General features: G+C 64.0%; 48 protein-coding genes, 1 tRNA gene and 1 pseudogene (1 of these 50 running past the window's edge). 25 read left to right on the top strand and 25 right to left on the bottom strand.

The genetic code is table 11. From position 1 onward, the window contains the following. Positions 1–735, top strand: partial view of an N-carbamoylputrescine amidase gene (gene aguB / locus ACK4R0_RS11295; RefSeq protein WP_409674033.1) — the 3' portion only. 114 nt of this gene lie to the left of the window's left edge; only the last 735 of its 849 coding nucleotides appear in the window; the start codon falls outside the window, past its left edge; its stop codon occupies positions 733–735. Positions 736–775: 40 nt separating this feature from the next. On the opposite strand, the gene ACK4R0_RS11290 is transcribed toward aguB, so the two are convergent. Beyond that, on the bottom strand, positions 776–1441 hold the full coding sequence (locus ACK4R0_RS11290) for a uracil-DNA glycosylase (protein WP_409674032.1): 666 nt from the start codon (positions 1439–1441) through the stop codon (positions 776–778). Between the two features lie 22 nt (positions 1442–1463). Here ACK4R0_RS11290 and folK point away from each other — a divergent pair, with 22 nt between their 5' ends. Together folK and ACK4R0_RS11280 are read left to right on the top strand one after the other, a co-directional pair. Further along, complete coding sequence (gene folK / locus ACK4R0_RS11285; protein ID WP_409674031.1) at positions 1464–1958, top strand: 2-amino-4-hydroxy-6-hydroxymethyldihydropteridine diphosphokinase; 495 nt, start codon at positions 1464–1466, stop codon at positions 1956–1958. Positions 1959–2048: 90 nt separating this feature from the next. Then, positions 2049–2124: transfer RNA gene (locus tag ACK4R0_RS11280), tRNA-Lys, on the top strand. A 179-nt stretch (positions 2125–2303) separates the two neighbouring features. Here ACK4R0_RS11280 and ACK4R0_RS11275 read toward each other — a convergent pair. Together ACK4R0_RS11275 and ACK4R0_RS11270 are read right to left on the bottom strand one after the other, a co-directional pair. Beyond that, positions 2304–3650, bottom strand: a complete 1347-nt coding sequence (locus tag ACK4R0_RS11275; protein ID WP_409674094.1) for a sensor histidine kinase — start codon at positions 3648–3650, stop codon at positions 2304–2306. 20 nt (positions 3651–3670) lie between these two features. After that, positions 3671–4372, bottom strand: coding sequence for a response regulator (locus tag ACK4R0_RS11270; RefSeq protein WP_409674030.1), 702 nt, complete (start codon positions 4370–4372; stop codon positions 3671–3673). A gap of 142 nt (positions 4373–4514) precedes the next feature. Between ACK4R0_RS11270 and ACK4R0_RS11265 the strand changes: the two genes are divergently transcribed. From ACK4R0_RS11265 to ACK4R0_RS11240, 6 genes are all read left to right on the top strand, one after another. Then, complete coding sequence (locus ACK4R0_RS11265; RefSeq protein WP_409674029.1) at positions 4515–7157, top strand: TonB-dependent receptor; 2643 nt, start codon at positions 4515–4517, stop codon at positions 7155–7157. A gap of 174 nt (positions 7158–7331) precedes the next feature. Then, positions 7332–9164, top strand: coding sequence for a DUF885 domain-containing protein (locus ACK4R0_RS11260; RefSeq protein WP_409674028.1), 1833 nt, complete (start codon positions 7332–7334; stop codon positions 9162–9164). A 217-nt stretch (positions 9165–9381) separates the two neighbouring features. Beyond that, a complete protein-coding gene (locus ACK4R0_RS11255; protein WP_409674027.1) occupies positions 9382–10713 on the top strand; it encodes an MATE family efflux transporter in 1332 nt (443 codons plus the stop codon). Between the two features lie 110 nt (positions 10714–10823). After that, a complete protein-coding gene (locus tag ACK4R0_RS11250; RefSeq protein ID WP_409674026.1) occupies positions 10824–11783 on the top strand; it encodes a glycosyltransferase in 960 nt (319 codons plus the stop codon). A gap of 177 nt (positions 11784–11960) precedes the next feature. Continuing rightward, positions 11961–13058 carry a cell wall hydrolase gene (locus ACK4R0_RS11245; RefSeq protein ID WP_409674025.1) on the top strand — a complete coding sequence of 366 codons (1098 nt, stop codon included), beginning with the start codon at positions 11961–11963 and terminating at the stop codon, positions 13056–13058. Positions 13059–13514: 456 nt separating this feature from the next. After that, on the top strand, positions 13515–15788 hold the full coding sequence (locus ACK4R0_RS11240) for an EAL domain-containing protein (RefSeq protein ID WP_409674024.1): 2274 nt from the start codon (positions 13515–13517) through the stop codon (positions 15786–15788). 496 nt (positions 15789–16284) lie between these two features. Here ACK4R0_RS11240 and ACK4R0_RS11235 read toward each other — a convergent pair whose 3' ends face one another. Then, on the bottom strand, positions 16285–17568 hold the full coding sequence (locus ACK4R0_RS11235; RefSeq protein ID WP_409674023.1) for an enoyl-CoA hydratase-related protein: 1284 nt from the start codon (positions 17566–17568) through the stop codon (positions 16285–16287). 138 nt (positions 17569–17706) lie between these two features. Here ACK4R0_RS11235 and ACK4R0_RS11230 point away from each other — a divergent pair, with 138 nt between their 5' ends. Continuing rightward, a complete protein-coding gene (locus ACK4R0_RS11230) occupies positions 17707–18855 on the top strand; it encodes a DUF3667 domain-containing protein (protein ID WP_409674022.1) in 1149 nt (382 codons plus the stop codon). A 6-nt stretch (positions 18856–18861) separates the two neighbouring features. Here ACK4R0_RS11230 and ACK4R0_RS11225 read toward each other — a convergent pair whose 3' ends face one another. Both ACK4R0_RS11225 and ACK4R0_RS11220 read right to left on the bottom strand, forming a co-directional pair. Further along, positions 18862–19266: an acyl-CoA thioesterase gene (locus ACK4R0_RS11225; protein WP_409674021.1), complete on the bottom strand. Its 405-nt coding sequence runs from the start codon at positions 19264–19266 to the stop codon at positions 18862–18864. Between the two features lie 97 nt (positions 19267–19363). Beyond that, positions 19364–22150, bottom strand: coding sequence for a TonB-dependent receptor (locus ACK4R0_RS11220; RefSeq protein WP_409674020.1), 2787 nt, complete (start codon positions 22148–22150; stop codon positions 19364–19366). 192 nt (positions 22151–22342) lie between these two features. Here ACK4R0_RS11220 and ACK4R0_RS11215 point away from each other — a divergent pair, with 192 nt between their 5' ends. Next, positions 22343–23422 carry a phytase gene (locus ACK4R0_RS11215; protein ID WP_409674019.1) on the top strand — a complete coding sequence of 360 codons (1080 nt, stop codon included), beginning with the start codon at positions 22343–22345 and terminating at the stop codon, positions 23420–23422. 1 nt (position 23423) lies between these two features. On the opposite strand, the gene queF is transcribed toward ACK4R0_RS11215, so the two are convergent. Further along, positions 23424–23882, bottom strand: a complete 459-nt coding sequence (queF, locus tag ACK4R0_RS11210) for a preQ(1) synthase (protein WP_409674018.1) — start codon at positions 23880–23882, stop codon at positions 23424–23426. A 165-nt stretch (positions 23883–24047) separates the two neighbouring features. On the opposite strand from queF, the gene ACK4R0_RS11205 reads away from it, so the two are divergent. The 3 genes from ACK4R0_RS11205 to ACK4R0_RS11195 all read left to right on the top strand — a co-directional run bounded on the left by ACK4R0_RS11205 (position 24048) and on the right by ACK4R0_RS11195 (position 28300). After that, the gene (locus ACK4R0_RS11205) at positions 24048–25529 is read left to right on the top strand and encodes a hypothetical protein (RefSeq protein ID WP_409674017.1); all 1482 of its coding nucleotides are present in this window, start codon (positions 24048–24050) and stop codon (positions 25527–25529) included. Between the two features lie 96 nt (positions 25530–25625). Continuing rightward, a complete protein-coding gene (locus ACK4R0_RS11200) occupies positions 25626–27143 on the top strand; it encodes a S10 family peptidase (RefSeq protein ID WP_409674093.1) in 1518 nt (505 codons plus the stop codon). 65 nt (positions 27144–27208) lie between these two features. Next, a complete protein-coding gene (locus ACK4R0_RS11195; protein WP_409674016.1) occupies positions 27209–28300 on the top strand; it encodes an energy transducer TonB in 1092 nt (363 codons plus the stop codon). A 190-nt stretch (positions 28301–28490) separates the two neighbouring features. Here ACK4R0_RS11195 and ACK4R0_RS11190 read toward each other — a convergent pair whose 3' ends face one another. Further along, a complete protein-coding gene (locus ACK4R0_RS11190; protein ID WP_409674015.1) occupies positions 28491–29078 on the bottom strand; it encodes a hypothetical protein in 588 nt (195 codons plus the stop codon). Between the two features lie 66 nt (positions 29079–29144). Between ACK4R0_RS11190 and ACK4R0_RS11185 the strand changes: the two genes are divergently transcribed. The 3 genes from ACK4R0_RS11185 to ACK4R0_RS11175 all read left to right on the top strand — a co-directional run bounded on the left by ACK4R0_RS11185 (position 29145) and on the right by ACK4R0_RS11175 (position 30967). Further along, the gene (locus tag ACK4R0_RS11185) at positions 29145–29495 is read left to right on the top strand and encodes an arsenate reductase (protein ID WP_409674014.1); all 351 of its coding nucleotides are present in this window, start codon (positions 29145–29147) and stop codon (positions 29493–29495) included. 177 nt (positions 29496–29672) lie between these two features. Beyond that, on the top strand, positions 29673–29957 hold the full coding sequence (locus ACK4R0_RS11180) for a DUF427 domain-containing protein (RefSeq protein WP_409674013.1): 285 nt from the start codon (positions 29673–29675) through the stop codon (positions 29955–29957). Then, positions 29954–30967: a glycerophosphodiester phosphodiesterase gene (locus ACK4R0_RS11175; RefSeq protein WP_409674012.1), complete on the top strand. Its 1014-nt coding sequence runs from the start codon at positions 29954–29956 to the stop codon at positions 30965–30967. The genes ACK4R0_RS11180 and ACK4R0_RS11175 overlap by 4 nt, the downstream gene beginning before the upstream one ends. 12 nt (positions 30968–30979) lie before the next feature. On the opposite strand, the gene ACK4R0_RS11170 is transcribed toward ACK4R0_RS11175, so the two are convergent. Beyond that, positions 30980–32074, bottom strand: coding sequence for an endonuclease/exonuclease/phosphatase family protein (locus tag ACK4R0_RS11170; protein ID WP_409674011.1), 1095 nt, complete (start codon positions 32072–32074; stop codon positions 30980–30982). 148 nt (positions 32075–32222) lie between these two features. On the opposite strand from ACK4R0_RS11170, the gene panB reads away from it, so the two are divergent. Further along, the gene (panB, locus tag ACK4R0_RS11165) at positions 32223–33095 is read left to right on the top strand and encodes a 3-methyl-2-oxobutanoate hydroxymethyltransferase (RefSeq protein ID WP_409674010.1); all 873 of its coding nucleotides are present in this window, start codon (positions 32223–32225) and stop codon (positions 33093–33095) included. A 125-nt stretch (positions 33096–33220) separates the two neighbouring features. Here the strand turns inward: panB and ACK4R0_RS11160 are convergent, their stop codons facing one another. Beyond that, positions 33221–34417 (bottom strand): acetyl-CoA C-acyltransferase, encoded by a 1197-nt coding sequence (locus tag ACK4R0_RS11160; RefSeq protein WP_409674009.1) that lies wholly within the window; start codon positions 34415–34417, stop codon positions 33221–33223. A 165-nt stretch (positions 34418–34582) separates the two neighbouring features. On the opposite strand from ACK4R0_RS11160, the gene ACK4R0_RS11155 reads away from it, so the two are divergent. Beyond that, the gene (locus ACK4R0_RS11155) at positions 34583–35347 is read left to right on the top strand and encodes a prepilin peptidase (protein WP_409674008.1); all 765 of its coding nucleotides are present in this window, start codon (positions 34583–34585) and stop codon (positions 35345–35347) included. Positions 35348–35372: 25 nt separating this feature from the next. Here ACK4R0_RS11155 and ACK4R0_RS11150 read toward each other — a convergent pair whose 3' ends face one another. After that, entirely contained in the window at positions 35373–35597 is a 225-nt protein-coding gene (locus ACK4R0_RS11150) for a hypothetical protein (RefSeq protein ID WP_409674007.1), read from the bottom strand. Between the two features lie 104 nt (positions 35598–35701). Next, positions 35702–37657: an acetate--CoA ligase gene (gene acs / locus ACK4R0_RS11145; protein ID WP_409674006.1), complete on the bottom strand. Its 1956-nt coding sequence runs from the start codon at positions 37655–37657 to the stop codon at positions 35702–35704. Positions 37658–37929: 272 nt separating this feature from the next. On the opposite strand from acs, the gene ACK4R0_RS11140 reads away from it, so the two are divergent. After that, positions 37930–40068, top strand: coding sequence for a TonB-dependent receptor (locus ACK4R0_RS11140; protein ID WP_409674005.1), 2139 nt, complete (start codon positions 37930–37932; stop codon positions 40066–40068). 208 nt (positions 40069–40276) lie between these two features. Here the strand turns inward: ACK4R0_RS11140 and ACK4R0_RS11135 are convergent, their stop codons facing one another. Both ACK4R0_RS11135 and ACK4R0_RS11130 read right to left on the bottom strand, forming a co-directional pair. After that, positions 40277–41761: a DEAD/DEAH box helicase gene (locus ACK4R0_RS11135; RefSeq protein ID WP_409674004.1), complete on the bottom strand. Its 1485-nt coding sequence runs from the start codon at positions 41759–41761 to the stop codon at positions 40277–40279. Between the two features lie 133 nt (positions 41762–41894). Further along, positions 41895–42431: a hypothetical protein gene (locus tag ACK4R0_RS11130; RefSeq protein ID WP_409674003.1), complete on the bottom strand. Its 537-nt coding sequence runs from the start codon at positions 42429–42431 to the stop codon at positions 41895–41897. Positions 42432–42640: 209 nt separating this feature from the next. On the opposite strand from ACK4R0_RS11130, the gene ACK4R0_RS11125 reads away from it, so the two are divergent. Together ACK4R0_RS11125 and ACK4R0_RS11120 are read left to right on the top strand one after the other, a co-directional pair. After that, positions 42641–44077 (top strand): FAD-binding oxidoreductase, encoded by a 1437-nt coding sequence (locus ACK4R0_RS11125; protein ID WP_409674002.1) that lies wholly within the window; start codon positions 42641–42643, stop codon positions 44075–44077. 90 nt (positions 44078–44167) lie between these two features. After that, a complete protein-coding gene (locus ACK4R0_RS11120; RefSeq protein ID WP_409674001.1) occupies positions 44168–44953 on the top strand; it encodes a SapC family protein in 786 nt (261 codons plus the stop codon). An 84-nt stretch (positions 44954–45037) separates the two neighbouring features. Here the strand turns inward: ACK4R0_RS11120 and ACK4R0_RS11115 are convergent, their stop codons facing one another. The 10 genes from ACK4R0_RS11115 to ACK4R0_RS11070 all read right to left on the bottom strand — a co-directional run bounded on the left by ACK4R0_RS11115 (position 45038) and on the right by ACK4R0_RS11070 (position 53713). Further along, positions 45038–45499 (bottom strand): molybdenum cofactor biosynthesis protein MoaE, encoded by a 462-nt coding sequence (locus tag ACK4R0_RS11115; RefSeq protein ID WP_409674092.1) that lies wholly within the window; start codon positions 45497–45499, stop codon positions 45038–45040. 1 nt (position 45500) lies between these two features. After that, positions 45501–45749 carry a MoaD/ThiS family protein gene (locus ACK4R0_RS11110; RefSeq protein WP_409674000.1) on the bottom strand — a complete coding sequence of 83 codons (249 nt, stop codon included), beginning with the start codon at positions 45747–45749 and terminating at the stop codon, positions 45501–45503. Positions 45750–45758: 9 nt separating this feature from the next. Next, positions 45759–46769: a GTP 3',8-cyclase MoaA gene (gene moaA, locus ACK4R0_RS11105; protein ID WP_409673999.1), complete on the bottom strand. Its 1011-nt coding sequence runs from the start codon at positions 46767–46769 to the stop codon at positions 45759–45761. A 39-nt stretch (positions 46770–46808) separates the two neighbouring features. Then, positions 46809–47330, bottom strand: coding sequence for a prolyl-tRNA synthetase associated domain-containing protein (locus ACK4R0_RS11100; RefSeq protein ID WP_409673998.1), 522 nt, complete (start codon positions 47328–47330; stop codon positions 46809–46811). Between the two features lie 7 nt (positions 47331–47337). Then, positions 47338–48525 (bottom strand): serine hydrolase domain-containing protein, encoded by a 1188-nt coding sequence (locus ACK4R0_RS11095; RefSeq protein ID WP_409673997.1) that lies wholly within the window; start codon positions 48523–48525, stop codon positions 47338–47340. A 16-nt stretch (positions 48526–48541) separates the two neighbouring features. Further along, positions 48542–49936, bottom strand: a complete 1395-nt coding sequence (locus ACK4R0_RS11090; RefSeq protein WP_409673996.1) for a cryptochrome/photolyase family protein — start codon at positions 49934–49936, stop codon at positions 48542–48544. Continuing rightward, positions 49933–50895: a metal-dependent hydrolase gene (locus ACK4R0_RS11085; RefSeq protein WP_409673995.1), complete on the bottom strand. Its 963-nt coding sequence runs from the start codon at positions 50893–50895 to the stop codon at positions 49933–49935. Before ACK4R0_RS11085 ends, ACK4R0_RS11090 begins: the two co-directional genes overlap by 4 nt. A 6-nt stretch (positions 50896–50901) precedes the next feature. After that, positions 50902–51564, bottom strand: a complete 663-nt coding sequence (locus ACK4R0_RS11080; RefSeq protein ID WP_409673994.1) for an HAD-IA family hydrolase — start codon at positions 51562–51564, stop codon at positions 50902–50904. After that, positions 51561–52664, bottom strand: a complete 1104-nt coding sequence (locus ACK4R0_RS11075) for a DUF2855 family protein (RefSeq protein ID WP_409673993.1) — start codon at positions 52662–52664, stop codon at positions 51561–51563. Before ACK4R0_RS11075 ends, ACK4R0_RS11080 begins: the two co-directional genes overlap by 4 nt. 131 nt (positions 52665–52795) lie before the next feature. Next, positions 52796–53713, bottom strand: a complete 918-nt coding sequence (locus tag ACK4R0_RS11070; RefSeq protein WP_409673992.1) for an SMP-30/gluconolactonase/LRE family protein — start codon at positions 53711–53713, stop codon at positions 52796–52798. A 140-nt stretch (positions 53714–53853) separates the two neighbouring features. On the opposite strand from ACK4R0_RS11070, the gene ACK4R0_RS11065 reads away from it, so the two are divergent. Together ACK4R0_RS11065 and ACK4R0_RS11060 are read left to right on the top strand one after the other, a co-directional pair. Next, complete coding sequence (locus ACK4R0_RS11065; protein ID WP_409673991.1) at positions 53854–54858, top strand: aspartate carbamoyltransferase catalytic subunit; 1005 nt, start codon at positions 53854–53856, stop codon at positions 54856–54858. Next, positions 54855–56108 carry a dihydroorotase gene (locus ACK4R0_RS11060; RefSeq protein WP_409673990.1) on the top strand — a complete coding sequence of 418 codons (1254 nt, stop codon included), beginning with the start codon at positions 54855–54857 and terminating at the stop codon, positions 56106–56108. Before ACK4R0_RS11065 ends, ACK4R0_RS11060 begins: the two co-directional genes overlap by 4 nt. Positions 56109–56152: 44 nt before the next feature. Here ACK4R0_RS11060 and ACK4R0_RS11055 read toward each other — a convergent pair whose 3' ends face one another. Continuing rightward, positions 56153–56617: a hypothetical protein gene (locus tag ACK4R0_RS11055; RefSeq protein ID WP_409673989.1), complete on the bottom strand. Its 465-nt coding sequence runs from the start codon at positions 56615–56617 to the stop codon at positions 56153–56155. Positions 56618–56806: 189 nt separating this feature from the next. On the opposite strand from ACK4R0_RS11055, the pseudogene ACK4R0_RS11050 reads away from it, so the two are divergent. After that, a pseudogene (locus tag ACK4R0_RS11050) lies at positions 56807–57671 on the top strand (excinuclease ABC subunit A); the annotation flags it as partial.

Raw genomic sequence — 57671 nt, 5'->3', positions numbered from 1 at the left:
ATCCTGCCCCCCGAGCTGTTCGAAGGGCCGTATTTCTGCCGGGTGGAGGACGAGGCGCTTTTCGCCAGCGCGCGGCCGACGGCCGAGCACCCCAGCGTGCGCGCAATGGCCAAGCTCGCCCGCCAGCTCAAGATCGCAATCCCCACCAGCTTCTTCGAGCGCGATGGGCCGCATCACTATAACTCGCTGGCAATGATCGACCCCGGTGGGGAGGTCATGGGGGTGTACCGCAAGAGCCATATCCCCGACGGTCCGGGCTATGAGGAAAAATACTATTTCCGCCCCGGCAACACCGGGTTCAAGGTGTGGGATGTCTGCGGCACGCGGATCGGCGTCGGCATCTGCTGGGACCAGTGGTACCCCGAATGCGCGCGCGCGATGGCACTGATGGGGGCCGAACTGCTGTTCTATCCCACCGCGATCGGATCCGAACCCTATGACAGCAGCCTCGACACCAGCCGGATGTGGCAGCGTGCAATGCAGGGCCATGCGGTCTCCAACTGCATGCCGGTGATCGCCAGCAACCGCATCGGCCAGGAAGGCGACCAGAGCTTCTACGGCCACAGCTTCATCACCAACCAGTGGGGCGACAAGGTGCTCGAATACGGCGCGCAGGAAACCGGCGTGCTGGTCGCGACGCTCGACCTTGACCTCGCGCGAATGCACCGCGCCGGAATGGGCTTCTTCCGCGACCGCCGACCCGAGCTTTACGGACGGTTGGCGCAGGACGTGTGAGATAACGTCATCCGGGACCTGATCGGGGACCCAGGGCGGATCACGCTAGGCGGTCGTCCCGCAGCGTGCAGGCGCGCGCGAACACCGCCTCGAACATCTCGGCGGTCAGCCGCCCGGTGTTGGTGTTGTACCGGCTGCAGTGATAGCTGTCGATCAGCACCCTGCCCTCGCCCAGATCGTACACCGCACCATGGCCGAAGGGATGGTCCGCAAGCCGCAGTTCCGCATGCCGCAGGAAACTGTCATGCGCGATCCGGCCCAAAGCTATGAACACCCGCAGTCCAGGCAGCGCATCGATCTGCGCGCTCAGGAACCGGCGGCAGGTGGCGGTTTCCTGCGGTGTCGGCTTGTTCTGTGGCGGCAGGCATTTGACCGAGTTGATGATGATCACGCCGGAGAGCGCAAGGCCATCATCCACACGGCTGTCATAGCGGCCGTTGCTGAGCCCGAACTTTGCCAGCGTCGCGAACAAAAGGTCCCCCGCATAATCGCCGGTAAACGGCCGGCCGGTGCGGTTGGCCCCATGCTTGCCGGGTGCCAGTCCGACGATGCCCAGCCACGCATCAGCATCGCCGAAAACCGGCACGGGCGCGTTCCACCAGTCGGGGTGTTCGGCCTGGCAGGCGTGGCGCAGCGCGACCAGCCTGGGGCACAGCGGACAATCGCCTGGCGGCTCGGTCTGCGGAATGGGGCTTACGCTGATCATGCCCAGGCGCTAGGCGCTGGCCATGATCGAGGCAAGACCAGCCACCTATCTGATTGCGCTGGGATCGAACCGGCGACACCACCGGGTCGGCGCACCCGCGCGCGTGCTGGACACGGCCGTGGCGGTGCTGGCCGCAGAGCATATCGATATCCTCGCGGTTGCGCCGCCGGTCCGGTCCCGCCCGATCGGTCCTTCGCAGCGCACCTATGCCAACAGCGCCGCGCTGATCAAGACCGCGCTTGCCCCCGATGCCCTGCTCGCCCTGCTCAAGCAGATCGAGGCACGCTTCGGGGCGCGGCGTGGCCAGCGCTGGTCGGCGCGCACGCTCGACCTCGACATCATCTGGTGGTCGGGCGGCACCTGGCATTCGCGGCACCCAGAGCTGATCATCCCGCACCAGGCGTTCCGCGAGCGCCGGTTCGTGCTGCAACCGGCCGCGTGGATTGCGCCGCGTCTGCGCGATCCGGTCACCGGGCGAAGCCTGGCGCAGTTGCTGCACCGGCTTACGCGGGCTTGACCCGTACCGGCTGTCCGACTAGGGGAGACGCCGCACAGGGGTCTGCCCCGGTCGATATCCGAAGGCGCCCCGCCGCGCGCCACCCGTGAGGGGCCCTTAGCTCAGTCGGTAGAGCAACTGACTTTTAATCAGTAGGTCGCTGGTTCGAACCCAGCAGGGCTCACCATATCTTCATTTTAGAGACAGCATGCATGGGCGCAATCGAGCGCCGATATGCGTTGTAGTGATCGATATCGCGCACCGATCCTGGAAACACCGCAGCTGCCGTCGCAAGGCCGCGAAAACCTCGATCGACCAACCGCTCCACCAGCTGTTCATTCCCAAATTTAGGCGACCCTTGCCCGGTCAGGCGCAGGGCAGCCGCAAGGTTGCGATCACGCCGCCGCCGGGGGAATCGGACAACGTGAGATCGCCGCGATTGTGCGTTGCAAAGTCGCGCACGATGCTGAGGCCCAGGCCTGCACCGCCGGTCCCCCGGTTGCGTGACGCGTCACCACGCTCGAACGGACGCAACAGGCGCTCGCGATCGGCTGCGGGGATACCGGGGCCATTGTCGCTGACCGATATGTGCACAAGGCGTGCGTCCTGCTCCAGAGCGATCGTGCCGCCGCCGGCATAATCGATGGCGTTGCGGACCAGGTTCTCGACTGCGCGCCGAAAGGCCGGTTCAGGGACCCGAACCGTGGCGTCATCGCCAGGCAAAAGCCGGAGCGGCGCCTCGTGCTGCGACATTTCGGTCACGACGTTCGCGAGGAGCGCGCGGACATCCACGGCCTCGGCAGGCGAAGCGGCGTCGCGGGCGAAAGTGAGCACTTCGCCGATCATCGCCTGCATGCGCTCGACATCCGCCACCATGCGCGCGCGCTGCGGCTCGGGCGCGGCCTCAATGCGGAGACGCAAACCGGTGAGCGGCGTGCGCAGGTCATGCGCAATGGCGGTCAGCATTCTGGCGCGCTCCGCAGCTTCTGTGGCAAGCCGGCTCTGCATCGCGGCAATCGCCTCGGCTGCTTCACGCAGTTCGCGCGGCCCCTCTTTCGGGATGTTCGTCGCGTCCGTCTCGAGCGCACCGGCCAAGGCGCGAAACGGACGGGTGAGCCGCCGTGCGAAGATCCACGCAAGCGGCGCCAGCAGCAGCAGGCTGACCGCCAGCGCGATCAGGATGCTGCGCTGCCATCCGCCCAGAAAAGGCTGAACGGGTTCAGCCACCAGCCAACGCCCTTCGCCCTGTCTTAGGCTGGTGGCATAGGCGGGCAGCGGCAGGTCGAGCAGCACATTGCCAAGCGCATCGCCCATGGCTCCGGGTTCAAGCACCTCAAGCCTGCCCGATCGTTTCGGGACTACGACGAAGGAGGAGGGGAGACTCCCTTTTTGGATGCGTAGATCTGATATGGCGGGCATCGTCCGAATGCTGACTGACACGGGCGCCGAACTGTCCAGACGGGTCACGCGCACGTCACGTTCAGGCTTGCCGAGCCTTGCTGCGATCAATCCCTCCAGCACGGCTATGCGGGCGCCTTGGGGTGGATTTCGATCGACCCGCCGCTCAAATCCGGGAAAGGGCCCCCGTATCGCCATGATGGCTTCGGACGCGGTCGTGCGAGCCGCAGGCGGCGGCGGGGCAGCGAGCACGATCGCGGCCGTGGTCGCGACGCTCAACGCCGCTACCGCGACCCCGAAACCGCCGATCGCCACCAACGCGCTGGGAGGCCGCTTCATGCCCGGCGCACCGCTGGAACAAACCGGTATCCCGCGCCGCGCACGGTTTCTATCAGCGCCGTCGGGTCGGCCTCTGCCAGCTTTCGCCGCAGACGGCTGACCGCGATATCGATCGCCCGGTCATAGGGTGCTGCATCGATTCCGCGGGTCAGGTCGAGCAACGTGTCGCGGCTGAGAACGCGTCCGGGGCGATGCACGAAGGCCGCGAGCAGCGCGTGTTCTCCTTCGGTCAGCAGCAACGCCCGGCCTGCCGGATCGCGCAGCCGCCGCTGCTCGGCGTCAAGCCACCAACCGGCAAAGGTCAACCCGCTGCCGCTGGATGAATGCTCCACCCGGTCGAGCGGTGGCCGCCGCAAAAGCGCGCGCACCCGCGCCAGCAGTTCGCGCGGTTCGAAGGGTTTGGTCATGTAATCCCACGCCCCGACTTCCAGCCCGACGATCCGGTCCGTCACCGCATCCAGCGCGCTCAGCATCAGGATCGGGGTGCCTCCACCACCGATGCGGCGGCACAGCGACAGCCCGTCCTCGCCCGGCATCATCACATCGAGGACAATGAGGTCCGCAGGCGCTTCTGCCAGCGCCTGTTCGCACGCAGCAGCATCGACGGCGGCCCGAACCGCATAGCCATGCGCGCACAGGAAGTCGGCAATCGCGTCGCGAATGCTCGCGTCGTCATCGACGATCAGAATGTTGCTCATGGAATCGGTCTTTGGCTCCATGCCGATGCTCCTAGCAGGGCTTTGTAGCATTCACGTATCAGCGCCGGTTACCATCTGGCCATCATCACGCTACCTGAAAGTGCTCTTTCCGGTCCCAGCACTGCCAAGCTGGAGAGACACCGTGAAAGCGCGAAGAAACTGGATTTTAGGCCTGTATGCCTGCACCCTGCCGGGCGCGATCGAGGCGCAGCCTGCCGTCGCGACCATATCGGAAACGTCGCAACCGAAAGCGCCAGAGGACAGCGCGCCCACCACCGCTGGCGTGCCAGCCAGGCGCGTGATCCTGGGTGATGATGAACAAGCCCTGCCTCCCGGACTGCTGCAAAAGATCGAAGAGCAGCTGAAGGCAGAAGAGGCGGCGAAGCCGGAAGGTGCCGCGCCCGCAGCACCCCGGATCAGGATCCTCGGCGCCGATGGCAAACCTGTGCCTCCCGAAGTCGCTCGCCGATTGCAGGAGCAGTTCAAGGATCTGATCCCGCCGGATGCCGACGTGGACGGCGCACAGAACCAGGGTTCGCCCGAAGAGCCGACCGAGCAGCCGCCGATCGTCGTCTCCTCGCAACGCTCACGCGGGGCTATCGATAGCGATATCCCGCCGGAACGGACCTTTGGGCAACTCGATATCAGATCGCTCGGTGCCGAGAACATTGCCGCCGTGCTCGACAATATCGCATCGCAAACCGCCAGCAACCGTGGTCGCGGCGACAGCGGCCCTGTGACGTTGCTCAACGGCCGCCGGGTCGCAGACTTCGCCGAGATCGCGCGGATACCTTCAGAAGCCATCGAGCGCATGGACATCTTCTCGGAGGAAGTGGCGCTGCAGTTTGGCTATCGCGCCGACCAGAAGGTCGTCAACATCGTGACCTACGCCAACTATCAGTCGCGTATCGGCCAGGCCAGTGCCCTGGTTCCGGGTGAAGGCGGGCGGGAAAGCTGGATCGCCAATGCCGACTATCTGCAGCTCGCTGGAGATACACGGATCGGGCTGGGCGCCAGCTACAGCCGCGCCGGCCAGCTGCTCGAAAGCAAGCGCGACATCCGCCAATTTTTGGGTGCGCCCGAACTGGCTACCGCGCGCACGCTGCTGCCTGCTACGGAAAACCTTGGCATCAATGGCGTTCTGAGCGGGCACCTGATGTCAGATATCGTGGCGACCATGAACGGACGGGTCGATGTCAACCGCAACGACAGTCTGCTTGGAGCGGGCGGCGGACAGGCTCTGCGACGCGGCAGCGACCGTACTCTCGTGCATCTTGGCACCACGATCAGCGGCAAACGCGGCCGCTGGCAGTGGAGTGCGCTCGCCAATTTGGACCGTACCGAGGCCGAGATATTGACCGATGTGGGTGGCGTGGGCATCCGGCGCGATGCCGCGCGATCAACCGACACGCTGGCCAATGCCGATTTTCTGGCATCAGGTCCGCTCGCCACCCTGCCTGCAGGACCGCTCACCGCGAGCGTGCGCGTTGGCGCGGAGTTCAGGGACTTCTCCAGCAGGGCAAGCGTTGCCGGAATCGAACTGGAGACTGATCTGGGGCGTGATCGCGGTGCGGCGCAGGTCAATCTTGGCGTGCCGCTGTTGGGCGAGGCCGATGGCAAGGCGTCACCGCTCGGCAACCTCGCCGTGAACGCCAACGCGGCGTTCGAGCGTCTTTCGGATGCCGGGTCTTTATGGACCTATGGCTTCGGCTTCAACTGGTCACCGGCCAAGGGTATCGATCTGGTCGCTTCGGTCACCCGCGAAGAGGGCGCGCCTGCGCTCGAACAGCTCGGTGGCCCGTTGATCGTCACCCCCAATGTGCGCACCTTCGATTTCGCCCGCCGCGAGGTTGTCGATCTCGCGCGCATCTCCGGCGGAAATGCGGCCTTGGTCAACGACGACCGGCAGCTTGTGCGGCTGGGCCTCAATCTGCATCCGCTTGCCAAAACCGATCTTTCCTTCAGCATCGACTATGTCCGCACCCGGATTGACAATCCGATCGCCCCCTTCCCCATCGTGACTCCGCAGGTCGAGGCCGCCTTTCCCGACCGGTTTACGCGGAATGGGAGCGGGCAACTGCTCACGATCGATGCACGCCCGATCAACTTTGCTGCGGCGCGCCAGCAGCAGTTGCGCTGGGGGGTGAACTTCACCCGCCCACTCGGGCAAGTGCCCGAGTTCATGCGCGATGCACGGGTTCGCGTCCTGACCAGCGAAGCCGAGGCCCGGCGCCTGTATCCCAACGCCCAAATGGCGCGCGCCCAGCCGGGAAGCGCAACCTTCCAGGCCGCGTCCAACCTCACCAGCCGCTTCTATGTCAGCCTCTATCACAACTGGTACCTTGAGGACGAGATCGCGCTGCGCGCCGGCCTGCCAACGCTGGATCTGCTGGAGGATGGCGCGGTCGATTTCCTGGGTGGCCGCCGACGTCACGAAATCGATTTCCAGGCGGGCGTCTTCAAACGCGGGCTTGGCGCACGTCTTTCTGCAAGCTGGAAGAGTGGCGCCCGGATTGGCGATGCGGGCGCGGCTGCAGGAGATCTGCGGTTCGGTGATCTGACAATCGTCAATCTCAACCTGTTCGCCAACCTCTCCGAGCGCTTCGGCGGCGCAGATGCACCTCGCTGGCTCAAGGGGGTGCGCGCATCCATTGGGGTGACCAACCTGTTCAACACCCGGCCGCAAGTGCGCGACGATGCAGGCGCGACACCGCTGAGCTATCAGTCCGCGTATCTCGATCCGCTGGGCCGGGTCTTCAGCTTCGGCCTGCGCAAGATCCTTTAGCCCAAGATCCTTTAGCCATGGGTGATGGTCGTTCCGATTGACCTGGCGGGCGAGAGGCGGGCGTGGCAGCCCCGTCTCCGGCTCGCCGCCCCACCCGCGCCGACGCTGCCATTTCTGCACTTGCCCCTTTAGCAATCAGGCTCTTATGGTCGCGGTCTAACCACGGGGACCATCATGCACCATAAACTTCGCTTCGCCGTTTCTGCGCTTGCCATAGCGCTTGCCGTACCCAGCACGATCGCATCGGCACCGGCAATTGCCGCACAGGCTGCCGAGGCCACGCAGGATGCGGCGCTGACCGCATTCCTGGATGCGGAGTTCGAAGAGTGGGTGAAGATCCAGCCACAGCTTGCCACCCGGCTGGGCCGCAAGGATGGCGGCGACAAGTGGAACGACATCGGCGACGAGGCTGCCGAAGCGCAGCTCGCCTGGCGCAAGGCCAGCGTTGCGCGGATGAAGGCGAAGTTCGACCGGTCGAAGCTGTCGGCCGAGGCGCAGGTCAATTACGATATCTGGGAGCTCGAGGCAGAGCGCGCGGAGTTGCAGCAGGCCAACCGCGTCTACCGCCCGCCTTTCTATTCGCGGCTGTACTCGGCGCACAGCCAGCTGCCCGATTTCCTGATCAACACCCATACCGTGGCCGACGCCACCGATTTGAGGAACTACATCGCGCGCGTACGCGGCATCCCTGCCCTGCTCGACGTTGCGATCGAGCGGACCAAGGCGAGCGAAGCAGCAGGCATCCGCGCGCCGAAATTCCAGATCGAATCGATCATCGCCGGGAGCAATAAGCTGACCAGCGGCGCGCCGTTCGGCGACGGCCCGGATGCGGCCTTGTGGGCTGACGTGAAGGCCAAGACCGAGGCGCTGGTCACCGCAGGCAAGCTGCCGCGCGCCGAGGCCGATGCAATCCTGGCCGAGGCACGCACCGCGATCGTCGATCTCAAGCCCGCTTATGACCGGGTCGTCGCCTGGGCGCAGACCAGCTTGCCCAATGCGCCGAGCGGCAAGGTCGGCGCACTCACCCTGCCCGATGGCCTGGCCTATTACGCCAACGAGCTCAAGCTCAACACCACCAGCGACTACACCGCCGAACAGATCCACAGCATCGGCCGCTCGGAAGTCGCGCGGATCGAGGCGGAGCAGGATGCGCTGGCAAAGTCTGCCGGCCTCAAGGACCGTAGCGCTTATTATGCCGAGCGCGCACGGCTCTACCCGCCCCGGCCCTTCGACGATGCTGCCCGGACCGAATATCTGACCACCGCCAACGCCTTTGTCGCGCGCACCCGCACGCTGCTCGAGCCTTATTTCAATTCGCTTCCCAAATACGGCATCGAGGTGGTCCGCGAACCGGCCTTTTCCGAAGTCGCCGGCGGCGCAGCCCATGCATCGGCGCCCAGCCCCGATGGGTCGCGTCCGGCGCGCACCTATGTCCATCTGGTCGGCACCGTGCCCGATCCTGCCGCGATGTACACCTTGATGTGCCATGAGGCCGTGCCCGGTCACAACATGCAGGGCGATATCCAGGTGCGGCAGACCAGCGGACCCAAGTTCCGCGCGGTCACCGGATATGTGGCGTTCGGCGAAGGCTGGGCGCTCTATGCGGAATCGTTGTGCAAGGAGATGAATGCGTTCCCCGATGTCGCGGCCGATTTCCTGCGGCTGGATGCCGAACTGTTCCGCGCCGCGCGCCTGGTGGTCGATACCGGCCTGCACGCCATGGGTTGGACCGAGGACGAAGCGGTCGCCTATATGAACACGACCGGACGTCAGCCGATCGAACGGTCGCGCTCCGAGATTCGCCGCTATATTACGCTGCCGGGCCAGGCCACCGGCTACAAGATGGGGATGCTCAAGATCGTCGAACTGCGCCAGCGGGCCGAGGACAAGCTTGGCGACAAGTTCGATATCAAGGGTTTTCACGACCTGCTGATCGCATCGGGATCGCAGCCGCTTTCGATCCTGGAGCGCCGGGTGGATGACTGGATCGCGCGCTCGGCGAGCTGATCGCGGCATCTTGCCGCACACGAAGTCCGGTTGCGAACCGAAACGGGCTTTTGCATCGGCAGCAATGCCCTATATGCAATAAGCCTCGGCGCCATCCCGCGCCGCATTCGCAACCGGACGACCCGCCATTTCTGATTCCACTGCATCGTCCGCCGATCTGCCCCCTGCCCCTTCGGGCGGCGGAACACCGTCGCCCGTGCCGGCTGCGACAAGGCCCGTGGGCCCCGGCAAGTTCCTGACCGGCAGCCTGATGCGGCACGTCGCTGTGATGACGCTGACATCCAGCATTGGCCTGCTCGCGCTGTTCCTCGTCGATTTCGCCGACCTGTTCTTCATCTCGCAACTGGGCGACCCGTCGCTGACCGCTGGCATCGGCTTTGCCAGCACGCTGCTGTTCCTCAATTCCTCGCTCAACATCGGCCTGATGATCACGATCAGCGCGCTGGCCGCCCGCCGCATCGGCATGGGTCGCAGCGAAACCACCCGCGCGTTGCTGGGCGAGGTGCTGATGCTGGGCGTCGCCATGGCGGCGCTGATCGCATTGGTGTTCTGGATCTTCGCGCCGCAATGGGTCGAGATGATGGGTGCGAGCGGCAACGCCAAGGATGCTGCGGTCAGCTACATCCGCATCGTCGCGCCATTTGGGCCGATCACCGTGGTGGGCATGGTCTGTTCGGGGCTGTTGCGCGCTTATGGCGATGCGCGGCGCGCGATGAACACCACGCTGGCGATGGCGGCAGGCAACGCGATCTTCGATCCGCTGCTGATGTTCGGCCTGGGCTGGGGATTTGTCGGCGCCGCCTGGGCCACGGTGATCTCGATCCTGCTGATGGCGGTGACCGGCATCGTGCCGATCCTGCGGCATTACGGCGGCTTTTCCATCCCCACCCGCGCAAGCTTTGCCGCCAATCTTGTCGATATCCGCAAGATCATGGTGCCGGCGGTCCTGACCAACCTGGCCACGCCTGTGGGCGGGATCATCGCATTCCGGCTGATCGCGGAATATGGCGAGGCATCGGTGGCGAGCTATGCGGTGATCGGACGGATCATTCCGCTTGCTTTCTGCCTGCTGTTCTCGCTCTCGGGCTCGATCGGGCCGATCATCGGGCAGAATTACGGTGCGGGCCAGCTCGATCGGGTGCGCGGGACGATCGATCGCGCGGTCCTGTTTGCAGTGGGTTTCACGCTGCTGGTCTGGCCGGTGCTGATCCTGGCGAGCGATGCGATCGGCACGATCTTCAACCTCCCTGCAGGAGGCATGGACCTTATCCACGCATTCGCCTGGATCGTGGTGCCATTGTTCTTTTTCAACGGATTGCTGTTCATTTCGAACGCCAGCTTCAACAATCTGGATCGCGCGTCGTGGTCCAGTTGGACCAACTGGGGTCGCAACACCGTGGGGGTCCTGCCGTTTGCGATGGTCGGCAGTGCGATCGGCGGCGCCCCCGGCGTGCTGATCGGTCAGGCGATCGGCGGAGTGATCTTCGGACTGGGCGCCTTTTGGCTGACGCGTCTGCGGCTCAGGCAGATCACGGCAATTGTGAGTTAACGCAATTTACCTCTTCGCCGACGCGCACTATGTGTTGGCGAAACCTTCCTGCGACGCTGCGGTTATTCGGAAACACGATGCCTCCACCATCCCCCCTCATTTCGGTCGTTATGAGCGTCTATAATGACGCAAGTTTCGTCGCGGCTGCGGTGCAGAGTATTCTGGACCAGACCGAGCGTCGTTTCGAGTTTCTCATCATGGACGATGGTTCGACCGATCGAACGGGTGAAATTCTCGACGAGTTCGCTGCTGCAGACGATCGCATCAAGGTGTTCCATCAGGCCAACCGGGGCACGATCGCGTCGGTCAACACGCTGTACGACCGCGTCGCCACGCCGCTGATCGCGCGGATGGATGGCGATGACATCGCATTGCCCAATCGCTTTGCGGTCCAGCTCGCCTTCATGATCGCTAACCCCGGCATTGCCGCGGTTGGCAGCAACACCCACGACATGGACGAGCGGGGCGTCGTCACGCCGTGCGAGCTGAGCTATCCGCTCGAACCCGACGAGATCGCTGCCGCGCTCAAGACCCGCAACGTCATATGCCAACCATCGATCATGATCCGCACCGAGGCGGTGCATGCCGTCGGCGGCTACCATGCGATGTATCGGCACTGCGAGGATTATGATCTGTGGCTGCGCATCTCGGAACGTTACGCCATGGCCAACATCGCGGAAAAGCTGCTGATCTACAGGCGGTCGGCCGGCCAGGTGAGCGAGAAGAACCGCTTTACCCAGGCCTATGGCTCGGTGCTTGCGCAGATAGCGCATTCCGAGCGCCTGGCTGGCCGACCCGATCCCTTCGCCGGGCGGGTCGAATATCCCACCGCCTCAGAACTTGAAGACATCTTTCCGGGTTCGCCGCTGATCGCGCAGATCCGTGAACGCGTTATCGACAGCGTCAAGTATTCGCGGGTGGGACTGAACGACGGCGGCATTGCGATGATGAAAGCCCATCTGCGCGAGACCGGCGACAAGGCAGATTTCTGGCGGACGACCGGACGCATGGTCAAGATGGGGATGATCCCGCAAGCGCTGTCGCTGTCGCTCGACCTGTTGCGGACCTGACAGCCCGATCGCTGGCTGGGCGGCGCGCATGTTAAGCTTCAAGGCGTGCGGTGTCCCGGTGCGAGACAGCGCGGATTAGCCACTGATTTCGTAACCGATTTGCGGTAGGGAATCGGCGACGGTGAGCCCGCCGGCCCGCCGACCGCCAGGATAAACCCCCTCCCAATGTCACGCGCCATGCCCGCCACGACCAGACGCCACGCCGCCATGGGGTTGCGGGAATGGGCTGCATGGCTGATGCTGGCGCTGGTGATGTCTCTGGGCGCCTCGCAGATCGTCAGCGCGCAGCGGAATGACGATATGGCTGCGGCGCCGCGCTATGAACCCAGCGGCGGCCTACCCTTCGAGCATTCGGGAGAGAATTTTCCTGGCTCGGCTTTCTATTATCTCGACGATGCCGGATCCCTGGCCCTTCCTGCCCCCGCAGTCATCTCGACGCTCGATGGCCGTGCCCCGGCCGCGAGCGAGTTCGTCCGCGGCGTCGTGCTGCGTGGGTCTCCGGTCGATCACGCGCGCGCACTGCAATGCCTGACCGCTGCGATCTATTACGAAGCAGCGATGGAGCCCGATGTCGGCCAGCAGGCCGTCGCCCAGGTCGTGCTCAACCGGATGATGCACCCCAGCTATCCCGATACAGTTTGCGGCGTGGTGTATCAGGGCTCGGAACGCGTCACCGGATGCCAGTTCAGCTTCAGCTGCGACGGTGCGATGGCGCGCGCGCCCAGCGCGGTGTACTGGGCCCGTGCGCGCCGTGTCGCCGAACGCGCGCTTGCCGGATATGTCTATCGGCCAGTCGGCACCGCAACCCATTACCATACCACCGAAGTCTCGCCGTATTGGGCACCCAGTCTCGATTTCATCGGGACGATCGGCGCGCATCGTTTCTACCGCTGGAAAGGCCTGCCCGGACGCAGCGCCGCCTTTGCCCGCCAGTATCTCGGCGCGGAGCCATTCCCGGGTCCCAAGCCCCGTTCGGTGTTCGTGCAAGCCGGCGCTGCCGATCCGCTGGATCCGCTGGTGCTGGCAAAGGCGTATGAGGCCGCACGGCTCAAGGCCGAGGCCGACAATGCCGTCTCGCTCGAGGCCGCGCGCCTTGGCCGGACGGTATCTGCGTCCGCAAGTCCGGTCGCTGCTTCGCAAGCGCCCTTGTACGCGCCCGACGTCGCAAGTCGCGGCGGCGATGCGGTGTTTCGCGGGCAAAACCTGCCCGATACCAGCCAGGTTCGGCCTGAGTATCGCAACAGCGGCCAGTGGATTCGCCAGCCCGGCACTTGAGGCCCTCGCAGGTGCGGAGGCCATCCTCGCCCTGCGATCGTTTACCCGTTAAGCATATCTGCGAACCGGCTTTGCCAAAGCCGGGTTAGGCTTTCTGCGCCTAAACCCTCTAATCGATCGATTAATTGCGCGCGGCAGATGTTCCAAACTGGGACAGATGCGGCGTCGTGTTGGTTAGGACCAGAGGACCGCACTTAGCGATCCCGCCCAGCAAGGAGAGAAAAGACACGCCTTCTCAATTCGATACCGCGTCGGCGCGCTACAATTCTTCCGTCAGCGCTCTGATTTTGGCCACCCCCGCAGGACGGTCAACCGGGCCCGAGGTTTGCTGCATCAATAGCCCCGATACGAGGGAAATTTGCAGTTTGGTAACCTTGTTGGCGGTATCACAGTGTACGAGGAAGTAACCACATGCAGTCTGTCGCCACTCGTATCAGCAGGAAAACGGCCAACCCGATGCGCATCATGCTCATCTGGGCGCTGGTATCCGGCCTGCTATTCGGGCTGGCTGATATCGGCAGGCCCGTCGATGACATGTTCCGAGCAATGCGGAACAAGGCCAGGGACCACAATGCCAGCGGCCAGGTGGCGGTGATCGGCATCGACAGCCTGTCGCAGCAAGAAATCGGCAACTGGCCCTGGACGGCGCAGCAATATGCGACGATGATTCAAAATATCGGCGCAGCCGGCGCCAAGCGCATATTCTTCGACTTTCCGATCAACGGCCTGTCTCGCGACCCTGGCACCGCGGCCTTGGCGGCCGCTCTGAAGGACAACCGCGGCAAGGTCTATCTGGCAGCCAATTTTTCGGAAGACGTGGCGACCGGGCAACGGATCCTGCTGGTTCCGCCGCCAGAAATGCGCCGCTACTCGCGCCTCATCAATACCAATGTGTGGATCAACGGCTTCAACGCCGTATGGAACGGCCGATATGCCAATAATGTCGGTGACCTCGCGGTTCCCTCGATAGCGGCTGAACTGTCCGGCGTCCACGGCGCGCTCGGCGAAGAATTTCCGATCGATTATTCGATCCGCATCGGGTCCCTACCCTATCTGAGCGCTAGTGAAGTTCTGCGCAACGAAGCCATCATGGAGCGGGTTCGTGGCAGCGACGTCATCATCGGCACAAACGCGCAAGGCATCGGCAACCGTTATGCGATCCCCGGGCATCGCCCTTCTGCGAGCGTCTTCGTCGCCGCACTCGCGGCTGAGACGCTGCTCGCCGGCAGGCCGACCACCATCGGCTGGTGGGTTCCGTTCCTGATCGCATTGGTGGTCACAGGGCTCATGCTGCGCGCTTCGCGCACTCCGCTGGTTCTGGGCATGATCGTATTGTTGCCGATCTGCGCACTCGGCCTGCCGCTGTTGCTCGAAATATACGGCATTTACACGCAAATCATGCCGGCCCTGGTGCTGATGCTCGGCGCGATGGGCCACCACGCATTGAAACTGCACCGGCAGAACTTCAATGAACGCGGCATGGTCAACGAAGTGTCGGGGCAGCCGAACCTCAATGCCTTGCGCTCTGCAGGCGTCGCTAGCCAGGATGGACTGATCGCAGCCCGCATCCACAATTATGCCGAAGCGGCGACGGCCCTGCCAGCAGCGGCCGAAAAGGAACTGGTCGAACAGATCATCATGCGCCTGTCGTTGGGCAATGGCGGGGCGCGGGTGTATCAGGGCGATGAAGGTATCTTCATGTGGCTGGTCCCCAGCGCCAACATCAACAATGTCGGCGACCAGCTTGCAGGACTGAGCGCGATCTTCCGCAGCCCGGCAAACGTGTCGGGCCGCCTCGTTGACCTGAGCATCGCATTCGGGGTCGATGCCGATCCCGGTCGCACGATACAGAGCCGGATGTCGAGTGCGCTGCTGGCATGCCAGGAAGCGCAGAATGCGGGCGAGCACTGGCGCGTCTACGACCCGACCAAGCTGGAAGCGACCGAATGGCGCGTATCCATGCTCGGCGAGCTCGACGCGGCGATCGACAATGGCGAGGTCTGGGTCGCCTTCCAGCCCAAGCTGGACCTTCTGTCGGGGGAAATCTGCGGCGCCGAGGCCCTCGTACGCTGGACCCACCCCGAAAAGGGACCGATCAATCCGGAGGAATTCATCACCGCGGCAGAGCGGCACGACCGGATCGAGAAGCTGACCGACCATGTGCTCAACCGCGCGGTCCAGGTTGCCGCCAGGCTCAACACCGGCGGCCGCAAGTTCGACATGGCGGTGAACCTGTCGCCGCGACTGATCGGCCACGCCAATCTCAAACCTATGGTCGTGCAGACGCTTCGGCGGCATGGCCTGCCGGCGGAACGCCTGATCCTGGAAATCACCGAAACCGCAGCGATGTCGAGTGCCGAGGCTGCGATGCAGGAGCTCAAGGAGCTGCGCAGCCTGGGCCTGCAATTGTCCATCGACGATTACGGCACCGGCTTTTCGACCCTCGATTATCTCAAGCGTTGCCCTGCCACCGAACTGAAGATCGATCGCAGCTTCGTCCGCATGCTCGTCTCGAGCCGCTCGGACCGGATCATGGTCAACTCGACGATCGAGCTGGCCCACTCGCTCGGTGAGGAAGTGGTGGCCGAGGGTGTCGAAGACAACGAAACGCTGCAGCTGCTTGGGCAGATGGGCTGCGACAAGGCCCAGGGTTATCTGATCGGTCGGCCGATGCCGTTCGAGGCTTTGCTCGACTATCTTGCCGCCTACGGCCCGGCCAAGGCCGCCTGACCCTCTCCATCACCGCCAACGGCTGACCGTGGCTTCGATTCCCGAATTTGGCGCGCCACAGGCGGCATGCCAGCAAGGCATGCCAACGGCTTACTGTGCCAACTTAAGTTAACGTCTTGTTGACCATTTTACATTCTGTTAGCATTTGTAATTGGGCGTGCCTCGTATTTCACGCTCGAATAAGGAGTGCTAAAAATGGCAAAGCGTACGAAACAGCCGGTTCGCGGTTTCTGGGATTGGCTCATGGGCGGCGGCTGGAGCTGATCCGAATAATCTCGGACTTTCAAGCATTTGACCCCGGCCAAAAGCCGGGGTCATTTTATATGCGGCTTGAAGGTGCTTTTTCCGGCCAGCCGCGATCGAGCGAACGTGCGCCATGCAGCGTATCGCCGACGGCGCAAAGCGCCGGTTCGATGATTCGAACTGGTTAACAAATCGGCGCTTTTCAGGGCAGAATCTGCGCCGTCTTTGATCGCACCAGCGAAAAACCGATACGCTATTTGCCCTGAAATCTCGGCGAACGTTTTTCGAGAATGGCATCGACCGCTTCACGATGGTCATCCATCTGCTGGAGCACGCCCTGCCAGATCGCCGCCTGATCGAGATGCTCGGCAAGCGAGACATCGCGCGCGTCCTTGATCAGCCGTTTGGTCTTGCGGATCGCCGAAGGCGGGAACTGCGCCACCATCTTCGCCAGTTCCAGCGCCCGGTCCATCAGCGCATCCCCCGGGACGACTTCGGACACCAGCCCATACCGCTCCGCCTTGTGCGCATCGATGAACTCGCCGGTCAGCATCATCTGGCTTGCCTTGGCCATGCCGATGATCCGGGGCAACAGCCATGCCCCGCCATCGCCGGGGATGATGCCGACCCGAAGGAAGCTCTCCGCGAACACCGCGTCATCGGCGGCAATGCGAATATCGGCCATGCAGGCCAGATCGCACCCCGCACCGATCGCGTGCCCGCGCACCGCGGCGATGACAGGCACCGACAGCCGGTCCATGGTCAGCGGGATGCGCTGGATCTGCGTCTTGTACCAGTTTTCGAGCTGCATCGGGCTCATGTGCTGTTCGGCGGTGAGCGCCTTGATCTGCTTGATATTGCCGCCCGAGCAGAAGCCTGCACCCTCGCCGGTCAGAATGACGCAATCGACATCCGGATCCGCATCGGCCGCCTCGAGCGCCGACACCAGCGCACCGATGACCTCCTCGGCGAGCGCATTGCGCGTTTCGGGTCGGTTCAGGGTGATCGTGGCGATCCGGTCTTCGACCGCATAGAGTACCGGCGGCGAGGCCACGCGTGCTTCGCGCGCAATGCGGTCAGCATATTCGCCGCTGTGAAACAGCAAGGGCGGCTTGCCTTCGCTCTCGTAATCCATGACCTCGCCGACCATGATCACGTGGTCGCCGCCTTCGTAAAGGTGGCGCGTGGCGCACACGAGCCGGGCAGAACACCCATCGATCCTTGGCGGGCCGTCGCTGCCGACATCGAGCCCCGCGAACTTGTCGTCGACCCGCGAGGCGAATCGGTTGGCAAGACAGTCCTGGTCGCTCGCCAGCACATGGACGGCAAAATCGCCGGCCTGCTCGAAGGCCGGCATGGATCGCGCCGAACGCGCCAGCGACCACAGCACCAAGGGAGGATCGAGCGAGACCGAATTGAAGCTGTTGGCCGTGACCCCGACCGCGTTGCCTGCTGCATCACGCGTGGTGACGATGGTGACGCCGGTGGCAAACTGCCCCAGGGCGTTGCGATAGGTCTTGGGATCGAAATGGGCCATGGCCACCGATTAGCGGCAGGCGAAGAGCAAAGGCAATGGCTAATGCTGACGGACCCAGCGCATCGACAAACTGCTTGGCCGGTCAGGCGGTCGAAGGTAAACCTTGCGTATGAAAATGGGTGTGGGGCGGCGACTGGGATGAGCGGCGAGTTCGAAGCGGTTGGGACGATGGCCGAAGCAGGCATGCTGGCGCGCGTGGCAGAGCCTGCCGCCGGCGAGCATTCTGCTGCGGGGCATGGCAAATGCCTCAACTGCGGCACGGTTCTGACTGGTCCTCACTGCCACCAATGCGGCCAGGCGGCGCATGTCCATCGATCGATCTCGGCTTTCTGGCACGACATACTGCATGGGGTGCTGCATTTCGACGGCAAGTTCTGGAACACCCTGCCGCTGCTCGCCTGGAAGCCGGGACACCTTACCCGCCGCTATGTCCACGGCGAGCGCGCCAAGTTCATCAGTCCGATGGCGCTGTTCCTGTTTTCGATCTTCATGATGTTCGCGATCTTTTCCTATGTCGGATCGCCCAATTTCACCGGTGGCAAGGGGGCAGAGGCATCCGCTGACGGCATCAACGTCGCCGCCGGTGGCGACTGGCGCGCCGAGATGCGGGAAGAAATCGTCAGGTTGGAAAGCAAAATCGCCGAACGCGAGACCAGCATGAACGCTCTGGCGGCAGACGATCCACAACGCGAAAAGCTCGCCGCACAGATTGCCGACTTCAAGAGGGACATCAATCGCCTGAGCTACGCGACCGATGGCGAGCCTCGCTACCGGGAAGTCGGGACATCCGATGAGAGCGTTCTTTCGGAAACCTTCGGGTTTGACAGCGACGTCTCTACCGGCGTCCCCGGTTTCGACGCCTGGATCAACAGGGTTGCGTCCAAGGCCAAGAAGAACCCCGAGCTGCTGCTCTACAAGATCCAGTCCAACGGCTATAAGTTCGCCTGGCTGCTGATCCCGCTTTCGATCCCGTTCGTTTGGCTCGTCACCTTGGGCAAACGCGGCCACCGTTTCTATGACCACGCGGTTTTCACCACCTATTCGATCGCGTTCATGTCGCTGCTGTTCATCGTCGTGACGCTGTCGGTAAAATTCAACATCGTCCCGGGTCTGATCGTGACGGCAGCATTGTTCTACGCGCCGTTCCATATGTACCGGCAATTGCGCCATGCCTATGGCACGTCGCGGATCGGCGGCATATTCCGGCTGACGCTGTTGCTGAGTTGCACCGGGATCGTGGTTCTGCTGTTCCTGACGATCCTCATCAACCTTGGGTTGATCGGCTGAGCCGGATCAGCTCCCGAAGAAACGGCGCTTGATGTCTTCTGCCAGCCGCGCGGGGCGCAGGGTCTGTGCATCGAGGCAACACCAGCTCGACTTGACCTCCGCCAGCACGTCTTCACCACGGCGGATGATCGTTTCGTAAAAGGCGCGCGCGCCGTGAACCTTTTCAAGCACGACGGTGGCAATCACCTGATCGTCCAGAAACGCGGGCTTGCGGTAGGTGATCTCGTGCTTCAGCGCGACCCACAGATGCTCGGCGACGGCCTGGGGCGGCGCGATGTTCTGCCAGTGCGCGACCACCGCGTCCTGCACCCATTTGAGGTAATGGGCGTTGTTGACGTGACCCATGAAATCGATCTCGGATGGGTCGACGCTAATCGGGTGATCGTGGCTTATTGCGGTGGGGTTGGTCATCGGTGTCAATATAGCTGGTGTGTGCGGTTTACGGAAGCGTAAATGCCGGAAGCCGCAAAAGGCTCCCGGCATCACGTAAGTCGGACAGTTTGGTTTGTCAGAAGGTCAGGCGAATGCCTGCCGTATAGCGCCGACCGAAGGTTTCATGCTCCAATGTGCGCTGACTGACCCCGGCAAAACGACGGCCCGGTCCGTTCAGCAGGTTGGCGGCATCGAAATACACCTCGAAATTGGGCGTGACAGAATAACGCGCCGATGCGTCAAGTTCGTCGTCCGTCGCCCAATAGATGTCGCCGCCAGTGTCGTCACCGCCGATCTCAGACAGCCACGCTGTCCGGCGCTGATAGCTCAAACGTGCGGAAAAGCCGTATTTTTCGTAATATGGCCCGACATTGTAGACCCATTTCGAGGTTCCGGGAAAGCGCACTTTGTCGCCGTCGGGGGTGGTCGCCTGGCTCTTGTTGTATGTGATATTGGCCTGGATGCCGAAACCGCCAATCCAGCTATCGCTCTCAATGAAGTTGCCAAGCTGCAGCGCAATGGCGGCTTCCGCGCCGTAAATATAGCCATCGCCGCCGTTGACGACCGTGTTGAGCAGATACTGCGAACGGTTGACGCCAGCAGTATTCAGGGCGTCGCTGCCAAAGACGCGGCTGTCATCGAACAGCACGTCGCGCACATCCTTGTAGAACACGCCAAGCGAGACGAAACCGCCCTGACGGATATACCACTCCCAGTACAGGTCGGCGCCCATCGCCTTTTCCGGTTCGGCAAAGGGATTGCCCCCGGAAATGGTTTCGTTGGCATCGTTGACCGTGAAGTTCGGCCGCAGGACATCGTAATCGGCGCGTGCGGCACCGGTGTTGAACGACAGGCGGACCTTCATGTCATCGCGCGCATTCCAGTTGATGTGCGCGCTGGGGAAGACGAGGGTCTGGCTCGTACCGATCGTCACGAGATTGGTGCCCTGCCCCGGCAGCGTAACGAACGCGCTGCCATCATTCTGGATGTGTTCGATGCGGGCGCCGTAAACGACGTTGCCCCAGTCGAAGCGGGTGGTGCCCATGGCATAACCCGCCCAGATTTCCTCGGAAACGTTATAGAAGTTGCTTTGCGCGGGTGCGAAGGTTCCAAGACGCAGTGCCCGCGCCAGAACTTCGCTGGCCTTGTCGTCCGAGAAATGGGTGATGGTGTAACCCGGACGGATCTTTCCCTTGAACGGATCATCGCCGAGGATCCCGCCAACGCCCGACCCGATGCCGGCTGAGACCAGCACGGGGTTGAGGACGTTACCGGAAACCGTCAGGTTGAGCTCGTTGCTTTCCTTTGTGCGGTTGTCATACTGCCCGCCGAACCGGAAGGTGGTGTCGCCAAAAAGCGAAGTGTTCACCCCAAATTCGAGCTTGCCGGTATAGGCGTCGGTCACGTCCAGCGCGATGAGCGAGGTTGCCGAGGAAAGGCTGTTGGGGAAATCCTGATACGCTTGCACCGCCGCGCCGCGCGAGAACACGCCAGTGGAGCTGCGCAGGGTACGGAACAGGCGAACCTGCGAATTGTTGGGATTGCGGAAATCATAGTCCGCCGTCACCCGGTTGACGCCGCCAACGCCATCTGTGCCATAGCCAGGGCTCTGGTAGGTCAGCAGATAGGGCTGCGAACGGTCATCTTCGGAACGAGTAAAGTTTCCGCGCCATTTGACCGTCCAGTTGCCGAACTCATGGTCGCCGCCCAGGGTGTTGGTAAACACCGACTGGCTGTAATCGGTCTTGCGGAAACGGGCGTCGAAATCGACACCATATACGGTGCCGACCAAAGGCGTATTGCCGGTGCAAACATCGGCATAGCCGGTGGTGAACGGCGCAGGCGATTGAATGCCTGTCGTCGGGCAAGGCGCGGCGCTGTTGGGCACCCGGCCTTCCTGGTCATCGGCATCGATGCGGTAATTGTCACGCAGCTCCTTGTCGGCAAACACGGTGTAGACCGAACTCAGGAACAGCTTGTTCTGGCTGTCGGGTTGCCATTCGACCCGTGCCGATCCTGAATAATTCTTGCGGGTGAGACGATAGAATTTGTTCTCGATCTCGCGTGCCCAGACCCTCGGGCCGGACTCGCCGGCGGCGAGCGGGCGATTGTCGCGCGTCACCACTTCCCAGTCGATCTCGAAATTGTCGGTGACCATGTCGCGCTGGTAGTAGCTGCCCGACACGAGCACGCCGATATCGCCGATGCTCGTCTCCCACCGGTTGGAGAGCACCAGCGAGGCTTCATATTCGCCGCGCCCGCCCAGTTCGACCCGGCCCATCCCGGCCTTGCCGGCGACATGGAAGCCGCGATAGTCGAACGGCGATCGAGTGACGATGTTGACGTTGCCTGCAATCGTCTCGCCGTTGAGGTCAGGCGTCACCGCCTTTTGCACGACGACCTGCGACGCGAGCGCCGAAGGGATCGAATCGAACCGCGCGTCGCGGCCTTCCGGGCTCACCACGAAAATGCCGTCGAACGACAGGGTCGTCCAGTTTAGTGGCGATCCGCGCAGGTTGATATAGCGCGCCTGGCCCTGGTCGCGCTGGACGCCGATGCCGGGAAGACGGCTGACCGCCTGGGCAATGTTCTGGTCGGGCAGACGGCCGATCGAATCCGATGCAAGGACGCTGACCAGCGAGTCAGACTCGCGCTGGGCGCGAAGCGCTGCGATCTCGGATTCCGCGATCGGGCGGCTGCCGCGCACGATGATGTCGCCTCCCTCATCGACAACCGGCTCAGCCGGCGCAGCATCCTGTGCGACAGCCAGTGTCGGCGTCAACGCAGCAAGCGCGATCCCCGCAAGCATGGCGCAGCGCATACGTGCAACTGCGGCAGGACCGCAGCCCTTGTCATGTGTCATGTGATAAATCCCCCGAATCAATCAGCGGCAAACCCGCTGTCGCAGCGCCGCTATCAGCGCTCCGCGACGGATGGATGACGCAAAGATTGCGGTTTTGCGTCGGTTCGTGCGCAAAACTGTCATGAACGCGCCACATCGCCGTGGCAGCGGCGCACGGTCACTTCGTCCGCTTGTCCAAAGGATCGTCCGTCCATGATTTCTTCCCGTCGCGTTGCCCTGCTCGGCTGCAGCCTGTTTTCCTTGATCGTGGCGGCCTGCGCGCCCCAGGAGATTCCGTCGGCAACGCGCATCGCCAATGCCCTGCCCGCGATCGATGTTGCCGCCACCCGCGAGACCGAGCCGGTCGGCACCGCCAATGCCGATGCAGCGGACGATCCGGCGATCTGGCGCAACGCCGACAATCCCGCCGCCAGCCTGATTGTCGGCACCGACAAGAAAGCCGGGCTGTATGTGTATGGCATGGACGGCAAGGTGCGCGGGTCGTCGCTCACCGGGCGCTACAACAACGTTGCGCTGTTCGACGGCGAACACGGCATCGTCGTCATCGCCAGCGACCGCACCGATCCGGTCAACTCCAAGCTGGCGCTGTTCCTGCTCGATCCCATGACCGGCGTGCTGTCACCGCTGGCCAGCGTGCCGAGCGGCGCAGGCGAAGCTTATGGGGTGTGCGTCACCGGCGCGCCGCGCATCGCGATGGTCGGCGCCGCCGATGCAATCACGGTCTATGCCGCGATCAAGGACGGAACCGTCCGCCAGATCAACATCAGTCACAAGGACGGCAGAATCGAACACACGATCGGGGAAAGCTGGAAACTGGCCACGCAGATCGAAGGCTGTGTCATCGATCCAGCCACCGGAATGCTGTTCGTCGGTGAAGAGGATGTCGGCATCTGGAAGATCGATGTGGCGCGCCCCGGTTCTTCTCCGGTGATGTTCGCTCCCGCCGATGGCAAGGCGCTGGTCGCCGATGTCGAAGGCCTCGCGATCGCCACACGCGAAGGTGAAAGCAGCTGGCTCGTCGCCTCCAGCCAGGGCGACAATGCCTATGCGGTGTTCGATACCGCCACCGGCACGCTGCTGGGACGCTTCCGTATCAACGGCGGCGCGATCGACGGCACATCGGAAACCGACGGAATCGAACTGGCCACGGGCGATTTCGGTCCCGGCTTCGAGCAGGGCGTGTTCATCGCGCAGGATGGCGACAACGGGGGCGGCACGCAGAACTTCAAGCTGGTCAGCTGGGCGGCGATCCTGGCCGCGCTGGGGCTGTAACTCAACCCCGCCCGCGATACCCCGGAACCTCCTGCGGTGGCAGCCATAGCCCCGCAGGTGGTTCGCCCGATTGCCAGAACACGTCGATCGGAATGCCACCGCGCGGATACCAGTATCCGCCGATGCGCAGCCAGTGCGGCTGCATCTCGTCGAAAAGCCGCTCGCCGATGCCGACGGTGCAATCTTCGTGAAACGCCTGATGATTGCGGAAGCTGCCAAGGAACAGCTTGAGCGACTTGGATTCGACCATCACCTTATCGGGTGCATAATCGATCACCAGATGCGCGAAATCGGGCTGGCCGGTGACCGGGCACAATGATGTAAACTCCGGCACGGCAAAGCGCACCAGATAGGGTTTTCCGGGCCGCGGATTGGGCACATAATCCAGCGCCGCCTCTTCGGGCGAGGTCGGCATCGGGCTGTCTTTGCCCAGAAAGCGTGTTTGGGGTTGATCGGACATGCGCCTCATCTAATGCGACACACGGCTGATGTCATCTCCTGCCATGCATTCAGCGCGGATTAACCGCGCGCAAGGCGTTGCGGAAGCAGACCGCAGACCACGCGCTTCGGGGAACGATAAGGCCAAGGAACGATGGGCCAGAAAACGATGGGAAAAGTCGACAGCATGCACGCACCGTTCAAACAGGCGCTCGTGGCGTTGCCCGTGACCCTGGCGCTCGGGTTGGCGGCCCTGGCTCCGTCGATCGCGCTTGGGCAGGATGGATCGCCCGGAAGTTTCTCGCTGCCTCCGGGCCAACCCCCCGCGCAGCAACAGCCGCCCAGCAACGTTCAGGGGCCGGTGGACAGCGAATCGACGCCGCCCCGCCGAACTGATCAGCCTGCCGAGCCTGTCCCTGCCCCGCCGTCGCCCAGCATCACCCCGGCACCGGTGCCGATCCCGCAGCAGCGCCAGGAGGCACCCCAAGCCGAGCGTGCTCCGCCGCCGCGCACCCAGCGGGAGCAGCGCGCTCCGGCAGAAGAGCAGCCAGCGCCGCCTGTCGCCGAGACGCCCGCACTTGTGGCCGAGCCTGGAACGGTGGACGAAGTTCCAGCCACGACGCCTCTGCCGGTGCCCGATATTCCCGAAATACCCGCGCAGACGCCTGAATCCGGAACCGGCGAAACCGGGGGCGACGGCGACGACGCGGACGGATCGGTGTGGTGGTGGCTCGCGGCGGGATTGGTCGCGCTCGCCAGCCTGATCGCAATGGCGCTGCGCCAGCGCTCGGCAGCGCGTGCCCGGGCTGAGTCCGCGACCGCCGCCGCCGCGCCGATCATCCCCACCGATACGGTCCCGACGCCGCCGCTGCGCAGCCCGCCACCGGCGCCCCGCCAGACTGCGCCGGAGCCGATTGCCCCGCGGGCGCCAGCAAGCTCGGTGCCGTTCGGGATGGTGCAGGGCAAGGGTCCATCCTTCGGTGCAGCGCCATCGCCGTCCCCGGCGCCTGCGCCGACGCCAGCGACCACTCCTGCCTCTGCCCCTGCACCAGTCCCTGCCCCTGCCCCTGCCCCTGCCCCTGCCCCTGCCCCTGCCCCTGCCCCTTCCCCTGTTGCCGCGCCAGCACCGGTCGCTGACCGAGCGCCTGATATCGGCGCTTCCCCTGCCCAGCAGCCCCCTCGGTTGCTGCTCGACTTCACCACGCTTGGTGTCGATGTGACGCTGGTCAACGCCGTGGCGCGTTACCACCTTGGCGTCACCAATATGTCCCAGATCACGGTCAGCGACGTGGTTCTGCACGGCGCGGTCGTGCAGGCGCGGCGCGGGATGCCGCCGACGATCGACCCGATGCAGGGCGACAGCCTGCTGCCGCTGCTCCAGAAGATCGCCGACATCGCGCCCGATGCCACGCAGCGCTGCGAAGGACAGATCCGCCTGCCGCTGCAGCAGATCGAACCGATCGAGATGCAGGGACGGCTGCTGTTCGTGCCGGTCGTCCACATCTGGATCGGCTATTCGGGGCCCGATGGCACGCGCTATGCCGTCACCCAGTCGTTCGTGCTGGGCGAGGAGAGCTCGCCGCCCGGACCGCGCGTCGGCCCGCTGCGGCTCGACCTCGGCCCGCGCCGCTTCACCGAAGTCGGCCAGCGACCGCTGCAACCTGCCTGATCGGTCGCGGCCCGGCGCACGCCGCTTGCCAACCCGTCTTGTGTCGTGCCAAGCTGCAAATGGTATACGGATTTACATTTCGAGAGGGACACCATGATGCGCAGCTTGATCGGTTCTGCGGCGATAGCGCTCTGCCTGGCGTCGGCACCTGTGCTGGCCCAGGAGAGCGCAAAGCCCAGCAGCAAGGACAGCGAGAAGGCCGCGCCCGTACGTGCCGAGCCAATGGTCTCTGTCACCCGGCACACCGGCACGTTCGGCGGCCAGCGCGTCGCCTACACCGCCACGGCAAGCGACACCTTCCTCAAGGACGACAAGGGCAACGCGAGGGCCCGCATCTTCTCTGTCAGCTACGTCAAGGATGCGCCCGAGGCCAATCGCCCGGTCACCTTCCTGTTCAACGGTGGCCCCGGATCGGGATCTTTGTGGCTGCACATGGGCGCCTTCGGCCCCAAGCGCGTTGCGATGCCCAATGATGGCCGCGACGATGGTGCCCCGCCGTACCGCATCATCGACAATCCCGACAGCCTGCTCGATACCACCGATATCGTGTTCATCGATCCGGTCGGCACCGCGTTCTCGACCGCTTTGGGCGATACCGATCCCAAGGAATTCTGGGGCGTCACCAAGGATGCCAAGTCGATCGCCGAGTTCATTCGGCTATGGCTGTCGCAGAACAACCGCTGGAACGCGCCCAAATATCTGGGCGGCGAAAGCTATGGCACCACCCGCACCGCCGCGGTCGTCAACGAGCTCGAAGGCACCTACAACGACGTCGCGTTCAACGGCCTGTTGCTGATCTCTACCATCCTCGATTTCGGCGCGCAGGCAGAAGTCCCGGGCAACGAAATGCCCTATGTGCTGATGGTGCCGAGCATGGCGGTGACCGCGCTGTATCACGGCAAGACCACGCCCGCGGCGGCAGGCGGGGGCGCGGCCGAACTGGCGGCCGAAGCCAAGGCGTTTGCCACCAACGAATATCTGCCCGCCTTGATGAAAGGCACGGCACTGGTCGGCGACGAACGCGCCGCGATCCGTACCAAGCTTGCCCGCTACACCGGCCTGACCGAACAGTATCTTGAGAGCGCCGACCTTCGTGTCGTTCCGGGAAGATACTACAAGGAACTGCTGCGCGATCGCGGTCTGGTCATCGGCCGGCTCGATGCGCGTTACACCGGCAAGGACTTCGACAACGCCGGGGAGACGCCCGACAACGACCCCAGCTTCTATGGCATCGACGCGAGCTACACTGCGGCGTTCAACGCCTATGTCCGGCAGGAGCTCAGGTTCAATCCCGAACGGCAATATGTCACCATCGGCGGCGTGCGCGACTGGGACTGGGATCTGCCCGGCGGCGAAAACCGCTATTACAAGAACGTCGCGCCGTATATTGGCCGTGCGTTGCGTGAGAACAGCGGCCTTCGGGTGCTGGTGGCGCAGGGCTGGTACGATTTCGCGACGCCGTTCTTCGGCGCCGAATACTCGCTCACCCGCACCGGCATTCCCACCGACCGCATCGAATACACCAGCTACGACGCCGGACACATGATGTACGTCAACGAGACTGATCTGACCAAGCTGTCGCGCGATATCCGGGGATTCATTCAGCGGCGTTGACATGGTTGTTCCGGCAGGTATTTTTCGCCTCGAAACCGTAATGATTTCAAGGCATAAGATTAGCCATGGTCAACACTGTCTCCGCCGCGTTGCTGCTCCCGATCGCCTTCGTCCTCGCAACGCCGCCTCCGATTGCGGTGAGCACGCCTGCCGGACGTCCGGACAGGGCGCTGATCGCCTGGCTGCCTGGCGAGGTCCGTTGCAGCGGCGCGGTCGTGTCGCCAGACTTCCTCGAACGTCCCTTGGCGAGCCTGACCTGGGCAAGCCAGCCCCAGGGCAATGCCATGGCCTATACGTTCGATATCGACGCCGATGGCCGGACGATGGCGATTCGCAAGGTTGGCGCGGCGATGCGCGGCGTCGGATCGGAGGACATCGCGCCCTCGCTCGCCGCCACCCGCTTCGCCCCCGGCAGCGGACATGCAAATTGCACGATCAATTACGTGCCTCGCCAGACCAGCCTCGATGCGACGCCGGTTGCCGACCTCACCGCATATTCGGTGAATGCGATATCCGGGCCATTGCCCAGGGACGCGTGGGAACGGATGTTCGCCGATAGCGATTGCCGCGACGACCGTGCGCTTGGACTCAAGGCGCGCGTATTCCCCGACTTCAAGGCGATTGCGGCAACGCCCGGGGTGCGGGAATGGTCGCTGGTCGGCTACGACATTCGCGAAGACGGGACGACCACGAACGTCGAGACGATCGCGGGAACCAAAAACGCCGCCCTCGATACCGCGAGCAGAAAAGCCGTTCAAGAGACGCGCTACTACAAAGGTGGCCGCAAGGGATGCCGCTTCCCCTATTGGCGCAATCCCGGCGCGCTTCCGGCGCCGCCCGCACCCGACGACAAACAGTTCCGTCCCGTCGGCGCGACCTGCCCTGAGCGGCACGAATGGGCTGTAAAGCCCACCCTGCACTTCCCCGAACCCTATCGCCGCCGCGCGATCGAAGGCTGGGCGGTCGTCACTTATGATGTCGCCCCATGGGGAGAGGTTTCGAACATCCAGGTGGTCGCGAGCCAGCCGACCGAAGACTTCGGCGCGCAGGCTACCTCCGTGGTGCGCGGGGGGAAAGCCGTGACCACCCAAGGTTTTGTTGGGTGCGTCGAGCGGGTGAAGTTCGTGATGGGCGCATCCGAGGACAAAGACCAATAAGCAAGCCATCGATCTACGGCATCCCCAACTGCGAGCATTTGGGAGAGGTTGTAGCTCGGATCGTCAGGACTTGCCGCGTGTCCTCAGCGACCGCTTTCAGGCTTCGCGACTGGATCGTGCAATGACTGAGATTGGGTGGGAAGGCGAATGTCTGCTGCTAGATCAGCCCCGTTTGGAGACAGTCATTTCCTTAGTCGCAATTCGTCAGCGGGAACGCTCCTTTGCCGGAAGCGACCTCTTTGACTTTCCATCGGCCCGATAGTTTTTCGACAGTGGCATCGGCGAATGCATGAGCCGCCTTCAAGTCGTCGCCATTGAAGCCAATTACGATTTGGTCGGTCGGCATACCGAGGTTGCCCGCTCCGAAGCTAAAGTCATCTCCATGCCGAGCACCGATATTCACAGTTTGATCATTGAGCGGCACTTTTTCGTTGTCTGCGGCAAGGGACGTTAGCTCCTGATAGGTGTCTTTGCTTCGATCGTAAAACCGCATCTGATGTTCGTCTGAAATCTCTCGCATGAATGTTGTGAAGGCAGTGATCTCGCCGGCGTGTTCAAGGCAGAATTGGACCATGCGGAAGGGCTGCTTTCCCTCGGCGCATCCACCAACTCCGAGTATGGCAATTGCCAGAGCCACGGTGCGGATAGGGAAACTTATCATGTCGTGGGGATGGCCTCGCGTCTGGTTTAGGAGATGATACCACAGAGGCACGAACGGCAGAAATGGGGTCGTTTGATGAACGGCAGGTTTTTTGACGATGGCGTGAAAAGCTGTCATCCAATTTATCCACGGCATACGCAATGATGACCTTCTGCAACGCCGAAAAAATATCAAAGGAAATCCATGACTAAGATTGTGATGCACGGCATCCCCAACTGCGACACGATGAAGAAGGCGCGTGTGTGGCTGGACACGCATGGCCTCGCGTATGACTTCCACGACTACAAGAAGCTGGGTGTCACGGCGGACAAGCTCAATGGCTGGGCCGATGTCGTCGGTTGGGAGGTGCTGCTCAACAAGGCGGGCACCACATTCCGCAAGCTGTCCGATGCCGACAAGCTTGGCATCGACCGCGACAAGGCGATTGCGCTGATGGTCGAGCAGCCATCGCTGATCAAGCGCCCGGTGCTGGAATATCCTGGCGGCGTGCTGGTCGGGTTCAAGCCTGAACTTTATGCCGAGGCGCTGGGCTGATTCCAGTTGTCATAAGCCTGTCAGCTTGGCCGCTTAAAGCCTATTCCAACGCAGTATGATTTCGTCATTCCCGCGAACGCGGGAATCCCGCTACTGTCGAAACGTCAGCACAGAAGCGGGCCCCCCGCATACGCGGGGGTGACGACGATTTTATCGCAACGAGACAAGGAAAAACCCATGCCCAAGGCCATCTGGAACGGCACCGTGATCGCCGAGAGCGACGACACCGTCGTCGTCGAGCGCAACCATTATTTCCCGCGTGACAGCGTCCGCGCCGACCTGCTCAAGCCCAGCGCCACCACCAGCGTGTGCGGGTGGAAGGGCACCGCGTCCTATTATTCGCTCGAGGTCGACGGCAAGACCAACGCCGATGCGGTCTGGTACTACCCCGAGCCCAAGGATGCGGCGAAAGAGATCACCGATCGCATGGCGTTCTGGAAGGGCGTCGAGGTCACCGCGTGATTCTCGCTGCGGTCGCGCTGCTCGCCAGCACCACCAGCCCGCTCGTCATCGCGCATCGCGGGGCGAGCGGGGAGCGGCCCGAGCACACGCTCGAGGCCTATGGCCACGCGATCGATCAGGGTGCGGACTATATCGAACCCGATCTGGTCAGCACCCGCGACGGCGTGCTGGTGGCGCGGCACGAGAACGAGATATCGGAAACCACCGATGTCGCCGATCATCCCGAGTTCGCCGACCGCAGGACCAGCAAGCTGATCGACGGGCAGACCCTGACCGGCTGGTTCACCGAGGACTTCACACTGGCAGAGCTCAAGACCCTGCGCGCCAAGGAACGCCTGCCGCAGTTGCGCAAGGCCAACACCGCCTATGACGGCCAGTTCGAGGTGCCGACGCTCAGCGAGATCATCGCCCTTGTGCAGAAGCGCCAGGCGAAGACCGGGCGCTCGATCGGCCTCTATCCCGAAACCAAGCACCCGAGCTATTTCCGCTCGATCGGCCTGCCGCTCGAAGAGCCTTTGGTCGCGGCGCTGGACGCATCCGGCTATCGCGACGCCGACGACCGGGTGTTCATCCAGAGCTTCGAGGTCGAAAACCTCAAGCGCCTGCGCGGCATGACGAAGCTGCCGCTGGTGCAACTGATGGCGGCATCCGCCGGCCCGCCCGACCTGCCCGGCGTCACCTATGCCGCGATGAGCACGCCCGATGGCCTAGCCGATGTCGCGCGCTATGCCGACGCGATCGGCGCAGAAAAGTCGATGGTCATACCGCGCGATACTGCAGGCAATCTGGTCGAGCCGACGACGCTCGTGAGCGATGCGCATGCTGCGGGTCTCAAGGTCCATGTGTGGACCTTCCGGCGCGAAAACTACTTCCTGCCGCAGGATCTTCGTGTCGGCGCCGACCCGACCGGCAGCGGAAACATAACCGCAGAGATCCGCGCATATCGCGCCACCGGCATCGACGGCTATTTCACCGACAACGTCGCCGAAGGCGTCGCCGCCGCTCGCTGATTCAATGGGGGATCACGGCTTCGGGGGCGATCCGCCCGAAGCCGTGCCCTCTTCACGCGCGGCTTCCTTGCCATCGCGGATGGCGTCGCGCATGTCCTTCTTGTCGTCCGCATCGGCCTTTTCAGGCTCGTCGTTCAACGCCTTTGCGGCTTTCGGCGCCAGGCACAGCCGGGCAAAGACCGGCAAATGGTCGGACCCGACATTCTCGAGCACCTTCATGTCCACCAGCGTGAAATCGGGCGAGATGAACAGGTGATCGAGCGGCCAGCGCAGCCCGGGCAGGTTCGCCGGGAAGGTCGCATACAGCCCGCGACCGACGCGCGGATCGAGATAGCCACCGATCCGCTTGAACATCTGCGAGGTGCGCGACCAGGCGACATCGTTGAAATCACCCATCGCCAGCACGGGCAGGTGGGTTTCCTTGGCATGGCGCGCGGCGATCGCGATCTCGGCATCGCGCTTTTCGGTATCGTTGCCAGGCTGCGGCGGACGCGGATGCAGCCCGATATAGCGGAACCTTGCCCCGGCCCCGGTCTGCATGGTCGCAAACACCGATGGCGTCTCGGTGTCGATCAGCCAGGTGATCTCGGCGTCTTCGACCGGCAGTCGCGACAGCAGGATCAGGCCATAGAGGTTGTCGAGCGGCGCCGACTGCCGGTGCGGATAGCGATCGATCACCGGCTTGAGCGCAGCTTCCCACATTTCGTCGGTCTCAAGCAGCAGCACGATGTCGGGATCCTCGCGATCGATCAGCGATATCGTCCGCGCATAATCGCGGTTGGTCTGCAGCACGTTGAACGAAAATGCGCTGAAGCAGTTCTCGCGGCTGACCACCGCCTGCGCGACCTCCGTCTTGGCGAGGCGCGTGTAGGGATAAATGCGCGCCGCCTGCCATCCGATCACCAGCACCATGCCGACCACGACCAGCGTGCGCGCCCAGCCTGCGAGCACCGGGATCGCCAGCGCCAACGCCAGGATGGCAACCAGGATCAGTGCCACACGCGGGAAATCCCACATGCGGATGTACCACCGATAGCTGGTCAGCAGGCTGAGCGCGGTACCGGTCGCAGCAATCGCAGCCAGCACATAAACCAGTGTTCGCAGCATCCTGAGTAATATCCATGTCTTGAGAAGTTCGCGGGCGCTCTTGTCGCCAAATGCGCGCGATTAGGCAAGCGCGGCTTGTGCGACGGTCATCGGTCGCCTGTCGTTGTTGTATTTGCACCGCACCGCCTGCCCCGCTACACCGGCGCGCATGTCCACGACCTACACGCTCGATACGTCGACCAGCCGCGCCAACCCCACCCCTGCGCCGATGAAGCGCCTGACCGTGCCCGCGATCCAGCGGCGCAAGGTGGATGGCGTGACCGAACAGCCTGTGGTGATGCTGACCGCCTACACCGCACGGATGGCGCAGTTGCTCGATCCGCATTGCGACATGCTGCTGGTCGGCGATTCGCTGGGCCAGGTGATCTACGGATTGCCCAGCACGGTGCCGGTGACCATCGAGATGATGGCAGCGCATGGCGCTGCGGTCGTTCGCGGCAGCTATCACAGCATCGTCGTCATCGACATGCCGTTCGGCAGCTATGAAGCCTCGCCCGAACAGGCGTTCGCCAGCGCCGCCCGGTTGCTCAAGGAAACCGGCGCGGCGGCGGTGAAGCTCGAGGGCGGCGCGGCGATGGCGCCGACCGTCAGGTTCCTTACCGAACGCGGCATCCCCGTGGTCGGCCATGTCGGGCTGACCCCGCAGGCGATCAACATTCTGGGCAGCTATGCCGCGCGCGGGCGATCGGGCGCCGAAGCCGACAAGATCGTCAGCGATGCGGTCGCGCTCGACAAGGCGGGCGCCTTCGCGATCGTGGTCGAAGGCGTGGTCGAGCCGATCGCGATTGCGGTAACCGAGGCGGTGGCTGCGGTGGTGATCGGCATCGGCGCATCGGCGCAGTGCGATGGTCAGGTCTTGGTCACCGAGGATATGCTCGGCCTGTTCGAGCGCACCGCGCGGTTCGTCAAGAAATACGAGAACCTGGCCGGGGTGATCGAGACCGCGGTGAAGAGCTATTCGGCCGAAGTGTCCGCCCGCAGCTTCCCAAGCGCCGACCAGACCTACGCACCGAAGGACTGACCATCGTCATTCCCGCGAACGCGGGAATCCCGCTTTCTTTGATCTTGGCGAAAAAGCGGGACCCCCGCGTTCGCGGGGGTGACGAGAATAGGTGCCTGTAGAGGTCCGTTTCTTCCGCTCTTCCCTCAGATCAGCTCCAACGCCACCGCCGTCGCCTCGCCGCCGCCGATGCACAGCGATGCCACGCCACGCGTACCGCCATGCGTCTGCAGCGCCGAAATCAGCGTCGCGATGATCCGCGCGCCGCTCGCGCCGATGGGATGGCCCAAAGCGGTCGCCCCGCCATGCACGTTGACCTTGTCGTGCGGAATACCAAGGTCGCGCATCGCGATCATCGAAACGCAGGCAAACGCCTCGTTGACCTCGAACAGATCGACGTCATCCACGCTCCATCCGGCCTTTTCCATCGCCTTGCGGCTGGCATCGACCGGCGCGGTGGTGAACTTGGCAGGCGCATGCGCGTGCGCCGCGTGGCTGACGATCCGTGCGACCGGCTTGAGGCCAAGCTTGTCGGCGACGCTCTGCCGGGTCAGCACCAAGGCGGCCGCGCCATCCGAGATCGACGAAGCGTTGGCAGCCGTGATCGTGCCGTCCTTGGCGAAGGCGGGCTTGAGCGTCGGGATCTTGCTGGCATCGCCCTTGAGCGGCTGTTCGTCCTTGTTGACGGTGACATTGCCCTTGCGCCCTGCGATCTCGACCGCGACGATCTCGCGATCGAACGCGCCCGAGGTCTGCGCATGCTGCGCGCGGGTGAGCGAGGTCACCGCGTAATCGTCCTGCGCCTCGCGGGTGAACTGATATTCGCCTGCGGTTTCCTCGGCAAACGTCCCCATCGCCCGGCCGGGTTCATAGGCGTCCTCGAGGCCGTCGAGGAACATATGGTCCATCACCCGGTCATGGCCGATCCGCGCGCCGCCACGATGCTTGGTCAGCAGGTACGGCGCGTTGGTCATGCTTTCCATGCCGCCGGTGACCAACATGTCGACCGATCCCGATGCCAGCGCTTCGGCGCCCATGATCGTTGCCTGCATGCCGCTGCCGCACATCTTGTTGACCGTGGTCGCCTCGACCGAATTCGGCAGACCCGCCTTCAGCGCCGCCTGGCGTGCAGGCGCCTGGCCAAGCCCTGCCGGCAGAACGCAACCCATATAGATCCGCTCGATGGCATCGCCGGACACGCCTGCCCGCTCGACCGCCGCCTTGACCGCGGTCGCGCCAAGCTCGGTCGCGCTTGCGCCAGACAGGCTGCCCTGAAAGCTGCCCATGGGAGTGCGCGCGTACGACACGATGACGACGGGATCGGCGGCGGAAAATGCGGTCATGACATTCGGTCCTTTGGCGGCTTCAATGATGGCATTTCCCCTAGAGCAAGCGGCGCTGCATTTCAAATGCCGCACGCGGGCCATGAAAGCGCTTTCCACCCCCAGCCCATGCCCGCTAAAGGCCGATGGACGCGCCTCCATCCCCGGCGCAAGGCTGATTAAACGATGTTTTCACCCCTGCTGCACCACCCCGTGATCGCTCCGATCGCTGCAGCGATACTGGGGGCGATCCTTGGCAGCTTCATCGCAGCCCTGGTTGGCCGCTGGCCGCAGGGGCGCTCGGTGCTCACCGGCAGATCGGCATGCGATTCGTGCGGCGTAACGCTCCGCCCTTGGCAGCTGGTGCCGATCATCTCCTATCTGGTGCTGCAGGGCCGATGCGCCGCATGCGGCGGAAAGATCGGACGCGACGCGCTGCTCGTTGAATTGGTCGCTGCGGCCATCGGCGGGCTGGCCCTGGCGTTACACCCTGGCTGGCCAGGGGTGGCTATTGCCGCGTTCGGATGGCTGTTGCTGCCCCTGGCGTGGCTGGATTTCAGGCACTATTGGCTGCCGCATCCGCTCACTTTGGCGCTGGCGATCGGCGGGCTGATTGCCGCCAGCGCAGGCATCCCGCCAGACTGGGCCAGCCGCCTTATCGGCGCCGTCACCGGGTTCGGGATGCTGTCGATCATCGCATTTGCCTATCGAGCCTTTCGCGGGCGCGAGGGGCTGGGCGGCGGCGACCCGCTGCTGCTCGGTGCCATCGGTCTGTGGCTGGGATGGCAGCTGCTGCCGCTGGTGCTGATGATCGCCAGCGGTGCAGGTCTGGTCATCGCGCTCGTTCTGCAACGGCGCGGCGTGGCACTCACGAGCGCAACGCGTTTTCCGCTGGGCACGCTGATGGCAGCGGCGGCCTGGCCGGTCGCATTGCTGTTTGCGTTGCCCTGACAGCCAAGCCGATAAGCCTCAGCAATCAGCTGCGACGGGCGGCCTTGTCGAGGCGGGGCGCCAAAAACCTGCGTCCGGCCTTGGACACCGCAACGGTGATGCTGGCGAGCAAGGTCAAAAAGCCGAGCCCGACGATCAGACCCGACGATGCGCCGAGCGCGAGCAGGATCAGCATGACGCCGACAAAGGGCGCTGCCACGAGCCCGAACAGACCGGCGACGACAAGCGTGGATTGGAGCGTGTTGAACATGGCGGGGATCTTCCGGCGTAGCTGCGAGTGCGCAGGCATCGAACGACACGATAGCCAAGCCGATACCCGATGATGGCAGATATCGGCGCTATCCGCCAGACGATTCAGCCCCCCTGCCGCCCGGCGATCAGCGCATCGACCACCGATGGATCGGCCAGAGTGCTGGTATCCCCCAGCGCCCCGACGTCATTTTCGGCGATCTTGCGCAGGATGCGCCGCATGATCTTGCCGCTGCGGGTCTTGGGCAAACCTGGCGTGAAGTGAAGGTGATCGGGCGTCGCGATCGGGCCGATCTCCTTTCGCACCAGCGCCCTCAATTCGGCCACCAACGCATCGTCGAAATTTTCGCCGACGTTGAGCGTGACATAGCAGTAGATCCCCTGCCCCTTGATGTCGTGCGGAAAGCCGACGACCGCCGCTTCGGCGACCCTGGGGTGCAGCACCAGCGCGCTTTCGACCTCGGCGGTGCCCATGCGGTGGCCCGAGACGTTGATCACGTCATCGACCCGGCCGGTGATCCGGTAATAGCCGTCGGCGTCGCGCTTGCAGCCGTCCCCGGTGAAGTACTTGCCCTTGTAGGTGCTGAAATAGGTCTGCACGAAGCGGTCGTGATCGCCATAGATGGTGCGCGCCTGACCCGGCCATGCCGCAGCGATGCACAGATTGCCCTCGGTCGCACCTGCAAGCACGTTGCCATCGGCATCGACCAGCTGGGGATCGATGCCGAAGAACGGCAACCCCGCACTGCCCGGACGCATCGCATGGGCATAAGGCAGTGTGGTGATCATGATCCCGCCGGTCTCGGTCTGCCACCAGGTGTCGATCACCGGAACCTGTTCCTTACCGACCACCCGGTAATACCAGCGCCATGCCTCGGGGTTGATCGGCTCGCCCACCGACCCGATCAGTCGCAGGGCAGAAAGGTCGTGTTTTTCCACCGGCGCGTCGCCTTCGCGCATCAGCGCGCGGATCGCTGTCGGTGCGGTGTAGAAGATGTTGACGCCGTGCCGCTCGCACATGTCCCAGAACCGGCTGTGGTCGGGGTAATTGGGAACGCCCTCGAACAACAGGCTGGTCGCACGGTTGAGCAGCGGGCCATAGACCGAGTAGCTGTGCCCGGTCACCCAGCCGATGTCCGCGGTGCACCAATAAACCTCGCCCGGACGGTAATCGAAGGCGTAGTGGAACGTCGTCGCGATCCACACCGCATAGCCGCCGGTGGTATGCAGCACGCCCTTGGGCTTGCCGGTCGATCCCGACGTGTAGAGAATGAACAGGGGATCTTCGGCATTCATCGGTTCGCACGGGCAGGACTCGGGGACGGTCGCGGCTAGATCGTGATACCAGTGATCGCGGCCTCCGGTCATGCCGACGTCCGCGCCGGTGTGCCGCACGACCAGCACCGCATCGACGTCGATGCCATGCTCCTCCAGCGCAGCATCGACATTGGCCTTGAGCGGCACGGTCTTGCCGCCGCGCATCCCGGCATCGGCGGTGATCACGACACGGCTGGCGCAATCCTCGATCCGCCCGGCCAGCGCCTCGGGCGAGAATCCGCCGAACACGACCGAGTGCACCGCGCCGATCCGCGCGCAGGCGAGCATCGCGATCGCACCCTCCAGCACCATCGGCATATACACGGTGACGCGGTCGCCCTTCTTGACGCCCAGTGCCTTGAGCGCCCCTGCCATCGCCTGAACCTCGCGCAGCAGGTCGTCGTAGCTCAAGCTGCGGACGTCTCCAGGCGCATCGCCCTCCCACACCAGCGCGTTATCGTCGCCATGCCCGGCGGCAACATGCCGATCGACGCAGTTGAAGCACAGATTGAGCTCGCCATCCTCGAACCAGCGGATATCGACCGGGTCATATGACGATCCGTTGATCTTCGTGGGAGTGACCGACCAATCGATCCGGTCCGCCTGCAGCGCCCAGAAGCCATCGGGATCACGCAGCGAAGCGGCATGCATCTCGCCATATTGCTTGGGCGTGCACCAGGTCTGCGGGTCGTTGGGCGGCGAAATCAGCGCTTCGGCAGAATGCTCTTCGCGGGGGCTGGTCATGGCGATGGTCCTTGATTGCTTGGGGCTGTGCGGCAGACTGCCGGCATCTTGTCTGCCCCTTGTCTGCCCCATGCCGACTGCATGGGCAACCCGCAGCGGCCCGCCGCAAATCTGGCGATATTGTTGTTGATATAACATTACACCGGTGCTAGCGGACGCGCCAACAGCCGCCGGGTCGCATCCGGGCACAGCCCTGCCCGTTCCACGTCCGCCTTTAGGGCGCGGCGGCTGACAACTGAAAAGACAAACAACCACGGGAGCATATACCGATCATGCGCAGCACAGCTCTGCTCGTCACCACTTCGCTTGGCCTCAGCACCGCGCTGTTGGCGCCTTTGCCCGCTCTGGCGCAGCAAGCCCGCACGGTGGCGGTCGCCGATGAAGACGGCGACGATTTCCACCGCAACCGCGGCATCATCGTGACCGCGCCGTTCGTTCGCGATCTCAGCATCCTTGCAGGCACGTCCGAACTGAGCGGGGACGATCTGTCGCGCGAATCGCGCTCGCAGATCGGGGACGCGCTGACCAAGCTTCCCGGCGTTTCTGCGACCAGCTTTTCTCCCGGGGCTTCGCGCCCTGTCCTGCGCGGTTTCCAGGGTGAGCGGATCCGCGTGCTGACCGATGGCATCGGCACGATCGACGTGTCGAACACCTCGCCCGACCACGGCGTCACCGTGGAGCCGATCATCCTCGACCGGGTCGAGGTGCTACGCGGCCCTGCGGTGCTGCTGTTCGGCGGACAGGCGGTCGGCGGCGCGGTCAACACGATCGACAAGCGCATCCCGCGCGAGGTGCCAGAAGAACCCTTCCACCTCGACGCGCTCGCCACTTACGGATCGGCTGCGGACGAACGCAGCATCGGCGCCAGCCTTGATGTGCCGATCACCTCCAAGCTGGTGCTGCATCTCGACGGCAGCTACCGCAAGTCCAACGACCTGCGCGTCGGCGGGTTCGTCCTCTCGCCCGGCCTGCGTGCCGAGCAGCTCGAAATCGCAGCCGAGGAGCGCGAGGAAGGCAATATCGGCGAGGCCGAAGAGGCCGAAGAACTGGCCGGGTTGCGCAATCGCATTCCCAACACCGGCACGGAAACCTACAGCTTCGCTGGCGGCCTCGCCTATATCGGAGAAGGCGGCAGCTTCGGGATTTCGGGCAGCTATTATAACAGCCTGTACGGCGTGCCCGAGCGGCCCGGCGCGGGGCACCATCATCACGACGAAGAGGAAAGTGCTGGCGGAGAGGAAGAAGGTCCCGTGACCATCGGCCTCGACCAGATCAAGGTCGATTTCCGCGGCGAGGTGAACCTGCCCGGCTTCTTCCAGGCGCTTCGGCTGCGCGCCGCTTATGCCGACTTCAAACAGACCGAGTTCGAGGGCGACGAGGTCGGCACCGTGTTCACCAATCAGGGCATCGAATCGCGGCTCGAGCTGGTGCAGCGCGACAACGGTGGATGGCGCGGCGCAAGCGGCGTGCAATATGTCCACCGCGATTTCAGCGCCATCGGTGCAGAAGCGTTCGTTCCGCCCAACGTCACCGACCAGATCGGACTGTTCACCCTGCAGGAAGTGCGTAGCGGCGATTTCGAGGTCGAGGGCGCCGCGCGATACGACAAGGTCAACGTAAAATCGCAGCCGCTGGGGGTGGAGCGCGACTTCAACTCCTATTCGTTCGCGCTGGGCCTGGCCTATATCGCCAACGACCAGATGCGCATCGGGGTCAACCTCAACCGCGCCCAGCGCGCGCCGGCAGCCGAGGAGCTGTTCTCCAACGGAGCGCACATCGCCACGCAGGCGTTCGAGATCGGCAACCCCGATTTCACCACTGAAAAGAGCTGGGGTGGCGAGGCGTATATCCGCTGGTCGACCCCGGACGTGAAGCTGTCGTTGACCGGCTTCTACAACCGCTTCGACGACTTCATCATCGACGTGCCGACCGGGCTGGAGGAAGATGACCTGCCGGTGTTCCAGTTCATCCAGAACGATGCCAAATATTATGGTGTCGAGGCCGAGGCATCGGTGATCTTCGCGCGCGCCGGCGGTTTCCGCTTCAGCGCCGACGGTGTGGCCGATTATGTCCACGCCTCGCTCGATGGTCTGGGTCCGGTGCCCCGCATCCCACCGCTGCGGCTGCTGGGTGGGCTTGAAGCGCAAAGTGACGTCGTCAGCCTGCGCGCAGAGGTGGAATGGTTCGACGACCAGCGGCGCAATGCCAACTTCGAAACCGAGACCGACGGGTTCACGCTGGTCAACGCCAGCGCTTCGTGGAAACCGCTGGGTCCGGGCCGGGGTGTGACGCTGATCGCGTCGGCCAACAACATCTTCGATGTCGTCGGCCGCCGCGCTGCCAGCTTCACCAAGGATTTCGCGCCGCTCGCCGGTCGCGACTTCCGGATCTCGGCAAAGTTCAGCTTCTGATGGGATACTGTAACCTCGTTCTCCGGCGAAAGCTGGAGAACGGGGCCCGTGTACTAAGTCGCCAATGACCATTTCCGTCATTCCCGCGAACGCGGGAATCCCGCTCTTCTTTGCACGATCGGCAAAGAAGCGGGACCCCCGCCTGCGCGGGGGTGACGATAGAACTGGGAATTGATGCGTTCCCTCTGCGGATGCCTCCGCAGCGCTGTCAGCTTTCGCCGAAGCCTACCGACAGGAAGTCGGGCATCGGGCCGTTCCAGCCATCATCGGGACCATCGTCACGATCGTTCGAACGCCGCGGCTTCGACGCAGCCGGACGGCGGTCGGCCGATCGCGGGCGATCCTCGCGGGGCTTGCTGTCGCGGGACTTGGCTTCACGGGGCTCGCGCCGCGGCTTGTCCTCACGGACCTCCTCGGGGCGGACAACCTCTTCACGCTCGTCCTGTACCGGTGCGCGCTCTTCGCGCGGTGCGCGGGCCTTGGCCTCGCCGCGCGCGGTCCTGCGCCGGGGCGTACGTTCCTCGGAATCGCGTGCCTTGGCAGGCTTGGCGGGCTTGGCCTCTGCGCTCGATCCGCCGGAGTCGGCCACGGTGATCTCGGGGATCGTCGTGCCGATCAGCTTTTCGATATTGGCGAGCGCTTCGGCGTCTTCCTCGGTGATGAAGGTATAAGCCTTGCCGGTCGCCCCTGCCCGGCCCGTGCGGCCGATGCGGTGGACGTAATCGTCGGGATGCCACGGTGCGTCATAGTTGAACACATGGCTGACGCCCTTGATGTCCAGCCCGCGCGCGGCGACGTCTGACGCCACCAGAATGTTGATCGTGCCGTCCTTGAACTTGTCGAGTTCGGCGATGCGGTCGCGCTGCTCCATGTCGCCATGGATCTCGCCCGAATCGAAGCCGCCCTGGCGCAGCGCCTTGTTGAGATCGCGCACCGTGGTCTTGCGGTTGCAGAAGATGATCGCGGTGTGGACACCGGCATCGAGCATGGTGAACAGCGTATCGCGTTTGCGCCGCGACTGAACGCGAACCTTGCCCTGCTCGATCGAGGCGTTGGCGCTCGCAGGCCTTGCGACCTCAATGTACTTGGGACTGGTCAGGAAGCGGTCCGACAGCTTCTTGATCGGCGGCGGCATCGTCGCGGAAAACAGCAAAGTCTGGCGCGTGGCGGGCAGCCGGGTGCAGATCGTCTCGATATCGGGGATGAAGCCCATATCGAGCATCCGGTCGGCCTCGTCGATCACGAGCAGGCCGCAACCGGTCAGCAGGATATTGCCGCGATCATACAGGTCCATCAGGCGGCCCGGGGTCGCGATCAGAACATCGACGCCCTTTTCGAGCGCCTTGATCTGGTCGCCCATCGATACGCCGCCGATCAGCAGCGCCATCGAAAGCTTGTGATACTTGCCGTACTTTTCGAAATTCTCGGCGACCTGGGCGGCGAGTTCGCGAGTCGGCTCGAGGATCAGCGAGCGCGGCATCCGCGCGCGGCTGCGGCCTTCGCCCAGCACGTCGATCATCGGCAGAACGAACGCAGCGGTCTTGCCGGTGCCCGTCTGCGCGATGCCGATGATGTCCTTGCCCATCAGGATCGACGGTATGGCCTGCGCCTGGATCGCGGTCGGAGTCGTATAGCCGGAATCAGTGACCGCCTGGATCAATTCTTCGGAAAGGCCGAGATCGGCAAATATCATAGGGTATCCAGATTAAGGCAGCAGTGCAGACACAGTTCGTCGCGCTATCGATGCAGGGCCATGGGCCACGTGGCCCCCTTGGGCAAACATTGCCCAAAAGTCAACCATCGTGCGGTGACATGCCAAACTGCGATCAGTCCTCGGGGACCAGCTGGCGCAGCTTCTCGACCCCGCATTTGCTGCCCGATCGCGCCTGCAGCAGATCGCGGTCCACGCACAGGCGGCCGTCGCCGCTGCGCTCCATGTAAAAGCCCTGATAGAACTCGCGCGCGCTGCACGATTTCTCGAGCTCCGCCTCGATCATCCGCTGGTCGCGCATGAACAGCACCAGCATGTCGTCATTGACCACGCGAACCCCGGTGACGTCGCGCATCGCCAAGCACTTGCCGACCTTGCGGCGCTCGAAACGGGGCGGCTCGGGCACCGGAACGCGGCGCGGCGGCGGCACCGGCATCAGCGAGGACTGCGACAGCGACTGGCGCGGCACGCGGATGATGATCCGCTGTTCGATGCGGACCTGGGCCATCGCACGCGGCGCCGGATCCAATGTGCCGAGCATTGCCGCGGGCAAGCCGGCCTTCACGCCATCGTCGGTTACGCCGGCGCGCTCTTCGGGCACCGGCAGCGAGCCCAGCATCAAAAGCGCAAACAGGACGTCAACAAATGCCATGGCCGCTTGCGGCTATCCTCCGAACCCTCAGGCTGCAAGTGCAGCCACCCCTTGTGTCCCGGTTAAGCCGAACGATTGAACCGTGGATTAACGCTGCGACGGAGCAATCGACAAGGCAAAATTAGCCCACGACTGTTGCACAGCCGACACGCTTTTTGCGATCTGGTTGCCCGTTGTTTGGCGCCGGTCGCCGGTGTAGACAGCAAGCCATGATCGATGCCGCCAAACAGCCTGCCCTCATCGAAAGCCTGTCTGCCATATTGGGCGGCAGGGGCCTTTCAATCGACCCAGGCGAAATCGCCCCGTGGCTGACCGATTGGCGCGGCCGTTATCATGGCGCGGCGCTGGCCATGGTGGCGCCTGCTAACGCTGCCGAACTGGCCGAAATCGTCAAGCTTGCCGCGATCACCGGCACCCCGATCGTACCCCAGGGGGGCAACAGCGGCATGGTCGGCGGGGCAACGCCCGACACTTCCGGAACCGCGCTGCTGCTCAGCACGCGGCGGATGAATGCGATCCGTGCCATTGATCCGCAGGCGGGCACCGTCATCGCCGAGGCAGGAGTCGTGCTGCAGACCCTGCACGAAGCGGTCGCCGTGCATGACATGCGCTTTCCGCTGACCTTGGGCGGCAAGGGATCGGCAACCGTCGGCGGCCTCGTATCCACCAATGCGGGCGGAACGCAGGTGCTGCGCCACGGCACGATGCGCGCGCTGGTCGAGGGGATCGAAGCGGTGCTGCCCGATGGTTCGCTCTACGAAGGGCTGGTCACGCTCAAGAAGGACAATCGCGGCTATGATCTCAAGCACCTGCTGATCGGGGCGGAGGGCACGCTGGGCATCGTCACGGCCGCAACGCTGAAGCTGGTCCCGGCGCTGGTCGACCGCGCGGTCGTCTGGGCAGGCGTGGAGTCGCCGCTTGCTGCGCGCGATCTGCTGCTGCTGCTTGAAGCCCGTGCCGGCCGCGAGATCGAAGGGTTCGAGATCATTCCGCAGCGGTGTCTCGACAACGTGCTGCGCCATATTCCCGGGACGCGGGCACCCTTGGCATCCCCCTGCCCCTGGAATGTGCTGATCGAGTTTGCCCGCGACAACCCGTCGGCAATGCCGCCCGACGCCTTGGCCGAAACGATGATGACCGAAGCATATGATCACGGACTGATCATCGACGCGGCGATCTCGGCAAGCGAATCGCAGGCGGAAGCCTTCTGGAAGCTGCGCGATTCCATTTCGGAGGCGGAACGTACCGAAGGCCCGGCGATGCAGCACGATATCAGCGTGCCGGTGGCCGAAATGGCGCGCTTCATCATTGAGGCCGGCGCCAAGGTCGAGGCGCGTTTCCCCGGAACCGAGGTCGCTGCCTTTGGGCATATGGGCGATGGCAATGTCCACTTTCATGTCGCTGCCCCCAAGGGAGCCGACCGCGAAGGCTGGACCGCCGGTCCAGGCAAGGAAATCAGCGCCTTCGTGCACGATCTGGTGGTCGCGGCCCAGGGGTCGATCTCCGCCGAACACGGCATCGGCCAGATGAAGCGCGACGAACTGGCGCGGCTCGGCGATCCGGCGTGGATCAACGCAATGCAGGCGATCAAGCGCGCGTTGGACCCGATGGGCATCATGAATCCCGGCAAGCTCGTTACCGCCTGATCGCACTCCCTCTTGCGCCGGGCTTTCTGGCAACTTAAGGCGCTTGCTCCGAAAACAAATCAAGCCACCAGTTTCAGCGGAGAATAGTTCATGGCCAGCGCGCCGCAAGCAAACCGTCTGCCGGTTCTTTTCAACGATCTCGTGCCGCTCAATTCCAAGGATCACGCCAACTTCCGTTCGCGGACGATGGATGGCGCGCATTTCCTCAAGAACCAGCACGCGATCCCGCTGACGGTCGAGGAGTTCTCGCAGGCGCAGCGCCATTATCCGATCATCTTCTCGGCAGGACCGGACCCGGTGCCGCTGGCGCTGATGGGAATGAACGAAGGCGTCAACGTCTTCCTCGACGACGACGGCAAGTATCGCAAGCCGGCCTATGTCCCCGCATACATCCGCCGCTATCCGTTCATGCTCGCCAAGCTGCGTCCCGATGCCGACGAGCTGTCGCTCTGCTTTGACCCGACCTGCGAGGCGCTGGGCGAGTTCGAGGAAGGCGATGCGCTGTTCGATGGCGACCAGCCCAGCGAAGTGACCAAGCATATCCTGCAGTTCTGCGAGGATTTCGAACGCGCCGTTCAGGGCACCGCGTTCTTCATGGAAGAGCTCAAGAGGCTCGATCTGCTGATGGACGGAGAGCTCAAGATCGAGCACCCCACGCTGTCACAGCCGTTCGTCTATCAGGGCTTCCAGATGGTGAGCGAAGAAAAGCTGCGCGAACTGCGCGGCGACGAACTGCGCAAGCTGAACCAGAACGGCGCTCTGCCGCTGATTTACGCCCATCTGTTCTCGCTTCAGGTGATGCGCGACCTGTTCGCCCAGCAGGCCGCCGACGGCAAGGTTCCCAATCTGCCGCAGCAGACCGCAGCGATCAACTGATCAATAGCAGTTTTTCCCCGTCATTCCCGCGAAAGCGGGGGTGACGACGGGAGGCAGTTGGCGTCCCAGGGGGATAACAGCCCTCTACGGATCATCCCACCGCGCGGCGTCGGCATAGTCCTCGTCGCGCGGTTCGATCCACTGCCTGCCCTGCCCGCCGGTCTCGCTCTTCCAGAACAGCGCCCGGCTTTTCAGATAATCCATCAGGAAATCCGCAGCCTCGAACGCCGCGCGGCGGTGTGCGCTCGCTGTGGCGACCAGCACGATCGGCGCGTGCGGCGGCATCTCTCCGACCCGGTGGATGACCAATACCGCCTCCAGCGGCCAGCGGCTGCCAGCGCCCGTCACCGCCTCGGCAATGCCACGCTCGGTCATGCCCGGATAATGCTGCAGCCAGAGCGCCGAGACCGCGCCATCTGCGCCCGAAGGCCGGACCACGCCGGTAAAGCTTACGACCGCGCCGGACTCCTTGAGCGCGGCGCGGAACGCCGCGACTTCTGCCTCGGGATCGAAAGGTCCGTCGGCGATGCGAATGTCGCAGCGCATCTCAGCCACCGCTGACCGGCGGCAGGAATGCCAGCTCGTCCTCATCCTCGACCAGCGCATCGGCATCGACGATCACGCCGTTGATCGCATAGCGGATGCGCGGCTCGGCGAGCGCGCTGCCCAACAGATCATCGGTCTGGCCCAGAATGCCGATCAGGTCGGCAATCGCATGCGGCTCGCTCAGCCCCAGGCTTCGCTCGGTCCCGCCAGCCAGATCGCCCAGACGGCCAAAGAACAGCAACAGCGCCATGTCCAGCGCTCAGCCGCCTGTCATCGACATGTGCCGCGACAGCGCGGGCGCCGCACCGGGGGCATCGATATGGAAATCATGCCGCTCGGGCTTTCTGGCGATCGCGCGGTCGAGCGCAGCGTCGAGCGCGGCATCGCTGTCGGGACCGCGCAGCGCCGCGCGAAGATCGACCTGGTCGTTCTGGCCCAGGCACATGAATATCTGCCCGGTTGCAGTCACCCGCACGCGGTTGCACCCGGCGCAGAAATTGTTGGTCAGCGGAGTGATCAGCCCAAGCCGTCCGCCAGTCTCGGCGACATCGACATAGCGTGCTGGCCCACCACTGTCGTGCGGGCTGTCGCTCAGCGTCCAGGCCTGCTCGAGCCGGTCGCGGACCGCGGTCAGCGGCAGATAATGGTCGAACCGGTCTTCCTCGACCTCGCCCAATGGCATCACCTCGATCAGGGTCACATCGAACCCGCGGCCATGCGCCCAGCCGATCAGCGAGGGCAGCTCCTCCTCGTTCAGCCCCTTGAGCGCGACAGTGTTGAGCTTGATCTTGAGGCCTGCGCGGTCGGCGGCATCAATCCCTGCGAGCACCTGCGCCAGCGCATCGCGCCGGGTCAGCTTAGCGAACAGGTCGGGCTGCAGGGTATCGAGCGAAACGTTGATCCGGCGCACGCCTGCATCGACCAGTGCCCCGGCATGCTGTTTCAACTGCGTCCCGTTGGTGGTCAGCGTGAGCTCGTCGAGCCCGTGACCCAACTCGCGCCCCAGCAGGCCGATCAGCGTCATCAGGTCGCGGCGGACCAGCGGCTCGCCCCCGGTCAGCCGGATTTTGCGCACCCCGCGCGCGATGAACGCCAGCCCCAGCCGATGCAACTCCTCCAGCGTCAGCACTTCGGCCTTGGGCAGAAACTGCATCCGCTCGGGCATGCAATAGGAACAGCGCAGATCGCAGCGGTCGGTCACCGAGAGGCGGACGTAGCTTATTGTGCGCGAAAAACTGTCGATCAGGGGGCGGGGCGTTACCAGCGTCATGGAGGCAGGACTACAGCAAGCGGCCGCCAGCGCCCACCCTCAATTTTGCGATCGCTCGGGCGCGGGCGCCTTGTTGGGCACCGGCACGATCAAAGGCGCATGCCGCCAGCGCACCAGCAGCCGCACCAGATCGAGCCCGGACAGTCCCAATGTCGCGGTGTTGCGCAACGGGTGGACGTTGACCCGGGGCTGCGCTGCGAGCACCTCGTCGAGCACCAGTTGCACCCGCCCTTTCGTATCGTTGAACGCGGCGAGCGGGGTCACCGATCCGGGCGTGATGCCCAGCAGCTCGACCATTTCGTCGGCGCTGCCAAAGCTGAACCGCCCTGTCCCGACCATATGCCTGAGCGCACCCAGATCGACCTGCTTTTCTGCAAGCACCGTCGCCAGATAGAACTGGCCGCCGGTATCCTTGAGGAACAGGCTCTTGGTGTGCGCACCGGGCACGCGCCGCTCCATCGCGCTGCTTTCCAGCACGGTGAAGACGGCCTCATGCTCGACCTGATCGAAGACGATGCCAGCGGCGGCAAGTTCGCCATGCAGGCGGCTGTCATCGGTCATGCCTACGTCAGTCCGCGGCCATTGCGAGTTTCTGGAAGAACTGCAGCTGTGGCAGACGCAGGTCCGGGCTGCTCGCCTTGGGCCAGTTGCTGACCACCGCGATCACCATCTTCTTTTCGGGCACGATCAGGATCGACTGGCCAAAGATCCCCTGCCCTCCCCAGGCGCCGCCGGGATAGGTCCACCACTGATAGCCATAGCCGAAGCCCGGCAGGCCGATCGGCGTCTGCTCCTTGCCAGCTTCAGCAAACCAGCCCTCGGGTACCTGGCCCGCGCCGCCTTCCATCGCGAACAGGCCCATCCGCGCATAATCCGCCAGCCGGATCGACAGGCAACAGCCGCCGACATTTTGGCCTGCCGAATCGACCATCCAGAACAGATCACCCTCAAATCCCGCAGGCTTGACGATCTTTTCCTCGGCATATTCGGTCAGCGTCTTGCCGGTGGCGCGCTGCACGATAACGCCGATGAGGTTGGTCTCGCCGGTCTTGTAGACCCATTTGCTGCCAGGTTCGGCTTCGCGCGGAAGCGTCTTCATATACGCGCTGTTGGGGTCTTCGCCCGGCCCGACCGCAACCGAGAGCATCTTGACGACATCGCTGTTGGGGTCGGTATAATCCTCGTTCCACTTGACGCCCGAGGTCATCGTCAGGATCTGCTTGACCGAAACGCCATCGTAACCGCTGCCGGCGAGCTCAGGCACGTACTTGGTCACCGGGTCGTCGATCGAGGCGATCAGCCCGTCCTTGACCGCCGCGCCGACCAGCGTCGAGGTGAACGACTTGGCGACCGAAAAGCTGGTCCAGCGGTCCTCGGCACCTAGTCCCAGACCATAGCGCTCGAGCCGGACCTTGCCGTCCTGGATGACCATCAGCCCGGCGACATTCTGCGCCGTCATAAATGCCTCGATCTCGGCATCGCTGACAGGCAGGTCGGCCCCCTTGGGAAGCGCACGCGGGGTGCCCGCCTTGGCGGTGGTGCCGGGGAACTGCGTTTCCATGGCGCGGAAATTGGCCGAGCGCTGGGCATCCGACCAGAACAGGATCTGCGCGCCAGCGGTGCGCACCCGTTCCATCTCGGCGGGGCTCATCTGCTGGATCGACTTGACCGCCGGGGTGGCCTCCTTGGCAACCGCGATCGATCCCGCACCGACCGCCAGCGCACACGCTGCCGCAAAACTCGTCCAAACCCGCATTGCCTCAGTCTCCCTGTTATGATTTCACGTTTGCGTGCGCAGCGAGCGCGCGCTCGCGCGCCTGTTTATGCCCGATCAGCTTTTTGGGATAGCCCTTCACGAACTTGCCCGCAGCTTCGGGATCGTGGATATCCTTGTCCGATAGCGCGGCAAGCTCGGGCACCCACTGGCGGATATAACCCGCCGCATCGAATTTCTCCGATTGGGTCAGCGGCGCCATGATGCGCACGAACATGTTCGAATCCACCCCGGTCCCCGAAGTCCACTGCCAGTTGGTGGCGTTCGATCCATAATCGGCATCGACCAGCGTATCCCAGAACCACGCCTCGCCCACCCGCCAGTCGACCAGCAGGTGCTTGATCAGGAAGGAGGCCGCGACCATCCGCACGCGGTTGTGCATCCATCCGGTCGCCCAGAGCTGGCGCATCCCGGCATCGACCAGCGGATAGCCGGTGCGACCCTGCTGCCAGGCTTCGAGCTCGGCCTTGACCTTGGCATCCGAGGCATCACGCCAGGGGAAGGCATCGAAGGTGTCGCGGGCGTTCTGCTTGCCGTAATCGGGGTATTGCGCGATCACGTTCTGCGCATAATCGCGCCAGACCAGCTCCTCGAGGAAGGTCTCCACCGACCCGCCCGCATCCATCGTCGCATGCCAGACCGTGGCGGGTGAAATCTCGCCGAAATGCAGGTGCGGCGACAGCCGCGACGTGCCCTCGATCGACGGCAGGTTGCGGCGATCCTCATAGTGCTTCGCCTTGGCGAGAAAGGCATCGACCCGCTTGGACGCACCTGCCTCGCCAGGTGTCCACTCTTCGCCAAAACCCTTGGCCCAATCGGGCTTGGTCGGCAGCAGCTTCCAGTCTTCGAGCGTGTCGCTCTTTGGCCAGGTCTTGGGCGCATCGAGCGCATCGGGTGCGGGCAGCGGCTTGGGCGGCGGCATATGCTGCGCCAGCGCGCGCCAGAACGGGGTATAGATCTTGTAGGGCTGGCCCGCGCCCGTGGTCACCGATCCCGGCGGCATCAGATAATTGCCGTGATGGCATTCGAGCGTGCATCCATCAGGCAGCGCTGCCTTGAGCGCGCGCTCGGCATTGCGCCACCAGGGTTCGTAATGCCGCAGGCAATGCACCGCCGCAGCATCGGTCTCGCGCGCAAGGTCGGCAAGCACGTCGGCGGCAACGCCCCGGCGCAGCACCAGCCGCGAGCCCAGCTTGCGCAAATCGGCATCGAGCGCACTCAGGCTGTGGTGCAGCCACCAGCGCGATGCGCCGCCCATCTTGCGATGCTTGGGTGTCTCGTCGTCGAGCACGAACACCGGGATCACCGGTCCGGCCTTCGCAGCTTCAACGAACGCAGCCTGATCAGCCAGCCTGAGGTCGCGGCGCAGCCAGACGATCGAGGGGCGGGTCATGGGGTATCCTTTACATCGACGATCACGGTGAACCGGTCGGCGATCGGTGAACTGTCGAACCGCGCGTCGCGCAATGTCACCCTTTTGCCTCCGGGAATATCGGTGAGGCTCGCATAGGGGATCCGCGCCCAGAACAGAAAGGCCTTCGCGTCAGGATCTTGCGCTGCCGCGCGCGCAACCAACGGGCTCGCCATGTTGGTGGCAGTGGCACCGCGGGCGAGCACCGGGGTCATTCCTTCAACGGCGTTGAAGCTGCCGCGCCCGATCAGGCTCTCGCCACGCCACAAGATGTCGCGATGCCAGAAGCGCACCGGCACGGCGTTGGCGATGACGAGGTCGGGCGTGATGCCGCGCTGCGCGCGCACCGCGATGGCGGTGTCCGCTTCGGCCTTGGCAGAAAAGGCAAAGTTTCCGCCGATATAGACCAATGCCAGCGCCAAGGCCGCCTGTGCCGGTCGTTCCCAGCCTGGCCTGCCTGCCGCTTCCCTGCGTCGCGACGCCCAGATGCCCAGCGGCAGGATGGTCCACAGCATCGCATCGATAATGAACAGCGTGTCGCCATAGAACCAGCGCGGCGAGAACGGCTCGAGCAACCGGATGCCGTAATTGTTCATGTAATCGAGCGCGGGATGCGACAGCGTGCCGACATAGGCCAGGATCAGCAGCGGCACCGGCCGCACCGGCAGCCGCGATCGTGGCCGCTTGCGCCGCCGCACCTGCCATCGCTCGAAGCCGATCATCGCGGCTGTCAGCAGCAGCGGCAGGATCAGCAGCGCGATCGGCCCATGCGTCAGCCCGCGCCGCAGCGCCAGCGATTGCGTGCCCATGACGCTCAGCACCGCATCGATATCGGGCAGGTTCGCACCGATGATCAGCGTCGGCACCGCCAGCCCGGTCATCCGCTTGAGACCCGCCTGCCCCAATGCCCATCCGGCAAGACTGTGCGTGAAATTGTCCATATGCGCTCAGTCTTTCGCGGGCCATTCGTCGCGCACCCCGAGCAGCGCGCGCAGATCGGCCAGCGCCTGCGCCTCGCCGGTCACCTTGATCGCCGCCATTCCCATCGCCGCTGCAGGTTTGCAGTTCACCCCAAGGTCATCGAGATAGATGCAGGCCTCGGGCGCGACATCGAGTGCCTCGCACATCATCGCGTAGATGCGCGGATCGGGCTTGCGGACGCCGGCCTTGCTACTTTCGATGACATGGTCGAACCGCGCCATGATCGCGGCGATTTCGGCGGCGCGGGCATCATCGAACACCATCGCCGATCCGCGCCCCGCGCGCACGTTGTTGGTGATGCAGCCGAGCGTAAAGCCATCCGCCTTCAGCGCATCGAGCGCGGCCACCATGCGCGGGCGGACATCGCCCGCCAGGCAACCGATCACGTCGCTGCCGCTGATCTCGAACCCCAGCGCCTGCGCCTCAGCGGCAAAGGCGATGTCGAACGCGGCGGCGTCGATCTCGGCGCGTTCGAAGCGCGCCCAGGCGTTGGTGTCCGGATCGGCAGCGTTGATCCGGCGGACGCAGTCGCGCGGCAAGCCGCGCTGCGCCTCCAGCCGGTTGAACGCCTCGAACGGCGACGAGGTGATCACCCCGCCGAAATCGAAAATAACTGCAGAAAAGCTCATGGAACGATGACCAGCCCCGTCCTGGCGTCGGCCCTGCCCTCGACCGTTTCGGTGTATGCAGCGAGCGCGGCATCGGCTCCCTCCCGCTTCTCGATGCCCAGCAGGCGCGGTGCAAGATCGACAAAGCCAAGCCAGGCCGCCTCGAGCTTCTGGCGGAAGGTGTCCGATCCCCATTCGCCGATCCGCTTGTCACTGCGGCCCGGCGCGAAGAACATCTGGCGCGGGGGGCCAGCCAGCGATGTGCCATCGTCGGTCGAATCCCAGTGCGATTTGCCGACGACGATCGACGCCTTGAGCGCGTCCTTGAAATGGTTGTGCACGCTGGCGGCAACCTGTGGATTGCCGGCCATGTCGACCATCGCGCTGGTGATGCCGGCGTCCATCGCGCCGATCGCGTCATAAGTGATGACCGTGTCGTATAGCCCGAGCGACTCGACATAGGCGGCGTTGCCCGCGCTGGTCAGCCCGACGATACGCGGCCGCGAGGCGCGCTGACCGAGCACCTGTGCCAGGCCGATCGCGGTCTTGCTCGATGCGCTGGCAATCAGGATTTGCTGCGCAGCATAATCGCCTTCGTCCTCGAGCTGGTCGGCAATCAACCATCCGGTGAGGAACAGCGGGCGGAACACCGGCCAGTAATCGTGATCCTGCGCGCGATAATCACCCAGAGCATCGATCCGCTGATACTGGTTGTAGATCACCGGCAGCGTGGTGCGGCGCGGGGTCATGTCGGTGAAGCCGTGCGGCCCGACCTTGCCCGGCATCAGCACCGCGTGGCTCGCCATCGGGAAATAGCCGTAAAGCTGCGTCCCCACGGGTACGCCCGCGTGCGCGCTGCGGCTGACGGTAGCGAAGCCCCAGACCGGCAGCCGACCCGGAGCGTCGCGCTCGGCGAAGAAATCCCAATAGCCCTGATCGTTGCCGAACAGGCCCATGGGCTTGCCGAACACCGCGTAGGTGACGTTGTTGGCGGTCATGGCATAAAGGTCGAGCGTGACCTCGATTGCAACTTCGGGCAGATCGGTTTGCGGCGCATCGACGATCTGAGCGTCGGCTATCTGGTCGCGGTCGATATCGATGGCCCAGCGTTGGGTGGTCACGGTCTTGGTTCCTCGTTCCAAATGCTAACTATGCCGTCACCCCCGCGAAGGCGGGGGTCCCGCTTTTTCTCGGCACTCGGCCAAGAAGCGGGATTCCCGCGTTCGCGGGAATGACGAAGGTGAAAGCATTATCAAACATTCAAATAATTCAGCTTCGCCCCGCCGCGCGGCCAGTCCATCTTGACCAGTCTCCCGGTGCCCGACAGCGTGATGTAGGCGGTCTTGAGCTCTGGCCCGCCGAAGCAGATGTTGGTGGTGAACGGATCATCGGTGCCGACGAACTCGACCAGTTCGCCTTCGGGCGACACCACCGAAATCCCGCTCTGGCCGATCGTTGCAACGCAAATGTTGCCCACGCCATCCACGCCCAGCGAATCGAAGAACGTGTAGCCGCCTGGGCTGTAGAGGAACGTGCCCCCGGGCCCGAGCAGGCCCTGGCTGAACGCGATCTCGCCAGGCGCGGCGATGTCGTACGCCCACAATTTGCAGGTATAGGTTTCCGCGACATAAAGCCGCTTGCCATCGGGCGAGAGGCCGATGCCGTTGGGATTCTCCATCGGGAAGATGACTTCCTTGAGCAGCGACCCATCGGCCTTGGCGTAGAACACGCCGGTCACGTCGCGTTCGCGCCGCCGGGTCTTGCCATGGTCAGTGAACCAGAAGCCGCCGGCATCATCAAACACGATGTCGTTGGGGCCGCGCAGCGTGCAGCCGAAATCGCCATCCTTGTAGAGCGTCTCGACCGCGCCGGTGTCGAGATCGACCCGCTCGATCCGCCCGCCGGAATAGTCCTCAGCCTGGCCGTGCGGGACAAGCAGACCTGCGCGTTCGACATAATGGAAACCGCCGTTGTTGCAGACGTAAAGCTTGCCATCCGGGCCGAGTGCCGCACCGTTGGGGCCGCCGCCGACTTCCGCGATAACCTGTTGCGATCCGTCGGCGAGCACCCGGGTGATGCAGCCTCGTTCGATCTCGACCAACACCACGCTGCCATCGGGCATCGCCACCGGGCCTTCGGGAAAGCGCAAACCTTCGGTGACCAGCTCCATCCAGAATCCCTCTCGCTTACATTCTTGTCAGCCCGCATCATTGCGGCTTGGGCACCGGCTGTCCAGCCTGCATTCGGATCGCGGCGCGGCGCAAATCGGGCTTGAGCAAAACCGTCTTGGTCCCTAGATGCTGGGCTTTAATGACATCACCAGAAAACCTCTCTGTTCGCCGCCCTGCCAGCGACTATCCGCCCGGCCGCGCCGCCTTTCCGCACCGGCATCTGCTGGGGATCGCGGGGCTGCAGCCCTGGGAAATCGAGTTCCTGCTCGACGAGGCCGAGCAGTGGGTCGACATGAACCGCCAGGCGAGCAAGCATGACGACAGGCTCGCAGGGCTCACGCTGATCAACGCGTTCTTCGAGAACTCCACCCGCACATTGCTGTCGTTCGAGATCGCGGGCAAGCGTCTGGGCGCGGATGTCGTCAACATGCACGCTGCGCAATCCAGCGTCAAAAAGGGCGAGACGCTGATCGACACTGCGGTGACCTTGAACGCGATGCGCGCCGATGCCATCGTCATCCGTCATGGCAGTTCGGGCGCGGTGCAGCTGATCGCCGACAAGGTGGGCTGCCCGGTGCTCAATGCAGGCGACGGGACGCATGAGCACCCGACCCAGGCGTTGCTCGATGCGCTGACCATCCGGCGGCGCAAGGGCAAGATCGCAGGGCTTCGCGTCGCGATCTGCGGCGACATCCTGCACAGCCGGGTGGCGCGCTCGAACATGATTTGCCTCTCGACGCTGGGCGCCGAGGTGCGCGTCGCCGGCCCCCCTGCGCTGATACCGCCCGCTGTCGAATCGATGGGCGGCACCCCCTGCCGCGATTTTGCCGAAGCATTGGACGGCGCAGACGTCGTGATGATGCTGCGGCTGCAGAACGAGCGCATGCAAGGCCAGTTCATCCCATCGCCGCGCGAATTCCGCCACCTTTACGGATTGACCGATACAAAGCTGGCATTGGCGCAACCCGATGCGCTGGTGATGCACCCCGGCCCGATGAACCGGGGCATCGAGATCGACAGCCATATCGCCGACAATGTCGAACGCTCGGCGATCACCGATCAGGTCGAGATGGGGGTGGCGATGCGCATGGCGTGCCTCGACGTGCTGACACGGCGGTCGCGCGGCGTGGAGGGCTGGGCATGAGCAAGCTTCCTGCGCGCCCGCTGACCATCATCAACGGTCGCCTTGTGCTGCCCGGCCAAGCCGAGCCCGTGCCCGGCGCGCTGCGCATCGTCGGTGACCGGATCGCCGAAATCGGCGATGTCACGCCGGGCGCAGACGATACCGTGCACGATGCCAAAGGCGCGTTGGTTGCGCCGGGTCTGGTCGACCTTGGGGTCTTTGCCATCGATCTTCCCGCCTTCCATTTTGGCGGAATCAGCCGGGCGGCATTGATGCCCGATCAGGACCCGCCGCTCGATCACCCCACCCGCGTCCGCTTCGCTGCATATTCGGGCAAGCCCGACTTCTGGGTGCACCCATTGGCCGCCGCCACCCGCGATCTGGCGGGCAGCGAGATCGCCGAAATCGGCCTGATGAAGGAGGCAGGTGCGCGCGCGGTCGCCACAGGCCGCCGCTGGATCGTCGATACCGGCGTCATGCACCGGCTGATGCAATATTGCGCGATGCTCGGCATGCCGCTGATCGTCCACAGCCAGGACCACGGGCTCTCGGGCAATGCCGTCGCGACCGCCGGCGAAATGGCGACCCGATTGGGCCTGCCCCAGGCCCCGTCGGAAGCCGAGAGCATCGCCATCGCGCGCGATCTTGCGCTGGCGCGGATGACCGGGGCACGCGTCCATTTCCGCCAGGTGACCACGCGTGCAGGCCTCGCCCTGATCCGCGCCGCCAAGGCCGAAGGCCTTGCCGTGACCGCCGGGATCACGCCCGCGCATCTGTTCCTGTCCGACGTCGCGCTCGGGGGATTTCGCACCTTTGCCCGGCTGTCACCGCCGCTACGGTGCGAGGACGACCGTCAGGCGGCACTCGAAGCGGTGGGCGATGGTACGATTGATGTCATTGCGTCGGGCCACGATCCGCGCGGTCCAGAGGACAAGCGCCTACCTTTCGCGGACTCGCAGCCTGGCATGGCCGGCGCCGAGACGCTGCTGCCGTTGTCGCTGGGATTGGTGCGCGATGGGGTCATCGGAACCCAGCGCCTGTTCGACCTTATCGCGGCGAACCCTGCGCGTCTGCTCGGCGTCGAAGCGGGCGAGCTGCGTTGCGGGTTCGAGGCGGATATCGTCATCGTCGATGCCGACCGCCCATGGCAGGTCGATTCGGGCAAGATGGCGGCGAGCGCCGGCAACACGCCATTTGACAAGTTGCCGGTGCAGGGCCGGTGTGTCGCCCTGTTCAAGGGCGGACGTCTGGTCGATCAGATCAAGAGCTAGCGCGACCCGGCTATCGGGCGCGCCAGCTCATCGCGGAACCCCAATTACTGCGGCATCGGTGGCGGGGTCTGCGCGCAACGCTTGCGATTGCCCGCATTACAGGCGGCCACATCGGCCTGCCACTGCGTGTGGATGGCATCATACAGCTGCTTGACCTGCGCATATTCGGCTTCGGCGCGAGCGCGCGATTCCTGCGTGTTCTCGTACAGCTTCATCTGGCTTTCATAGCTGGCCCGGCGCGCTTCATATTCCGCCTGGTTGGCTGCATTCTGCTCGAGCTGCGCTTGCGAAAGCTCGAGCTGGGCAGTGTTGGCAGCTTCGCGCGCGGCCTGCTCTTCGGGCGTGCTCGGGTTGAGCGTAACCGGCGAAGGCTCCATCGATCCTGTATCGGGGGCTTCGGTGTCGGGCTGCATCGGCTGCTGTGCCGTGAGCGGTGCAGCGACGAAACAGGCGGTCAGCACCGCCGCGGCGGACGCGGAGCGTAAAAAGCGGTTAGTGATCATGGTCATTCCCTCAAACCAAAGTTGATTTCGGTTAACACGGCAACGCAGTCTCCGCAAAGCCGTTCCATGCAGAGCAGCTTGCGGTCTTGCAGGGAGAGGTTGGCGCCACCATCTGGTTCACGCCCGGCGTCCACACGTTCGCCGTCTCGCCTTCCCCGCTTGCAACCAGAACATCAATGGAACATAAGGCGCTCCATGCTGACTCATATTTCCGTGCGCGGCGCGCGCGAGCACAATCTCAAGGGCGTCGACATCGATCTGCCGCGCGATCAACTGATCGTGATCACCGGGCTTTCGGGGAGCGGCAAATCCAGCCTCGCGTTCGACACGATCTATGCCGAGGGGCAGAGGCGCTATGTCGAGTCTCTTTCGGCCTATGCGCGCCAGTTCCTCGAGATGATGCAGAAGCCCGATGTCGAGCATATCGACGGGCTGTCACCGGCGATCAGCATCGAGCAGAAGACGACCAGCCGCAACCCGCGCTCGACCGTCGCCACGGTGACCGAGATCTACGACTATATGCGGCTGCTCTGGGCGCGGGTCGGCGTACCTTACTCCCCCGCCACCGGCCTGCCGATCACCGCGCAGACCGTCAGCATGATGGTCGACCGGGTGATGGCGCTACCCGAGGGCACGCGCTTCTACCTGCTCGCGCCCGTCGTGCGCGGCCGCAAGGGCGAGTATCGCAAGGAGCTCGCCGAATGGCAGAAAGCGGGCTTCACCCGCGTCCGCATCGACGGCGAGTTCTACGAGATCGACGAAGCGCCCGCGCTCGACAAGAAGTACAAGCACGACATCGAGGTCGTCGTAGATCGCATTGCGGTGCGCGAGGGTATCGAAACGCGGCTGGCCGACAGTTTCGAGACCGCGCTGAAGCTGGCTGAAGGGCTGGCGTTCGTCGATCTGGCGGATGGGACGGTAAGCGCCCTCTCCCCTTCAGGGGAGAGGGAAGAGCCGCGCAGCGGCGAAGGGAGAGGGGCAAGCGCACCCGATGCACCGGGGGCGCCCGCCCACCCCCCCCCCCCCCGCGCGGGGGGGGGGGAAAAGCTAGTAAAAAAAG

Source organism: Blastomonas sp. (genome assembly GCF_046294995.1).
Classification (GTDB): Bacteria; Pseudomonadota; Alphaproteobacteria; order Sphingomonadales; family Sphingomonadaceae; genus Blastomonas.
This window is presented reverse-complemented; position numbering and strand designations above follow the sequence as displayed.

Coding starts and splice junctions, on each gene's coding strand:
- ACK4R0_RS11060 (WP_409673990.1), top strand. CDS start 54,855: ATGAGCAAGCTTCCTGCGCGCCCGCTGACCATCATCAACGGTCGCCTT.
- ACK4R0_RS11070 (WP_409673992.1), bottom strand. CDS start 53,713: ATGGAGCTGGTCACCGAAGGTTTGCGCTTTCCCGAAGGCCCGGTGGCG.
- ACK4R0_RS11215 (WP_409674019.1), top strand. CDS start 22,343: ATGATTTCTTCCCGTCGCGTTGCCCTGCTCGGCTGCAGCCTGTTTTCC.
- ACK4R0_RS11140 (WP_409674005.1), top strand. CDS start 37,930: ATGCGCAGCACAGCTCTGCTCGTCACCACTTCGCTTGGCCTCAGCACC.
- ACK4R0_RS11095 (WP_409673997.1), bottom strand. CDS start 48,525: ATGCGGGTTTGGACGAGTTTTGCGGCAGCGTGTGCGCTGGCGGTCGGT.
- ACK4R0_RS11195 (WP_409674016.1), top strand. CDS start 27,209: ATGGTCAACACTGTCTCCGCCGCGTTGCTGCTCCCGATCGCCTTCGTC.
- ACK4R0_RS11185 (WP_409674014.1), top strand. CDS start 29,145: ATGACTAAGATTGTGATGCACGGCATCCCCAACTGCGACACGATGAAG.
- ACK4R0_RS11125 (WP_409674002.1), top strand. CDS start 42,641: ATGATCGATGCCGCCAAACAGCCTGCCCTCATCGAAAGCCTGTCTGCC.
- ACK4R0_RS11190 (WP_409674015.1), bottom strand. CDS start 29,078: ATGACAGCTTTTCACGCCATCGTCAAAAAACCTGCCGTTCATCAAACG.
- ACK4R0_RS11110 (WP_409674000.1), bottom strand. CDS start 45,749: ATGGCGCTGTTGCTGTTCTTTGGCCGTCTGGGCGATCTGGCTGGCGGG.
- moaA (WP_409673999.1), bottom strand. CDS start 46,769: ATGACGCTGGTAACGCCCCGCCCCCTGATCGACAGTTTTTCGCGCACA.
- acs (WP_409674006.1), bottom strand. CDS start 37,657: ATGACCAGCCCCCGCGAAGAGCATTCTGCCGAAGCGCTGATTTCGCCG.
- ACK4R0_RS11170 (WP_409674011.1), bottom strand. CDS start 32,074: ATGCTGCGAACACTGGTTTATGTGCTGGCTGCGATTGCTGCGACCGGT.
- ACK4R0_RS11205 (WP_409674017.1), top strand. CDS start 24,048: ATGCACGCACCGTTCAAACAGGCGCTCGTGGCGTTGCCCGTGACCCTG.
- ACK4R0_RS11055 (WP_409673989.1), bottom strand. CDS start 56,617: ATGACCATGATCACTAACCGCTTTTTACGCTCCGCGTCCGCCGCGGCG.
- queF (WP_409674018.1), bottom strand. CDS start 23,882: ATGTCCGATCAACCCCAAACACGCTTTCTGGGCAAAGACAGCCCGATG.
- ACK4R0_RS11130 (WP_409674003.1), bottom strand. CDS start 42,431: ATGGCATTTGTTGACGTCCTGTTTGCGCTTTTGATGCTGGGCTCGCTG.
- ACK4R0_RS11080 (WP_409673994.1), bottom strand. CDS start 51,564: ATGAGCTTTTCTGCAGTTATTTTCGATTTCGGCGGGGTGATCACCTCG.
- ACK4R0_RS11150 (WP_409674007.1), bottom strand. CDS start 35,597: ATGTTCAACACGCTCCAATCCACGCTTGTCGTCGCCGGTCTGTTCGGG.
- ACK4R0_RS11270 (WP_409674030.1), bottom strand. CDS start 4,372: ATGAGCAACATTCTGATCGTCGATGACGACGCGAGCATTCGCGACGCG.
- ACK4R0_RS11220 (WP_409674020.1), bottom strand. CDS start 22,150: ATGACACATGACAAGGGCTGCGGTCCTGCCGCAGTTGCACGTATGCGC.
- panB (WP_409674010.1), top strand. CDS start 32,223: ATGTCCACGACCTACACGCTCGATACGTCGACCAGCCGCGCCAACCCC.
- ACK4R0_RS11135 (WP_409674004.1), bottom strand. CDS start 41,761: ATGATATTTGCCGATCTCGGCCTTTCCGAAGAATTGATCCAGGCGGTC.
- ACK4R0_RS11245 (WP_409674025.1), top strand. CDS start 11,961: ATGCCCGCCACGACCAGACGCCACGCCGCCATGGGGTTGCGGGAATGG.
- folK (WP_409674031.1), top strand. CDS start 1,464: ATGATCGAGGCAAGACCAGCCACCTATCTGATTGCGCTGGGATCGAAC.
- ACK4R0_RS11180 (WP_409674013.1), top strand. CDS start 29,673: ATGCCCAAGGCCATCTGGAACGGCACCGTGATCGCCGAGAGCGACGAC.
- ACK4R0_RS11090 (WP_409673996.1), bottom strand. CDS start 49,936: ATGACCCGCCCCTCGATCGTCTGGCTGCGCCGCGACCTCAGGCTGGCT.
- ACK4R0_RS11250 (WP_409674026.1), top strand. CDS start 10,824: ATGAGCGTCTATAATGACGCAAGTTTCGTCGCGGCTGCGGTGCAGAGT.
- ACK4R0_RS11100 (WP_409673998.1), bottom strand. CDS start 47,330: ATGACCGATGACAGCCGCCTGCATGGCGAACTTGCCGCCGCTGGCATC.
- ACK4R0_RS11230 (WP_409674022.1), top strand. CDS start 17,707: ATGAGCGGCGAGTTCGAAGCGGTTGGGACGATGGCCGAAGCAGGCATG.
- ACK4R0_RS11260 (WP_409674028.1), top strand. CDS start 7,332: ATGCACCATAAACTTCGCTTCGCCGTTTCTGCGCTTGCCATAGCGCTT.
- ACK4R0_RS11155 (WP_409674008.1), top strand. CDS start 34,583: ATGTTTTCACCCCTGCTGCACCACCCCGTGATCGCTCCGATCGCTGCA.
- ACK4R0_RS11235 (WP_409674023.1), bottom strand. CDS start 17,568: ATGGCCCATTTCGATCCCAAGACCTATCGCAACGCCCTGGGGCAGTTT.
- ACK4R0_RS11290 (WP_409674032.1), bottom strand. CDS start 1,441: ATGATCAGCGTAAGCCCCATTCCGCAGACCGAGCCGCCAGGCGATTGT.
- ACK4R0_RS11240 (WP_409674024.1), top strand. CDS start 13,515: ATGCGCATCATGCTCATCTGGGCGCTGGTATCCGGCCTGCTATTCGGG.
- ACK4R0_RS11225 (WP_409674021.1), bottom strand. CDS start 19,266: ATGACCAACCCCACCGCAATAAGCCACGATCACCCGATTAGCGTCGAC.
- ACK4R0_RS11200 (WP_409674093.1), top strand. CDS start 25,626: ATGCGCAGCTTGATCGGTTCTGCGGCGATAGCGCTCTGCCTGGCGTCG.
- ACK4R0_RS11085 (WP_409673995.1), bottom strand. CDS start 50,895: ATGGACAATTTCACGCACAGTCTTGCCGGATGGGCATTGGGGCAGGCG.
- ACK4R0_RS11120 (WP_409674001.1), top strand. CDS start 44,168: ATGGCCAGCGCGCCGCAAGCAAACCGTCTGCCGGTTCTTTTCAACGAT.
- ACK4R0_RS11160 (WP_409674009.1), bottom strand. CDS start 34,417: ATGACCGCATTTTCCGCCGCCGATCCCGTCGTCATCGTGTCGTACGCG.
- ACK4R0_RS11065 (WP_409673991.1), top strand. CDS start 53,854: ATGACATCACCAGAAAACCTCTCTGTTCGCCGCCCTGCCAGCGACTAT.
- ACK4R0_RS11115 (WP_409674092.1), bottom strand. CDS start 45,499: ATGCGCTGCGACATTCGCATCGCCGACGGACCTTTCGATCCCGAGGCA.